We start from the raw sequence: 40,582 nt of genomic DNA, 5'->3' as shown, positions 1-40,582 counted from the left end.
GAGAAAATTATAGAAATACAAGAGAAATTAAACAATAGACCAAGAAAAAGATTTAATTTTGAAACACCTAATTATATGTTTAATCAAAAAGTTGCATTTATAACTTGAATCCTGCTTATTATAGGTTTCAATATTTATATATTCACATTCTAAAGAGAATTCCAACCAGACATTTGTTTCTGAATTTTTAGCATCACTATCGGTTAATTTACTGATGAAATGATTAGTATAGCGTCTTTTTCTGTATCCTTCTGCAATGTTAGCAGAAACACTTCTCGAAGAACGCCTGATTTGGTCTGTGAGAGAATATTTTTCTTCTTTTGGAAATGATTTCGATAACTGAAAGATATCCATTGCCAACTGAAACGACTTCTGAAATGCTCTTAATTCTTTGAAATCCATTATTGATTTTATTTAAGTTTTTAGTTGTCAGTCTTAGTTATTAGAGATTACAAATTTTTATTCAACTCTACGCTGTAAACTGAACACTGCGACTGAAAACTATTCCTCAAGCAAATCAGGTCTTCTATTCTTTGTATGTTCAAACGCCATATCTTCTCGCCATTTGTCGATTTTGGCAAAATTACCGCTGGTTAAGACCTCTGGAACTTTCCAACCGTTATAATCTGCAGGGCGAGTGTAGATAGGACCTGACAATAATCCATCCTGAAAACTATCCGTCAATGCTGAGGTTTCATCACTCAAAACACCGGGAATCAAACGGATTAATGCATCCGATAAAACCAATGCGCCTAATTCTCCACCGGACAAAACATAATCACCAATAGAGATTTCCTTAGTGATAAAATGATCGCGAACGCGTTGATCCACACCTTTGTAATGCCCGCACAAAATGATGATATTCTCATACATCGACATGGTGTTGGCCATTTTTTGGTTCAAAGTTTCTCCGTCAGGGGACATATAAATGATTTCGTCGTAGATTCGTTCACTTTTCAAATGTGTGATACAAGCATCAATGGGTTGCACCGTCATCACCATTCCTGCGCCACCGCCATAAGGGTAATCGTCCACACTTTTTTGTCTGTTGGTGGTGTAATCCCGCAAATTATGAAAGTGAACTTCCACCAATCCTTTGTCTATGGCACGTTTCATAATCGAAGCCTCAAAGGGACTTCGCAATAATTCAGGTAAAACGGTAACAATATCGATGCGCATAATTTTAAATCTTAGTTTGAAAGAGGCAAAGGTACAATGTTTTTTTTCAGTAGCTATTACGGGTTTTTACTCTGTTTTTTTCTAAATTAAAGTAATAAATGAAAGCATGCTGAGAGGATCTGAGTTTGTTTTTGGATTGAGATTTTTTTTAATAGTTACATTTATGTGAAAAAATAATATTTTTTGTTTGATTTTTTAGTGTTGAAAAATGATTTGTGATTTTAAAAAAAACCACTTCAACTAATATGAAGCGGTTTTTTTAAAATTTACTTTTGTCTTTATGAGTATTAAACTTCCTCCCAATTTTTTGCGAGTTTAACGAGATTTGCTTTTTTTAAATCAGTAGGAGTAATTGCTATTCTAAATTCACAACTGGCTTCAAAGTTTAAAAACCAAGGTTCCGAGGTAGATGGAATAAAAGAAACATCAGGAACTTCAACAACCATAATTGCCCCCCGGTTGCCATCTTGTTCGGAAAAATAAATACTTTCTGGTTTGATATCATCAATCACTTGATTACATTCCTGCTGTTCCTTTTCTTGCCATGGAATTAAATGACTCTGTAGGAAGGATTACATTGACTATCATTTTCATAACAATTGTATTTAAAGATTATAATACTAAAGGTATAACATATATCAGCAAAAATAAAATATAAAATATTGATTATAAATATTTTAACGATAATTTATACAGCAGTTATTTGTTGCTAAATTTTATCTGTTTCGTCAGCCGTTATGTGATCATATTGACAGAATTGAAGAGATTTTATTAAAATCTAATTTTTGTTTTAAGTTTTTTTTGAAAACGGGGAATGTAGTTAATGTACCCTCTAAGTAGAAGTTTTTTTATTACATTGCCTTTAAATGATTTTAGATTGTACTAATCAGTTTGTATTAAATTTACATTAGCTTACTAAAGAAAATGGCGTTCCAAAACAATTTTTCAGTCCCTAACCAAAAAGCTCTGAAATTAGTATTATCAGTGAAAATTAATATGTTCCCATCCCCTTTATTTATAGACTGAAATGGAACTGTTTCTTTTAGCAATTCTAAATTCGGTTTCGAAATGTATCCACTTAGCAATGGGTTTTTCGTATATTGAATGGGATTGTTGTAACTGTTTTTATTGGGTTCGATAATAATAGAAGTATTTCTAAAGAGAGGCAACTTAGTTCGCGTCATGCCAAAAGTAATAGGATGTGATAAATCTAATTTTGTTTCAAATATAGCTCCTGAAATCAGTTGGGCTCCTTTGTAATCATCGACCAACTCGAAGCTGATATTTTGTGCCTCTGCTTTTTTTGTTTTGAAATTTAGTTCTATTAATTTCGATTCATTGAGCCATTTTATAGCATCTTGATACCCAATAAGGGTTCCTCCGTTTTGTACCCATTGTTCTATTTTGGCAGTAGTTTTTTGAGATAGACTAGAATAATTACCATTTACTAAAATTAAACTAGTGTACTTATTTAAATTTATACCTCCTAGTTGGTCAATATCAATTTTTGTTAACGGGATAGCTGCTTTTTGGTCAAACATATGCCATATTTCTCCAGCATCTGACGGATCAACACCTTTACCAACAATCATTGCGACTTTTGGTAAGAAAAGTGTCTTGAAGTTGGGGTTGCCTAGATTGATTCCTTCAGTGAATCCTGTTTCAACAGCTGTAATGTTAAAAGCATATTCTTTTATAGTCTCATTTAGATATTTATGAATTTCTTCTGAGTTCATTTCTTGATTTTGGACCGCTAGAAATAAACTCCCATAAGAAAATGTTTTTCCACTATGAACAAAGGGCTTTGTGGTTGTTTTTACTCGTAATCCTTTTGAAAGCAATTGGTATAATAATTTTGGGGATTTGTGATCTGTCCATTCAATTAGGTACCCAATATCACTTTTCTTACTTACTTTACCAACCTCTATATAGGGCTCGTATCTTGTACCTGCTAGAGACAATGAATTGACTGGTTCAAAATTAAGATTGAAAGCCAAATCAAAACTCCAAGCCGATATGTCATAAAACAAGCTGTCTTTGAATTTTGTTTGTTTGTCAAATATAGCATTAATAAGCTTTGTGTTTTGCTGCTCAACAGGAATGATATAGCTTAAGTTTTTATAAAATTTCTTGTCATTTATAATGATGTCTTCTTTTAGTTCTAACATCTCAACTTTATGCTGGCTTAAAATTTTTGCCAATTCATTTACACGAGTAGCATCTTTTTCGTCTCCAATAACATAGGCTTTTATTTTGCTCTTTTTACTTTCGGATCTCGCATTAGTATAAAAATTACGTTGGTATTCAAGAAGCTCTGTTCTCATTTCCGATGTAGCTTGTAAAGTTGACAAACTGGTAGTGAACTGGTTTCTGATAGTAAACGGAAAAGTAATAATCCCATTAGCGCTTTCCTGAGCATGGCCTCTTGAGCTTGCCTGCTCAAATAAGATTCCTACTGATCCATTTATATCAGGATAAGAGGAGCCTTTACCGTAATAAAAGTCGTCATAGTTTTCTTCTATAAAATAGGAACTACCAATTTTGTCTAATGCTTTTGCATGATAAGCTGCCATTTTCATTGTAATTTTTTGGTTTAGTTCGGGTGTTAATGGGTTGGTGCGACTTGGCTCTCCCGGCTGAAAAAAGTAGGTTGCGTTAGTTCCCATTTCGTGAAAATCGCATAGAACATTTGGCATCCATTTTTTAAATGTTTTAATGCGTGCCTGACTCTCAGGAAGTTGAACGGGTAGCCAGTCTCTATTCATATCAAATAAATAATGATTGAATCTTCCTTTTGGCCAAACCTCATTGAATTCACGATCATTGGGATCAGTGACTAAATTAGTGCTTTTATTACTGTTTACCCAAGTGGAAAAACGTTGAATTCCATCCGGATTAAAACAAGGGTCTAATAAAATGACTGTATTTTCTAATATTTTTTCCAGCTCTGGGCTTTGGCTAGCAGCTAGATAATAGGCCAACGCAATAGCGGCACCTGAACCGCTGGATTCATTACCGTGGATGGAATAACCTAAATAAACGACTATTGGTAAGTCGGAAGGGCTTTTTTTTCTATCTGCATTTAGGTTGTCTAAATGTTGCTCGTTAATTTCCTTAATTCGTGCTAAGTTTTTTGGACTTGAAATGGTAAGCAGTTGTAATGGTCTGTTTTCAAATGTATATCCGGTGGTTTCAATTAAAATTCTGTCAGATACTTTTGCAACTTCCATCATATAGTTTGCCAATTGGGTATGATCAGTATGCATTTCACCCAGTTCAAAATTAAAGAAACTTTTAGGAGTAGGGATGTTTTTGTTGTAGGTAACATTTTGAGGCAAATAATAATCTAAAGTAACTTGCTCTTTTTGTTGTTGTGCATGAACTCCAAAAGCAATTAATATTGTAAAATAAAAAAACAATTTCATATTGGTTAGGTTAGTAGGTTATTCTTCAATTAAAGGAGTTAATTCTTAAAAAAACTCAGATTCATCTGTAGTTTTGTCAGAAATAGAATTCATTTCTTTTAATTTTAGATAAAAACAAATATAGATGTTATTTTTGAAAATCAATCAAAAATTACTTTATGGCTAAAAGTAATTTGTTGTCATAAATAGGGAATATTTTAATGTTGCATTAGCTTTTTATTTTTCACTACTTTTATAGCTACAAATAATTAATCTCAAAAGATGATTTCAAAAATAACCAAAGCAAGTATAATGCTTGTATTTATTGCTTCCGTACAAAGTCAAGCACTTCATGCTCAAAACAATTCCATTAAAATGACTAATCCACTTTTGCAAAAAAGCGCTTTGCAGTATCAAGCACCGCCCTTTAATTTAATTAAAGACGAAAATTTTAAGCCTGCTTTCGAATATGCCTTGAAAAATCATGATCAAGAAATAAAAAAAATAGCGAATAATCCTGCCAAACCAACTTTCAAAAATACGGTGTTGGCACTGGAAATTTGCGGAGTGGATTTAGTTAGGGCTACAGGCGTTTTTTATAACCTAACGGGTTCAAATACTAATCCGACTTTGCAAGCAATTGAAGCAGAATATGCACCTATTTTTTCGGCTCACAATGATAAAATATATTTGAACAGCCAATTATACAAACGTTTCAAAGCGTTAAACTTGGATGCTCTTATGGGAGAAGACAAGAGATTGACCGAATATTACTTACAACTGTTTGAGTTGGCGGGTGCAAATTTATCTCCGGCAGATAAAGAAAAGATGAAAAAAATAAACGAAGAGTTGGCCAGTTTGGGAACACTCTTTGGAAACAAATTATTGATTGCCCGTAAAAATGGAGCCGTTTTATTTGACAATGCAAGCGATTTGGCCGGTTTGAGCTCAGACGAGATTGCTGCTGCAAAGGCCAAAGCTACTGAGGCGGGTCAAGAGGGTAAATATTTGATAGGATTATTGAATACCACACAACAACCCTTGTTGGCAAGTCTTAAAAACAGATCCACAAGAGAAAAAATATTCAAGTCGTCTTGGACTCGTGCGGAGAAAAATGACGATGGTGATACTCGAGAAGTATTAGAAAAAATGGCCAAATTACGTTTGAAAAAAGCGAATTTAATGGGTAAGAAAAGTTTTGCTGAATGGAGATTGCAAGACCAAATGGCAAAATTACCAAGCACTGCGATGGACCTTTTAGCGAAAATTGCTACTCCAGCAGTTGCTAAAGCAAAAGTAGAAGCCAAGGAAATTCAAGACCTGATTGATGCTCAAAATGGAGGATTTAAATTGGAGCCTTGGGATTGGAATTTTTATTCGGAACAAGTGCGTAAAGCAAAATATGATTTGGACGAAAGTCAGGTAAAACCTTATTTTGAGTTAACGACTGTTTTAGAAAAAGGGGTGTTTTTTGCTGCAAAACAAATGTATGGCATCACCTTCAAGGAAAGAAAAGATTTGCCAGTTTACAATCCAGATGTTGTGGCTTACGAAGTATTTGACAATGACGGAAAATCAATGGCAATTTATTATTTGGATTTTTACACCAGAGATAACAAAAACGGAGGTGCTTGGATGAACAATTTTGTGACTCAGTCTCATTATTTAAAACAAAAACCAGTTATTGTTAACGTTTATAATTTTTCTAAGCCAGTTAATGGAAACCCATCATTAATCAGTTTTGATGACGTGACAACGCTATTCCATGAGTTCGGACACACCTTACATGGTTTGTTTGCCAATCAAAATTATCCAAGCATTTCAGGAACATCTGTACCGCGTGATTATGTGGAATTTCCATCTCAAATCAACGAGCATGCGGCATTGGATCCTACTGTCTTAAAAAATTATGCGATTCATTACAAAACTAAAGAAGTGATTGCTCAAGCTTTAATTGATAAAATTAAAAAAGCAGAGACATTCAACAAAGGATATGATGTAACAGAATTATTAGCGGCATCAACCCTTGATATGGCTTGGCATAGTGTAGAAAAAGATGCAGATTTCAAACCAACTTTGGTTTTTGAGAAAGAAGCACTTCAAAAATATGGTTTATTGGTTAATGAAGTTCCTACAAGATACCACACGCCTTACTTTGCGCATATTTGGAGTGGCGGTTATTCTGCGGGTTATTACGCTTACACATGGTCAAAAACCCTGGATTATAATGCCTTCGATTGGATGCAGGCCAATGGTGGTATGACTAGAGAGAATTGCGAACGTTTCCGAAAATATATTTTATCAGTAGGAAACAGCGTTGATTTAAACAAAGCTTTCAAGGATTTTATTGGGCACGACATGCAAATAGAACCGTATTTGAAAAACGCGGGACTTTCAGATAAATAATCCTTTTTTTAATTCATTAATCAAAATGGCATTCGTAAAGGATGCCATTTTTTTTGGGGAGCTATTCCAGCTATTCGTTGCAATCTTTCTATTTTTAAAAAAAAATAAAAAGGATTTCCACTTCTATCTGGGCTAGGATTTTGTGGAATTAGAGGTTTTAAAGAACTGAATCGGTAGGAAAAGTATTCAAAATAAAAAGAAGCGTACCTTTATTTGTAATTTTTTTTTTATATTTGAAACATTAATAATCGCTCATTTGTCAGACAAAGCCAGCCGGATTTGGGTGGGTTGGCATGATTTTAACAGGCCTATGTAGTAGTTGGTGGCAATTTTACCTAACCGACCGTAACCACAAGACAGACACAAACATTAAATAATTTTCAGAACATAAATGAAACAAATTTTTAGACTAACATTACTTGCAACAACAATTCTATTTACAAGTTGCAACTTATCAGCACAGCAAAAAGACAACTACTCAACAAAAATTGACAGTTTACTAAAAACCACAAATCCAAGAGATTTTAACGGAGTAGTTTACATTCAACAAAACGAAAAATTGAAATATGCAAAAGCGTACGGATTTGCTGATTTAAACAAAAAAACACTGCTGAAAATCGACGACAAATTCTCTACAATGTCGATAGCAAAACAATTTACGGCTACGCTTATTTTACAGGAAGTGGAAAAAGGAACGATTGATTTGCAAATACCAATTCGCAAATATTTGCCTGATTTTAAATACAAATGGGCAGACACCGTTACGGTTCATCAATTACTTAACAACACTTCGGGATTGTACAGCGAAAATATGGACAAGCCTTTGAAATTTAAACCAGGTACAGCTTTCAGTTATTCAAACGTTGGTTATTATGTTGCTGGATTGGTTTTGGAAAAGCAAAGTGGTAAAAGTTTTGAAACATTGGTAACGTTATTGTTCAAAAAATGCAAAATGAAGAACAGCTATTATCCTAACGAAACCAGTCATCAATTTTTGACGAAGGGACACTTTATAAAAAAAGATGGAACCATAAAGCAATTTGAAAAAATCAGCTTTACACCTGACCAGTATTGGGGAAGTCATTTAATTGTTACCGTATCAGATTTAGCCAAATGGAACGAATGTTTGCATAATGGAAAATTGCTGAAACCAGCTACTTACAAACTGATAACAAATTATTCTATTACCAACAACCATCAACTTTTTGGCGAAAAAGCGATTGGTTATGGCTATGGTTTACGAATTAATGATAAAGCCGATATATACGAAATTGGACATACAGGTTTTCATCCAAGCGAAGGATTTACGGCAGTGAATTTATATTACCCAAAAACCAAAACAAGTTTAATAGTGATGGAAAATCAAGCCAATGAAAACTTTGAAATTGCCTATTATTTCGAGCAGGAAATTAGAAAAATAGTTAAAGAAAGTAAATTTTTAAAATAAATCGCTTCAATGAAAAAAACACTATTGCTGTTTTGCTGTATAATATCATTTATAGTAAATGCAAAAGCAAATCACACTATTTACTCAAAATCTTATGGGAAAAGTGAAAATCCTGCAATCATATTTATTCACGGTGGACCGAGAGGAAATTCGACACTTTTTGAAGGAACAACTGCCCAAAAATTAGCCGAAAAAGGATTTTATGTAATCGTTTATGACAGGCGTGGCGAAGGTCGTTCCATTGATACTACTGCGACATTTACTTATCAAGAAGCGATTAAAGATTTGAATGAACTTTACAAAAACTACAACATCAAAAAAGCAAATATTATTGCTCACAGTTTTGGTGGTTTAGTTGGAACAATTTTTACAGAGCGAAACCCTGAAAAAGTAAATTCGTTGATACTTGCTGGTGCTTTGTTTTCGCAACAAGAAACGTATGACCATATTTTAAAAACCACCAAAGAAAATTATACAGAAAAAAAAGATAGTTTGATGCTTTCTAAAATTTCTGAAATTGAGAATCTTCCAAAAAATTCTGCTGAATACAGAAATCAATGTTACGAAGTTGCAAGCAAGAATAATTATTTCAAAATGCCATTTCCAACAAAAGAAGCAAATGAAATTCGTAAAAATTATGAACTAAGTGAATTTGGCAAAAAAAACATCAGAAATGACAATGCACCTATTTTATTCTATAAAAATGAAAGCAAAAATAATATTGACACAAAACCAATTTTAAAAAATCTAAAAAAACAGATAAAATTATTTGCGATTTACGGACAACAAGACAACGTTTTTTCAGAAAAGCAATTAAGTGATATGAAGAAAATAGTAAAAAAAAAAATTTCAAAATCATTGAAAATTGTTCACATTATTTGTTTGTTGACCAACAACAAATATTTATCAACACGATTGTAAAATGGTTAAAGTAATAATTTCATTATGAAGAAAATAATATTCCTGCTCTGTCTTTCTCTCTTTTCGGTTCAACTATTTGCCCAAAATATGAATGAACTTCGTAAAGAACTTAATCAAATCATCTCAACAAAAAATGCAACCATTGGAGTTTCAATAAAAGGAATTGAAGACAAAGATACATTGAACATCAACGGTAATTTAAACGTTCCATTAATGAGTGTCTTCAAATTTCATATTGCCTTGGCAACCTTAAACTTGGTGGACAAAGGAAAACTTTCTTTAACACAGAAAATTTTTATAAAAAAAGAAGATTTGCACGAAGATACTTGGAGCCCAATAAGAGATGAATATCCAAACGGAAATATGTATTTGACATTAGATCAATTATTGAGATATACAGTTTCACACAGTGATAATAATGGTTGTGATATCCTTCTAAAATTAATTGGTGGTACAGAAACTGTTCAAAATTTCATCAATAAACAAGGAATAAAAGATTTTACAATAAAAGTAAACGAACAAGAAATGCGAACTTGGGAAAACTTATATATCAACACGACAACTCCATTAGCAACCACCGAATTATTGGAGAAATTCTATAAGAGAAAAATCCTCAAAAAGAAATCGACAAACTATTTGTATCAAATTATGGTAGAATGTTCGAGTGGAATTACTTGGATGAAAGCAGGACTTCCGCAAGGAACAGAATTAGCACACCGAACAGGAATATCAGGAACCAATGAAAATAATTTAAGAGCCGCAATGAACGATATTGGAATTGTAAAACTTCCAAATGGGAAACATTTAATTATTTCCATTTACTTAAAAGACATAACGGAAACCAAAGAAAATACTGAAAAAATAATTGCGGACATCACAAAAGCAGCTTGGAATTACTACTCGAAAAAATATACACTGCCACCAACAGGCGTTTTGATATAGTGTGTGATTTAGTGGAATTACTGTTTCGCATCATATTTTCTGCAAACCCGAAAATTGAAAGGTTACGAACCACACACCATCTCAAAGCGGCAAAACGTTTGTACGACATTTACATAACCTCGCATAAAATAAGAACTTAATAATGATGGATATTTTTTGGATAGTAGTGATTTGCATTTTATTATTCATCTCAATAAAAGAGTTGCGGAATTTTAAAAAGCTGGAAAATAATGATGCGTATAATATTCTTCAAAATTCTAGGTATTATCGGTTGTTAGCCTTAGTTATTATTACAGTAATTGGAATAATTTTTTTTATTTTCAGAAAAATATCTTGATTTTCTTGAAAAATTTGAAATCGATTATGACGAAAAATTTGTTTTCAAAAAATTGATTTAAGGTTGTATAGTCCCTAACGGGACAAAAAGAAGAGGTGGAATGTGTTTTTCTACCGATATTTAGTTCCTACGGAACAAAAAGGGCAAATTAAAGAAACAGCCATGAACAAATCTTTGTTTTACTAAAAATCTATTTCTAAATAATCAGCAAAGTTTCAAATTCCCAAATTCTCAACTTTCAATCCTCCAATTCCCTTTTTAAAATTAATTTCGTAAATTTGCCCTTCAATAAAAATTAAACACAATGGAAAACGGAATATACGCTAAATTCAACACCGCAAAAGGTGCTATTTTAGTAAAACTAACAAACGATTTAACACCAGGAACAGTAGGGAACTTTGTAGCTCTTGCTGAAGGAAATATGGAAAACAAAATAAAACCTCAAGGACAAAAATTCTATGATGGTTTAAATTTTCATAGAGTTATTCCTGATTTTATGATTCAAGGGGGATGTCCTCAAGGAACGGGAACTGGAGATCCAGGTTACAAATTTGATGATGAATTCCACAAAGATTTACGTCACGATGCACCTGGAGTTTTGTCTATGGCAAATTCAGGTCCAGGCTCAAATGGGTCACAGTTTTTTATAACACATGTGGCTACACCATGGCTAGATGATAAACACACTATTTTTGGAAATGTTATAGAAGGCCAAGATGTTGTAGACGCTATTGCTCAAGGAGATGCTTTAGAGTCAGTTGAAATCATTAGAGTAGGAGACGAAGCTAAAAAGTGGAATGCAATTGAAGCATTTGTTGGTTTAAAAGGTGCCCGTAACAAACGTGACGCTTCTTTGAAAGCAGATGCAGAAGCCGAAATGGAAAAATTAGCGGCTGGTTTCGAAAAAACAGAAAGCGGTTTGCGTTACCAATTTATCCAAAGAGGTGAAGGTAAAAAAGCAGCAAACGGTAAAATAGTTTCGGTACATTACACAGGACAACTTCCGGATGGAAAAGTTTTTGACAGTTCTTACCCAAGAAAAAAACCAATTGAATTTCCATTAGGAGAAGGTAATGTAATCGAAGGATGGGACGAAGGTATTGCCCTGTTACGCGTAGGTGATAAAGCACGTTTTGTAATTCCATCGCATTTAGGATACGGATCTCGTGGTGCTGGAGGAGCAATTCCACCAAACGCTACTTTGATTTTTGACGTAGAATTAATGGACGTGAAGTAATAGTATTCAGTGTTCAGTCGCAGTTTTAATTATTGAACAATCCAATTCATTTAGAATCCCAAAGCGAGAGTTTTGGGATTTTTTTTATCATTTTATTTTATCATTGCGACCACGGGGAGAAATCTCATAACGAGAGCAACTAATGTAATTTGTTTCACCTGTTCACTTTTTTCGAGTTTCCTTCGTCGAAATGAACTGTATTTATTCCAATAAAAGAAAGGTTAAATGGTATTATTTCCACTTAATATTACAACCCAAACTCGGTTTTTGATCTGGATTTATCATCCGATTGTAAATTACGCCATCAATTGCACCACGCAAATCGTTTCCGCTTAACGGAATTCCATTTCCCGGTCGGCTGTCGTCTAATTGTCCGTGATAGACTAATTTATCTTGATTGTCAAATAAGTAAAAATCGGGGGTACAAGCTGCATTATAATCTCTTGCCACTTCCTGTGTTTCATCATAAAGATAGGGAAACTCGAATTTGTTTTGGAACGCAAACTCGGTCATTAATTCTGGTGCATCTTGTGGAAATTTCACCACATCATTACTGGAAATGGCGATGATACCAATGCCTTGTACACGATAATCATTGGCAATCATAAGAATTTCATCAAGTACATGATGAACAAACGGGCAATGATTGCAAATGAATACGACTAAAGTTCCCTTTTCTCCTTTTAAATCCTGAAAAGAAAACCATTCGTTTGAATTGGTATCTTTTAAATTGAAATTTGGAGCCAAAGTTCCTAGTGCGACTGTATTTGAAGTTGTTCGTGCCATTGAAGTTGATATTACTTTTACCAATTTACAATAAAAAAAAACAATATTAAAAAGGATTCCGTTTTTTACTAAAATATTTTAGAATCAAAATAATAAAAGTACGCTGTAAAGTGCTTTGCCTATTGACAAATAACCCTTCGGAGCGTACTTTTTAAAGGTTTTATTTAATTTTTAAGAGTTTAAAAATTTAATTAAATCCCTATTTAATTTTTCTTTTTCGACATAAAACAATCCGTGTGGTGCCCCATCATAAACAATAAAGATATTATCAGGAATTAATTTAGTGGCAATTTCGGAGGTGATTTCTATAGGAACTGTTTTGTCTTCATCTCCATGTATGATTAAGGTCGGTACATTGACAGAGGCCATTTCGCGACTGAAATCAGTGGTAGAAAAAGACTTTGCGCACTCCAAGGTCGCACGCGGTGAAGCAAAAGAACAAAGCATTCTATAATAATCCAGTAATGGTGTGCTCACAGGCTTGCTGATAAAACTGACTCCGAAAAAAGTTTTCCCGAAGGCATCCAGAAAGCCAATTCGGTCCTCTTTAATTTGTTCCGCCATAGCATCATATTTTTCTTGAGGAACTCCATCAGGATTAGAATCGGTTTTTAATAAATGGGGAGTTACAGAAGAGATTAATACCGCTTTTGCAATGTTTTTTCCGCCATGGCGACTGAAATAGCGCACGACTTCTCCGCCACCCATAGAAAATCCAACAAGAGTAACATCTTCCAGTTCCAATTGATCAATAATTGCTTTTAAATCATCTGCCAAAGTATCATAATCGTATCCGTCCCAAGGTTGTGAAGATTTTCCAAAACCACGGCGGTCATAAGCAATAACTCTAAAATTATTTTCAACCAAAGCATCGATTTGATATTCCCACATTTCATTAGAAAGTGGCCAGCCATGAATAAGAATTACCGGTTTTCCTTCACCGTAATCCTTTAGATACAATTTGACATTTGAATTCGTTTCAATATAGCTGTCCGTTGCCATTTTTGATTTAGAAAAACTACCATTTCTTAATGATTCGCTTCCACTTGTTTGATTTTCTTCCATCTTGTAATAGTATTTATAGTTTTTAAACAATATTCTTGATTTGTAAATTTATGGATATAGGGCAAAAAATGTCTTATGAAATTAGTGTAAATAGTTGTAAAATTGATAGGTTTGTTAGAAATTAACATTTAATTAAAAAACCATTAATACATTAAACCATGCAATTAACTTGGCAAGATTTTGAAAAAGTAGAAATGCGAGTTGGGACTATTTTGGAAGTCAATGATTTTCCAGAAGCAAGAAAACCGGCTTACCAACTTACGATAGATTTTGGTTCCGCAATTGGAATTAGAAAAACATCGGCACAAATTACCAAAAGGTATCTAAAAAAAGATTTGCTAAACAGACAAATCGTAGCTGTAGTTAATTTTCCTAAAAAACAAATTGGTAAATTCATGAGCGAATGTCTGGTGTTGGGAGCAGTTGGTGAGGAAGGCGACGTAATATTGTTAGCACCCGATTTTAATATTGAAAACGGACTGCGAATTGGGTAACTTCAGAAACAGGATTTACTCCTTTAATATAAATTAGGTTATTAAAATGTTAATAATCTGTTTTTCAGTTATTTAAAATAAAAAATATTGTAAATTTACTACTTTCTTAATCGAGATTTTTTTCGCTCACAAAAATGTTATTGAGCAATTAATAAAGATCCTTTAAATAATTTTCAGGATCACAATTAGTATAAAAGTTTCCCCAAAACTTTTTGAAGTAAAATACCTGCATTGCATTTCTTGATTAAGTATCAGTATTGCAACCGCAATTTAGTAAACCAAATGGAAATCAAATGCAGAAAGCATTTCCTTTTGGTATTTTAAAATAGATTTTTAATTTAAACATACCTAAAAAATGGAAAAGCAAAAGATGATTGACGTATTGCATTTTTGTGCTGCACAATGCACACATTGTTATGATGCATGCCATTTAGAAAAAGAAATGGACATGGTCCGTTGTATGATGAACGACCAGGATTGTGCTGATACATGCCGCTTAACAGCACAGTTAATGGAACGGAATTCTGAAAACACAGCTATTTTTTTAAAACTATGTGCTGAAATGTGCGAAATATGTGCCACCGAGTGTGAAAAATTTGCACAAATGGAACATTGCAAAAAATGTGCGCAAGCATGTCGTAAATGTGCAGAAATGTGTCATGAATAACAAATGGCGCATTGATGATGAACCTTTATTATACTATTTATCATGTCAGTAACAGTCAGTGCCACATTAGTTATTAAAAGTTCAGCATTTCAGGACAATGAATTTATTTCTTCGAAATATACTTGTGATGGGGTAAATATAAACCCGGATATTAGCATAGACGAAATTCCTAAAAACACAAAAAGCCTGGCTATCATAGTAGATGATCCTGATGCTCCAAATGGAACTTTTTGCCATTGGGTAATGTGGGACATTGCACCAAAAAGCATTATAAAAGAGGATTCTGCACCAGGAACCCAAGGCAGGAATGGTTTTGGTGAAAATAAATATAATGGACCCTGTCCTCCAATTGGTAAGCATCATTATCATTTTAAAGTATATGCTTTAGATACTGTACTAAGTTCTTTGCCTCCAAGTACTGATAAAATAGAACTTGAAAAGGCTATGAAAGATCACATTATGGCATGGGGGGAATTAATCGGCTTGTATAAAAGGTGAACTGTCTGTTTATAATCATAATAGAGAAACTGCTTTTTTTTAATGAAGCAGTTTTTTTATTTAAACATTTGAAAAAAGAAGAAATATTTGAAAATAGGTTTATTATCAATGGTTTATTTTCAGTTTAACCGATATTGATTTTATTTATTAATTGTTCCAAAATCAGTTGGCCCTCTTCCCAAAATTCAAGATTCGAATCGGAATTGATATGTCCGTTTTGGCCAATATTTATAAAATCGCTGCCCCACATTTCAGCAAAATATTGAGCTCTTTCCGGTGAAATATAAGGATCATTAGCACTGGTAACTACAACAGATGGAAACTCTAATTTTTTGGTTGGTATCGGAGAAAAATTCCAAATTATTTGAGGCGTATGATTTGGAGAATCAACATCGGCAGGAGCGACCAATAATGCCCCAATTATGTTGGGATTAGTATTTGCTGCAGCCCAATGCAAGACCATAGAAACAGCGAGACTGTGTGCTACCAAAATAGTTGGAGAATCTAGTTTGGAAATTGCTTCCGTTAAATTGCCAAGCCAATCCTCAAGTACAGGTTGTTCCCAGTTTCCCTGAACCAGCTTAGAACTGTTTTTAAATTTCTGTAACCAATAGCTTTGCCAGTGTTTTTCTCCGGAATCGCCAAGTCCTGCAAGTATTAATAGTTTCGTTTCCATTAAACAAAAATACTTTTTAGAAATTAATTTCAAATATTTTAAGGAATAAATTATTTATAGAAGATATCAGTGTAGTATTCGAACAGTGTTATAAGAGTAGGAAGAGGACATAATCCTACTTTGTCAGCGATGGGAAGATAGGGTGAAGGATTTTGAAAAACAAAAAAGTCCAAAAATCAATTGACTTTTGGACTTTTTAGTTTTGTAAGTAGGTAACTAAGAATTAAATATCATCAAAATCTATATCGGTAAAACTTGATGTTTTTGGTAGAATATCATCATCTGTTTTATCAGACGTATATTCTTTTTTGAAATCTTTTTGGTGTCTTTCAGAAATTACTTCTTCCCCTTTATGGTTTAAAACATAAGAAGTCATTTCACCTAGAATTTCTGCGAATGCGGCAAAATCTTCTTTGTACAAATAAATTTTGTGTTTCTTGAAATGGAACGAACCATCTTCTTCAGTAAATTTTTTACTTTCGGTAATCGTAATGTAATAATCATCTGCTTTTGTAGCCCTCACATCAAAGAAATAAGTTCTTCTTCCAGCTCGTAGAACTTTTGAAAATATCTCTTCTTTTTCTAACATGTCATTTTCTCTCATAATCCTTTCTATCAATTTATGGTTGTTAAGTAGTACTCAAAAATCTAAAAAATATATGTATTACACAACAATTAAAGCAATTCTTTTTCTGAAAGTTGTTTTAAATATAGGGAAGCATAGTACCCTTCTTGATTTATCAATTGATTATGAGAACCTTGTTGGATTATTTTTCCATCTTCAAGAATGATAATATTATCTGCATTTTTGGCTGATGAAACTCTATGGCTTACTATAATGGTAGTTTTATCCTTGCAAATTTCGGATAAATTATTCAAAATCGCTTCTTCGGTCTCCGTATCAACAGCAGATAAACAATCGTCAAAAAGTAAAATAGGAGGGTTTTTGATAATTGCTCTGGCTATGGAAACACGCTGTTTTTGTCCTCCGGAAAGTGTAATTCCTCTTTCGCCTAATATCGTGTCATATTGTTTATTAAAACCAATGATATTATCATGCACCACAGCATTTTTTGCCGCTAGTATTACTTCTTCGTCAGTTGCGTTTTCTTTGCCAAACTTAATGTTGTTTTTGATACTGTCCGAAAACAAAAAGGCATCTTGCGGTACAATTGCAATGCTGTTTCGCAAATCATAAAGGTTTACGGTGCTTATTTCGTTTCCGTCAATGTTTATTTTTCCTGCTGTTACTTCATATAATCGAGAGATTAGTGAGGAGATGGTTGATTTTCCGGATCCTGTTTTTCCAAGAATCGCTACTGTTTCTCCTTTTTTGACTGTAAAAGTTACATTTTTTAAGGCTTCTATATTAGTGTCTTCGTAAGTGTAACTTACATTTTCGAAAGAAATAGTACCCCCAATAATAGATTTATTAGGATTGTTATTTTTTATTTCAGGTTCGATTTTCAGGAATTCGTTAAGACGTTTTTGAGAGGCTTCGGCTTCTTGAACCATAGAGGAAACCCATCCTAAAGAAGCCACTGGCCAAGTAAGCATATTGACATACAAAATAAATTCTGCTATAGTTCCAATGCTTTTTATGGTCCCATCGATGTACATTAATCCACCAAAATAAATCACAACCAAGTTACTTATTCCTATCAACGCCAGCATCAATGGTCCAAATAAAGATTGCACTTTGGCTAAGTTCAAACTTTTACTTTTACTTTCATTCGCTAAATCCACCATGTTATTTTGATGTTGGTTTTCTAATGAATAGGCTTTTATCACACGGATTCCAGAAAATATTTCTTGTGAGAAACTGGAAACTTTTGATAAATATTGTTGAAAAATGGTGCTTCGCTTATTGATTTCGGAACTTAATCTGAAAATACAATACGATAATATCGGTAAAGGAAGAATGGTATATAAAGTCAATCGAGGCGAAACATTATACATATATACGATTACAATTGTAAAACGAATAAAGGTATTTATAGTGTACATAACCGCAGGACCCACATACATTCTTACTTTTGAAACATCCTCACTAATACGGTTCATTAAATCACCGGTTCGGTTTTGTTTGTAAAAGTTCTGCGATAAGTTTTCATATTGTCTGAATACTTCATTTTTCAAATCGAATTCAATGTGTCGCGACATAACAATAAGGGTTTGTCGCATCAAAAAAGTAAGAAAACCAGCTATCATGGTAGTAGCGATAATCAATAAAATATTCGAAATTAATTCTTCGCGAATTACCGAAATTGCTACGTTTTTATCTTTAGAAAAGGATTCAATTACCTTGAATGATTTGCTAATTAATTTTGGTGTAAACAATGAAAATATTTGGGCAATAATGGTAAATATAATCCCGAGAGAAAAGCTGTATTTATATTTGACAAAGTATTTATTTAAATAACGTAATTCTTTCATTTTTTTAAGATATTCTTTATTGAAATAGTTTTATTTTTTGATTTTTAATCAATTTTTGGTAAAATTAAAAATTACTTTTTGTTGGGATGATTGTCATATTGATAAATTTAAGCTAATAAATTAGTGTTTATATATTTTTTATGTAAATTTGATTTGTCTTTTTGACAAATTCATAATTTTATCACTATAAAAATCAATACTATGAATGCAGCTTTCACAACTGGAAAGGAACTTCAAAAAATGGATCCCGTTTTTGGTCAATTATCATTTAACGATCACGAACAAATTGTATTTTGCAACGACAAAGATACAGGTTTAAAAGCAATTATTGGTATTCATAATTCGGTTATGGGTCCAGCTTTAGGAGGTACTCGTATGTTTAATTATGCTAATGAATGGGAAGCGTTAAATGACGTATTGCGACTTTCTCGTGGTATGACTTATAAAGCAGCCATTACAGGATTGAATATCGGTGGAGGTAAAGCGGTTATTATTGGCGATGCCAAAACCCAAAAAACACCAGAACTGATGCGTAAATTTGGTGAATTTGTACACTCTTTAAGCGGAAGATACATTACTGCTGAAGACGTAGGAATGGAGACTGCAGATATGGATATCGTAAGAGACGTGACACCTTATGTGACAGGAATTTCCGAATCAAGAGGAGGTTCTGGAAATCCATCGCCAGTTACAGCTTACGGGGTGTATCTTGGAATGAAAGCAGCTGCGAAACAGCAGTTTGGTTCAGATGTACTTAATGGAAAAAAAGTGTTGGTTCAGGGAATTGGCCATGTTGGAGAAACTTTGGTTGATTATTTGACAAAAGAAGGCGCGATAGTTACTATAGCAGATATTAATGAAGAAAAATTGTACGAAGTTGGATCTAAGTACGGTGCTACAATATTCACCGGTGATGATTTATATTCTGCTGATGTTGATATTTATGCACCTTGTGCCATGGGTGCTACTTTAAATGATGTTACTGTTCATAAAATTAAAGCTAAAGTAATTGCAGGAGCTGCGAATAACCAACTAGCAAACGAAAATATTCATGGTGCTATTTTGCAAGAAAGAGGTATTCTTTATGCTCCGGATTTTTTGATTAATGCTGGTGGTATTATCAATGTTTATGCGGAATTAGCGCATTATGACAAAGCGGAGATCATGCGAAAAACAGAGAATATTTACAATACAACTCTAGAGATTTTTGCATTTGCTATCGCTAATGGAATTACAACGCATCATGCGGCTTTGACTATTGCTCAAAATCGTATTGATCAAAGAAAGATAGAGAATAGTAAAAAGTAGTTTTCAGTGTTCAGTTATCAGTATTCAGTGTGAAATAATTGCCGTTCACTGAATACTGATCACTGAATACTTTTAAAATAAGCGATTATATATTTTATTTTCAAGGATGAAATTCTTATTTTTGCACTCTAATTAATAAAAGTTCTTACAAGGTGGTAAATAGAAGACACATACGCGTTAAAGTTATGCAATCCATTTATGCGATGCATCAAAACGGTTCTGATAATCTGGAAAAAGAGGAAAAATTTCTTTTCTATAGTATCGACAATATTCAAGATTTATACCTGATAATGCTTTCTTCCCTGATTGAAATTTGTAAAAAAGAAACCATCTTTTTGCATAAATCATCTCTGAAACATCTTGCTACTGCTGAGGAGCGTAAGCCAAATGAAAAATTCATTAAAAATAGTATTTTTCAAATTCTTTCAGAAAACAATTCACTTAGTATTGCTCTTGAAAATCGTAAAATTGACAATTGGACATTAAACGATGACTATATCTTATTGCTTCTTAATGATATAAAGGCGAGCAAATTGTATGAAAAATACATGAGTAATTCTATCAACACATTCGAAGAGGATAAACAATTTATCGTTGATTTATTTATGGATGTAATTGTTCCTAATGAAAAACTATATGAATATTTAGAAGATGATAAATTAACTTGGGTAGATGATATTCCATTGGTTAATACTCAGATCATCAAGCAATTAAAAGCAATTAAATCGGGTGAAGATGACAATTTCAGAGTGCCTAAGTTGTATAAAGACAACGAGGACAAGGATTTTGTTAGAGATTTGTTTAGAAAAACTGTCTTAAACGAAAGGGAATTTGCTAAAGAATATGTTGATAAAACGCCCAATTGGGACAGCGACAGAATTGCAGAAATTGACACCATTATTCTTAAAATGGCGATTTGTGAATTTCTAAAATTCCCATTGATTCCCGTAAAAGTTACCCTTAACGAATATTTAGAAGTTGCCAAAGAGTATTCTACGCCAAAAAGTAGTATTTTTATCAACGGAATTTTAGATAATTTAGTAAAAGAGCTACAGGCTAGCAAAAAGATGATTAAAGCCGGTCGTGGTTTAATGTAATATTAATAAACAAAAAAGAGATTTTAAAATTATGGGACAATTAACTCAATTTGCGCCGTTTCTATTAATGTTTGTGGTAATCTATTTCTTTATGATTAGACCACAACAAAAGAAAGCTAAAAGCGAAAAAGAATTTGAAAGCAGCTTGAAAGTTGGCGACAAAATTATTACAAAAAGTGGAATTCACGGAAAAGTTTCTGAGCTTGCTGATACGACAGTTATCGTTGAAACCATGTCAGGAAAACTAAAAATGGAGCGCTCCGCTATTTCTATGGAAATGAGCGCAGCATTAAATACTCCAGCTGTAAAAAAATAGTAAAGTCTTCAAACTAATAAAAAATGCCCTGAATTTCAGGGCATTTTTTTATATAGCAATTTGGTTATTTTTTATTCTTCTTATTTTTTTTATTCTTTTTTGCTTTTTTAGATTTCGCTTTGGCCTTTTTTTCTTTGGCTTTGGCTTTTACTTTGGCTTTTTTTGCTTTCTCTTTTTTCGTTTTTTTTGCCTTTTTGGCTTTTGCTTTCGCTTTTTGTTTTGCTTTCTCTTTTGCGTCAGCCTTTTTTGCTTTTTTCTTGTCTTTGTCTTTCATTTTTACTTTGTTTTTAGCCTTGTCCTTACCACTTTTCTTATTTGAAGTTTTGCTATCTTCATCTGGATTAACCGCCGAGATTTCTGTGTTTTTCGTAATAATATCTTCGATTATCGGTTCTTCAATTTCAACGGTTTCTTTTACCGGTTCAACAATTTTTGTTCCCCGAGCTCGAATTGGCTTGTCGATTTCAGGTTTTGCAGGAGATACTGAATCAGTGTTCGGTTCTTTCTTTTGTATCATAATTTATATTGTTAGCATTAGTTTTTATGAAATTTAAACAATAGTTAGTTCTGGTATTAATAAATCGTTAAGTAATTGTAAGTAAATATAGTGATTTAATAAACTAGTTAATGTTAAGGTTTTCAGAAGGATTCCAATAATTTTTTATGATTTGCAACAAATAGTGTCCAAGAAGGGAAGTTGAAAATTGGTATGTTCTTTTTAAAAAATTTCCAGGGGATGTGTTGAAATGAATTTTAATGCAGTTAGCACGAAATTATTGTGAAAATACAGTAATTTAATCTATGTAATTTTAAAAAAAAAGTCCCAACTCTGATGCTAGAATTGGGATTTAATTTTATCTGTATTTGTCATTCAAACCAATGCTTTCAAGTATCATTGGTTTTATTTTTTCTATTCGGGAACGTTTTGTTTCTTCTCGTTTTGTTTCGACTATATATTCTAAAAACTCCTTTTGTTTGTATGTCGAGAATTTTAGAAAAGCTTCTGCTAAATTCGGATCCACATCTAATTCTTTTTGAAAAATTTCCGGCATTTCAATTGTAACTTCAACTTTTGGGGTTTTAATTATTTTTCCCTGCTTTTCATTTTCAATTGCTTCCTGAATATAATCCAAAACTAAAGCTTCATCAACGTTGTCTTTTGATGTAAATCGCCATTGTCGTAATAATTTAGTAACGCCTTCTTGTGCGTTGACTAAAACTTTTTTTTCATCTTTGAGAAATACGCCATTAAAAAACCAAATCGTAAAATAATTTTTAAATCCACCAATTCCGACCACATTTCTATGATCTAAGACATAAACGCAACCTCCCCACTTGGTAGTTTCGATGAGTTCAGTCTTGGCAATAATTGATTTGAGATATTCTAATTCTTCTGTCCAACTATTGATTTTATCCCAAGTAGGCGTATCGGTTTTTGATGATGCCAATTATTTTTTATTTTTAGCTGTTTCTTCGGTTTTAACATAATCGCCTATTGCAGTTAATTCAGCAATTTTGACAATAACTTCTACTGCTTTTTGCATGCTTTCGACAGGAACATATTCGTATTTTCCGTGGAAATTATGTCCGCCAGCAAAAATATTTGGACACGGTAATCCTTTGTATGACAATTGAGAACCGTCCGTTCCGCCACGAATAGGTTTAATTAGTGGTTTGATGCCTATTTCTCTCATGGCTTTTTCAGCAATATCCACAATATGTTTTACAGGTGTTACCTTTTCTTTCATATTGTAATATTGATCTTTTATTTCGGCTGTTACAATATCAGCACCAAATTGTTTTGCAAATTTCTTGTTTATTTTTCGAGTGATTTTCTCGATTAATTCTTTGCGTTTTTCGAATTTTTTCTTGTTGTGATCTCTTATAATCAGTTCCAAAACGGTTTCTTCAATACTTCCCGTAAGGTGATGTACATGAAAAAAGCCTTCGTATCCTTTTGTAGTTTCCGGTGTTTCATCTGAAGGTAATTCACTGATGAAATCATTAGCAATAAGCATAGAATTGATCATTTTACCTTTGGCGTAACCGGGATGAACGCTTTTCCCTTTGAAAATAATTTTGGCACCAGCGGCATTAAAATTCTCATATTCCAGTTCACCTATTTGACTGCCGTCCATAGTATACGCCCATTCCGCTCCAAATTTTTCTACATCAAAATGATGTGCTCCACGACCAATTTCTTCATCTGGTGTAAAACCAACTCTGATTTTTCCGTGTTTGATTTCTGGATTTTTGATAAGGAATTCCATTGCGGTAATAATCTCCGTAATTCCAGCTTTATCATCTGCTCCTAATAATGTAGTTCCGTCTGTTGTAATCAAGGTTTGCCCCTTGTACAATAACAAATCTTTAAAATAGTTAGGTGATAATATGATATTTTGTTCCGCATTTAAGACAATGTCTTTACCATCATAATTAGGAACAATTTGAGGTTTTACATTGAAGCCGGTAAAATCTGGTGTAGTGTCAAAGTGTGAAATAAATCCAATAGTTGGTACTTCATGAAGAACATTACTTGGCAGTGTAGCCATGATGTATGCTTTTTTATCTATTGTTACGTCTTGCATCCCAATAGCTTTTAACTCCTCAACTAGTTTATTGGCTAGGTCCCATTGTTTAGCTGTACTTGGCGTGGTTTCCGAGCTCGCGTCAGATTCTGTATCAATAGTTACGTAACTGATGAATCGATCTATAATATGTTGCATTTTTTATTTGTTTTATGCAAATATAATCATTTTTTCAGAACCCATTTTCGGTATCCTTTAAGAGCTGCTGTAGCCATTGATCTTGCATTTAATCTCTTTTTGTACTACAATTGATTGGAAAGAATAGAATTATAATTAGAATTTTTGTGAACGTTTTTTTTTTCAATTCTAGACAGTATTTTTTTGTTATAACTTTGTTATTCAGTATTTTGAAATGTAAATTTTAAAAAATTCTTAATTCATATGTTATTTTTTTTTGTTAAATTTAGTTATAGTTTCTCCCAGATCTTTTTGCAATTTTTAGATTATGAAAAAACTAGTACTAATTGCTTTATGTTTTTCTTTTCTTGTAGGTTGCAAGAAAGATAAAACGATGGAAGAAACTCCCACAGTAACTTCACTTGATGCAAAAGTTCAACCTGTTGAATTTGCAGTTGCTAAATATACCGAAATGGGTAAAAAAATCACTGGAGTATTTATCCAAAGGGGATATGGATGCATGGATGTTAAATTATGCCGATAATGCCAAATATTATTGGAACAGTGGAGATAGCTTGGTCGGTTAACCGGCCATAAATAAATATTGGAGAAATAGGAGAACTGATGTTATTGAATCGATCACTTTTGAAAATGAAATTTGGCTGCCAGTAAAAGTAAATGATCTGGAAAATGTTAAAAGAAAGGGAAATTGGTTATTGGGATGGTATAAAACTACGGCAAAATACAAAGGAGGGAAATCGATGACGCAATGGATTCACACCGATTTTCATTTTGATGAAAATGATATAATTGATGAGGTAAACCAATATCTGGATAAAGCGGCTATTAATGAAGCCATGAAAAAATAAAATTAGTCTTGAATATCTTTTGAGTTTGAATTTCATTTAAAAGTATTCTGTTTTAATTCACAGAAAATAAGAAACCGAAACCATATATTCTATAGTTTCGGTTTTTTTTGTTTCTAAAACAGAAAAACAAATTGATTTTACTTAGGCAGTGGCATATCAGAATTATAGCAATCACGGAACATTTTCCATTTTCCGTCTTCCATTTTCCAAACGACTAATGATTTTCCACGGTCTACTTCTTTGCCATCTTTATCGGTAAATGTCCATTCGTCTTCTGAAACCAACAGATCATTATTTCCCCAAACTTCTATAGTATTCAAACTAAATTTTGGCATCCCTGATTTCATAAAAGCCGACATAACATGAAGTATGTTATTTCTGCCAGTGGTAGCTTTCGCATTGGGTTGCATAAATTTTGCATCAGTTGTATAACAATTGGCTGCTGAGACGGAGTCACTTTTGTTCATTGCCTCGGTGAAAATACAGTTTTGTTCTTCAATGACTTTTTTGGCAGCAGCCATATCAAAGGTTTCTTTATTCTCTTTTTTGGGAAAATTACAACTTGCTACAATAAATAGACATCCTACAACAGTCATACAAACAGACAATAATCTACGACAATTTAAATTTCTTTTCATTGCCTTTTTTTTAAGTTAAATAGTAAAACTCGAAATAGTAATTTGTTTTTAATAACGCATGGTACTTAAAATTAGTCATTTATAATTAATTATTCAGATTGTTTCTATAAAAAATGGAAAAAGCCCATAAATAAATTACAGATTGAAGTTGAATATTTAAAGTTTGTTTTCAAAAACAAAAATGATTTGCTAAAATTATTTTACAAATATTTATTTATCGAACAGATAGTTCTATTTTTGCAACACCAACACAACAAACATGTATAAATTAATAATTCGTCCTATACTTTTTTGGTTTGATCCGGAAAAAGTTCATTATTTTACTTTTTCATTGATTCGATTTTTATCTAAAATTCCCGGATTTTCATTGCTTTTTAAATCACTTTATGATATCAATGATCCAAGACTAGAAACAGAAGTCTTTGGATTGAAATTCAAAAATCCGGTTGGATTGGCAGCAGGTTTTGATAAAGATGCCAAGTTGTATAAAGAATTATCCAACTTTGGTTTTGGTTTTATAGAAATAGGAACGCTTACGCCAATAGGTCAAGAAGGAAATCCTAAAAAAAGATTGTTCCGTCTGAAGGAAGATAGCGCCATCATTAACCGAATGGGGTTCAATAACGGTGGAGTTCAAGAAGCGGTAGAGCGATTGAAAAAAAACACAGGTGTTTTAATTGGGGGAAATATTGGTAAAAACAAACTGACTCCTAACGAAGAAGCAACTTCAGATTACGAAATTTGTTTTGATGCATTATATGAGTATGTCGATTATTTTGTAGTCAATGTGAGTTCGCCAAACACACCAAATCTTCGTGCCCTACAAGATAAAGAGCCATTGACTCAATTGTTGCAAACACTGCAAAATAAGAATTTGGCTAAGCCAAAACAAAAACCAATTCTGCTGAAAATCGCTCCTGACTTGACGGATGAGCAATTGCTGGATATTATAGATATTATTAAAGAAACTAAGATTGCCGGAGTTATTGCAACGAATACAACTATATCTCGCGAAGGATTGCAATCCGAAAATAAATCAGAAATGGGTGGTTTGTCGGGAAAACCATTAGCAAAACGTTCCACTGAAGTTATCCGTTTTTTATCTAAAAATAGTAAGAAAGCCTTTCCTATCATTGGAGTGGGGGGAATCCATTCGGCGGAGGATGCCATTGAAAAACTGGAAGCCGGAGCGTGTTTAGTGCAATTGTATACTGGTTTTATTTACGAAGGTCCAGCTTTGGTCACAGCCATAAACAAAGAGATTTTAAAACGATTACAACCCCCACGTTACTAAAAGGGCTGTTAGCACTCAACTATTATATTACCAAATAATGTAATATTTTATTTTATTACCAAAATAAGTAATAAAACCAATTTTTAGAAATTTAGAAATTCAAGATTTAAAATTCATAATTGTTTTTCTATCTTTGGGCTTCTATGGAGCCAATAAAAATTATAGAATGTCCACGCGATGCCATGCAAGGCATAAAGCCATTTATACCTACTGAGAGAAAAGTGACCTACATCCAATCTTTATTGCGTGTGGGATTTGATTCTATAGATTTTGGTAGTTTTGTGTCACCAAAAGCGATTCCGCAAATGCGGGATACCGCCGAAGTTCTGGCACAACTTGATTTATCTCAAACCCGAAGTAAATTATTGGCAATTATTGCGAATACTCAAGGCGCAACATTAGCTGCTGTTCATCCTGAAATACAATATTTAGGTTTTCCTTTTTCGATTTCAGAGAATTTCCAAATGCGGAATACCCATAAAACTATAGCCGAATCATTAATCACTTTGCAGGAGATTCTGGAAATAGCCTATAAAAGCAATAAAGAAGTTGTGGCCTATCTTTCTATGGGATTCGGGAATCCATACGGTGATCCATGGAACACGGAAATTGTAGGGGAGTGGACGCAAAAATTATCTGATATGGGTGTTAAAATTTTATCGCTTTCGGATACGGTGGGAAGTTCAACGCCGGATGTAATTGGGTATTTATTTTCGAATTTAATTCCAAAATATCCTGAAATAGAGTTTGGAGCCCATCTTCATACCACAGCTGATAAATGGTTTGAGAAAATTGATGCTGCTTACAAAGCGGGTTGTCGTCGTTATGACGGTGCCATTCAAGGTTTTGGCGGATGCCCAATGGCGACCGATGATTTGACAGGTAATATGCCAACGGAGAAATTATTGTCCTATTTCACTTCAAAAAAAGAAAATACTAATTTAAGTCCAATGAGTTTCGAAAGTGCTTATAATGAAGCTTCTAAGTTATTTAGGGAATTTCATTAGTGAGTAAGCTTAATTACGTTAAATATTAACATTTGGTTAGTAAAATAATAAGTTATCAATTGATACGTTCGTATTATTATATTTGAAGATTGATTTTAATAAATTTAAATAATGAAACGAGTGTCGTTCAATAGAATTTTATTGCTACTTATTATATCCTTGTTTTCTTTTTCCTGTTCAAGCGACTTAGATTTTAATCAGGCTAATGATTTGAAAATAGAACCTGTTTTCATTTCAAATTTGGCCTATTTTGATATTCCTGCACATGAATTTGTAACCAATGGCGTGGAGCGGAGTATAATAGTCGATTCCCCTACAGTTGATGTCTTTAATGACGCTTTTTTAAAAAATCATTTAACAAGAGCTGATTTGTCTTTTGAAATAGACAACACAATTAATAGAGCGTATACTTTAGATATTATATTGCGAGACAAGAACAATCAGCCACTTTACACTATAAACTTTAATGTTCCTGCATATACTGGCGCTGCGAATCTTGTAACAAAAAAGGAAATATTTGAAAATGCTAATCTTGATCTATTGAAGAGTACCACTAAAATGACTTTTTTTATCAAAATGCTTTCTGGTTCGTTATTAAACGAAAATAGTGTAGGAAGTATTAAATTACGTTCAGGTGTCACCGCTTATTTAATAGTGCAATGAGAAAATTAATATTGCTTTTTGTTCTATTTCTATCGGTTAAAAGTATTTCCCAAAACAAACAACTTTTATATAATTTCACTTCAGTGCCGCAGTCTTTGATGACTAATCCAGGTGCTGATGTTACCTATAAATTCTATTTTGGGATTCCATTATTATCAGGTGTTTCGGCTAATGTGGGTTCTAGCGGTTTCTCGGCGTATGATTTATTTGCAGACAATGGAGTAGATTTTAATGTAAAATTGCGTGATGTAGTGTTTTCTACCACAAGAAAAGATAAAGCAGCAATAAACGAACAAATAGAGTTATTCAGCGGAGGTTTCAGAATTAAAGGAGCACAGGATCAATACAATTCCTATATTTCTTTTGGAATGTATCAGGAATTTGATTTCCTAAGCTATATGCCTAAAGATTTACTTATCCTGGCTTTGGACGGAAATAATGGATATCTGGGAAAAGTATTTGACTTGGGTGATTTGAATTTAAAAGCCGAAATGCTGACGGTGCTGCATATTGGTTATCACAAAAATATAAATGACAGACTTTCATTAGGATTTAGAGGGAAAATTTATTCGAGTATTTTTAATGCCTCTTCAACAAAAAACTCGGGGTTTATTTATACAATACCTTCGAATGTCAATATGTATGAGCAGGTTATTTACTCTAATTTGCAACTTAATACGTCTGGTATTGCTAAGTATGATGATGAGGATTACAATGGAGATGTGGCAAAAGATATTAAAAGTAAAGCTCTTTTTGGAGGTAATTTGGGCTTAGGTTTTGACGCCGGGCTTACGTATTATCCTGAAAAAAATATTCAATTTACGGCAAGTATTATTGATGTTGGTTTCATTAAACACACTAAAGAGGTGGAGAATCTGACGTATAAAGGATATTATAAGTACGATGGAATAAATCCTAAATTTACTGGAACTAATTCGGCAGGAAATGTATATCAGGAATTTAAGAATGCTGTTCCGTTGGACACTTTACATAATAAATATACAACATGGCGACCTGCAAAGTTCAACTCCTCTATTCAATATTCCTTTGAAGAAGAACGCACTACGGATTGTGATTGTGCCAACTATAATCAGGAAACTATCTATAAAAGTGCCGTTGGTGCGCAGTTGTTTGTCATGACAACACCGAGGACTCCTTTGATCGCTTTCACAACGTATTACAAAAGAAAAATTTTCAATGCATTACAAATGAAGGCCACGTATACAATAGATTCTTATTCCTATAAAAACATAGGATTGGGATTGTCAAGTAATTTTGGACCCGTAAATTTTTATGTTCTTGCAGATAATCTTTTAGAATATAGGGACATTTCAAAAGCCAACAGTTTATCTTTTCAATTGGGTCTAAATATTATTTTTAAGGATAAATAAGAATCAAATTAGCTTGATTTATTAGTGTTTTCTGCGTTTGAACCATTTGTATATTTCTATCCAAAGTACCGAAACTAATCCAACTAAAATACTCAAACCTATTTGGCTTCCTGAAACCGTTTCAAATTGGAAGAAATGTGAAAATGCAGGTACAAATAATAGTAAAGTGGTGATTATAATTGTTAAGGAAATAATCATCAATACTAAATTATTTTTATAGCGTAAAGTGGTAAATATGGAATAATAAAAAGAACGGTTAGCAAGCGTGAGAAAGATGTTAGACGATATCAATGTTAGAAAAACAGTTGTTCTTGTTACACTTTCGATACAATTAGTAGCCACACAATATTGATAAACAAATAAGAGTCCAATAGTAATCATGAGTCCCTGAATGATGCTAATGGTAATCTCTTTCAGATTAAAAAAAGTGTTCGTAAAAGGCCTTGGTTTTAGCAGCATCAGATTTCGTTCCATAGGTTCATTTTCATAAATAATGGAACAGGTAGGGCCCATTATTATCTCCAAAAAAATAACGTGAACCGGCGATAAAATATTTGGATAAACCCAGCCCAAGGCCAAAGGAATAAAGACAATTAGGATAATGGGAATATGTATGGAAATGATATATTGAATGGCTTTTTTTAGATTGATATAGATTTTTCTGCCCATAGCGATCGAATCCGTCATTTTAGAAAAATCATCATCAATTAGGATTAAATTTGCGGCTTCTTTGGCAATTTCCGTTCCTTTTTTACCCATAGCAATTCCGATATGCGCTGATTTTAGTGCTGGGCCATCGTTTACGCCATCGCCAGTCATGGCCACAATTTGATTATTATCTTTTAATGCTTTTATGATTTTAAGTTTGGCCTCAGGAAACATTCTTGTAAAGATGGTTGTTTCCATTACTTTTTCTTTCAAAGTTGCATCATCCATTGCCATTAATTCATCTCCGTTTAAGGTTTTTTCGGGGTTTCTGAAGCCAACTTGCTTTGCTATGGTAGATGTTGTGACAGCATTATCTCCGGTTACTATTTTTACTAGAATTCCTGCGTTATAAAACGTTTCGAAAACCGCTTTAATATTCTCTTTTGGTGGATCGTAAAAAGCAACTAATCCCTTAAAATGAAAGGCAAAGTCCTGCTGTTTTTTTGGAAAATTATTCCCCGAAAATTCCGTTACGCCAACTCCTAAAACACGAAAGCTCTTATTTGCCATGGATTCCACAGCTGCCAAAATTTGGTCTGCTTCCTTCTCTGATAAATTAGAACTCGCAATCAAAGCTTCCGGAGCACCTTTGGCAGCAATGATTCTTGTTCCTTCTTGGTTTTCAAAAACATGGGTCATCATTGGAGGTTTTCCGTCCAAAGGATATTCGTGTATTAATTGGAAATTAGTTCTTTCATCAGTGATTTCTAATTTTGAATAGGCTTCATGTAGTGCAATTTCCATTCCGTCAAACGGGATAGGTTCACTGGCCCACATTGAAATGCTCAGTAATTCTTGTTCTTCTTTATTTAAATTAGGACTTTCATTCTCGTTTTTAATGTCTTTTATTTCATTTGATGAAAAAATATACCATTGCGCCAGACTCATTTTATTTTGAGTAATAGTTCCTGTTTTATCCGTACAGATTACGGTTGCACTCCCTAGAGTTTCTACCGTTTTAGTTTGTTTTACAATAATTCCCATTTTCATTAAACGCCAGGCGCCTAATGCCATGAAAGTGGTAAAAGCAACCGGAATTTCCTCTGGAATAATGCTCATTGCCAGTGTTAATGCTTTTAGAAGACTGTCTAAAATATTTTTCGAATTGTAATAATTAATACCCCAAACAATTCCAAAAATCACTAGTCCTACAAGAGACATTTTCTTTACAAAATTGCCAATTTGTAATTGTAAAGGTGTTTTTTCTTCAATGATTGTTTCAATGCTTTTACCAATTTTGCCAATTTTTGTTTCGCCACCAATAGCATTAACTTCACAAATGGCCAATCCGCTGGCTACAATGGTTCCGCGAAATACCTGATTGTTTTCCGATTGTTCATTTTTAAAAACAGCAAGCGATTCGCCTGTAAGTATCGATTCATTGGCCGAAAAATCATTGGATTGAATAATTGTGGCATCAGCAGGTATGAATGTACCTTCTTCTATTTGAATGAAATCACCCAACACAATTTCTTCACTGAGGATTTCTACAATCTCATCATTTCGAATGACTTTACTTTTTGGTTGGGATAGTTTTTTTAGTGATTCAATGGCATTTCTGCTTTTTGATTCCTGATAAAGTGAAATCGCAGAAACCAATAGTATTGCTACTGCCATAAAAATTCCATTTCCATAATCCCCAGTAATGAAATAAATTGCTGTTGCGGTCATCAGTAATAAAAACATTGGTTCCTTAACCATTTCTATTAAGGAAGTCAGAAAGTTGTTTTTATCTTGATGATCTAAAGAATTCGAGCCATTTTTAGCCCTTGATTCCTTTACTTGATCGTCTGAAAGCCCTTTGAGATGTTGTTTAGATTCTGTCATTGAAAAGGAATTAATCAAATTTTATAGATTACAAACAATGAAAGTTAATAGTAGCCTACAATACCCTACATAATGCAATTTAATCAATTATTATAAAAAGTAGTCGTTTTTTTGCTTAAGATTGTCTATATTTGCACGCAATTTAACTACAACTACAATTGCAATGATCGCACACAATTCTAAGATTATCGGTGAAGGATTAACTTACGATGATGTACTATTAGTTCCTAATTACTCAGAGGTTCTTCCTCGCGAAGTGAGTATCAAATCAAAATTTTCAAGAAACATAACACTTAATGTTCCAATAGTGTCCGCAGCTATGGATACTGTTACCGAAAGCGCTATGGCAATTGCTATGGCTCAAGAAGGAGGTATTGGTGTCTTGCACAAAAATATGACTATCGAGCAACAAGCCGCTAAGGTGAGAAAAGTAAAACGAGCCGAATCGGGTATGATTATCGATCCGGTGACCTTGCCGCTGACTTCTACTGTTGCCGATGCTAAAAACGTAATGAAAGAATATGGTATTGGCGGAATCCCCATTGTGGATGAAAACAAAATACTTAAAGGAATTGTTACTAATCGTGATTTACGTTTTGAAAAAAATAATGCAAGACCTATTGTTGAGGTAATGACAAGTGAAAACTTGGTAACGGTTGCCGAAGGAACTTCACTTGAACAAGCGGAAGTTGTTTTGCAAGGATATAAAATCGAAAAACTTCCGGTAGTAGATGCCTCTTATAAACTAGTGGGTTTAATTACGTTTAGAGATATTACTAAATTGACCCAAAAACCAAATGCAAATAAAGATAAATACGGTCGTTTGCGTGTAGCGGCTGCATTAGGAGTTACTGCAGATGCGGTAGAAAGAGCTACTGCTTTGGTTAATGCTGGAGTAGATGCGGTTATAATCGATACCGCACACGGACATACAAAAGGTGTTGTAGATGTGCTAAAATTAGTGAAAGCTAAATTCCCAGAATTAGACGTTATTGTTGGGAATATTGCTACTGCTGAAGCAGCGAAATACCTTGTAGAAAATGGCGCTGATGGTGTGAAAGTAGGAATTGGACCAGGTTCTATTTGTACAACTCGTATCGTTGCAGGTGTTGGTTTTCCTCAGTTTTCAGCCGTTCTTGAAGTTGCTGCTGCTATAAAAGGTTCAGGAGTTCCTGTAATTGCTGATGGAGGAATTCGTTATACAGGTGATATCCCTAAGGCTATTGCTGCTGGTGCTGACTGTGTGATGTTAGGTTCGTTACTAGCGGGAACTATGGAATCTCCGGGAGAAACTATTATTTTTGAAGGAAGAAAATTCAAATCATACCGCGGTATGGGTTCTGTTGAAGCGATGCAGGAAGGATCAAAAGATCGTTATTTCCAAGATGTGGAAGATGACGTTAAAAAATTGGTTCCGGAAGGAATTGTAGGTCGTGTACCATACAAAGGAGAATTGAATGAAAGCATGCAACAATTCATTGGCGGTCTTCGTGCCGGAATGGGATATTGTGGTTCAAAAGATATTCCAACTTTACAGGAAACAGGCCGTTTTGTTCGTATCACAGCAAGTGGTATCAACGAAAGCCATCCTCATAATGTAACGATTACCAAAGAAGCTCCGAATTACTCTAGATAAAATAGTCTGAAAAAGACGAAAATATAAAAGTAAAAAAGTGCAAGAAATGAATCTTGCACTTTTTTTATGTCTAATTATGAACGAAGTTAGTTGGTGATTTTGTCTCCTCCTTTGGAGAGTCCCAAAGCTTCGGGAGGGGAGAGGATTTCTAATTATGAACCAAATCAGCTAATAATTTTTTATTTCCAACAATCCAAAGAATATCATCCTTCTCTAACAAAACATCTGATTCGGGATTTAAGATTCTTTTTCCCTTTTTTTCAATACCTACAACCAAACCACTAGTTTTCTCCCGCAATCTGGAATCCCGAATACTTTTTCCGATGTAGGATTCGTTTTTCAATTCTATTTGTTGCAATACAATTTCGGCTTCGGTAAGGGTATCAGGAACATCAATTTCATGTTGGTCTAAATACGATTTGAATTCTTTTACTTGTGCATCGGTACCGATCACACAAATTTCATCACCTGGAAATAATCGTTCATTTTTATTGGGAATATTGATCATAATATCGCCTCGCTTGATAAACGCAATATTTATTCCTATTTGTTCCCTAATTTTTAATTCTTCCAATGTTTTCCCTGCAATATTGGACTCAGTGGCAATATCGAAAAAAGTCATGTGTCCATCCCAAGGAGATAAATCGCTTCGGCTTCTTTTGGCTTTTGTGATTTCTCTGGCATTTAGGTTTTTTAAGAAATGATTTTCGATGCGATGGTACTGTGCATTTAATCTTTTTTGGAAAACAAAATAAACGACCAAAGCTACAATCAGTGCAATAAAAGCAACAATTGGAGAGAAGAAAATATTTAATAAAAATCCAATAAAAAATGTGGTGAGAATTACTCTCAAGAGAAGCATCATCAGAATTGGCCCTCGGTATTTTCTTTCTTCCAGCAAAATAGCGACTTCATTTACTGCAACACGGCGTAATGAAAGCGCCCATAAAAAAGGGGAAAGTACCACCAAAGTAATTAAGGCACCTATAGCATTACCAAATTGAAAATCAGTAACCAAAGGCAAAAGATATTTAGAGGAGAGTAAAATGGCCGCAAATATGATTACCGAGTGAACAATGACTTGAACTAGATAGGCATTAATTACAATCTGCCAATTGCTAACAGATTTAATGGATTGGGTATTTGCACTGTAACGTTCAATTCGTTTAGTCCATTTTCTAGGTAATTTTTTGGATAAATATTCTGAAAAAGGCGTGGACAATTTTATCATAAACGGCGTCGTGAATGTCGTCACCGCCGAAACCGCTACGACTATCGGATACAAAAAAGAACTGGTCACATTAAGTGTCATTCCCAATGTTGCAATAATGAAGGAAAATTCCCCAATTTGTGACAAACTCATTCCCGTTTGCACGGATTGTTTTAAGGGTTGTCCCGAAAGTAATGCACCAACAGTCGAGCTTATCGATTGTCCAAAAATGGTTATTAAGGACAGAATCAGGACAGGAATCGCATGTTCATATAAGGTTTGAGGATTGATTAACATTCCGACAGATACAAAGAAAACGGCTCCAAATAAATCTTTAACCGGTTTTACTAAATGCTCGATGTGTTCTGCCTGCGTAGTCTCGGCAATGATAGAACCCATAATAAAAGCACCAAGGGCAGGTGAAAAACCAACATCGGCAGCCAGAATAACCATCATCAAACATAAGGCAAGCGAAATAATAAGCAACATTTCATCGGATAATAAATGCTTCGCTCTTTTGAGTAAGGTTGGAATAAAAAAGATACCTCCAACAAACCAAATCGTTAAGAAAAATACCAGCTTTAAGACGGATTGTAATAATTCTCCACCCGAAAATTGATTGCTAACGGCAATAGTCGATAATAATACCATCATTAATATGGCAACAATATCCTGAACAATAAGGGAACCAATAACAATACCGGCAAAATTTTGAGTCTTAACGCCTAATTCCTCAAACGTTTTGAGAATAATAGTAGTCGATGAAATCGAAAGGATTACCCCTAAAAAAATGCTGTCCATTTTGGACCAATCCATCCACTGGCCAACAAAATATCCAACTACAACCATCGTCACAATTTGTGTAATCGCCGTGATTGAAGCTGTGCCGCCCACTTTCATCAATTTCTTAAAACTGAATTCAAGACCAAGACTAAACAATAAAAAGATTACGCCAATCTCTCCCCAAACCTCCACACTTTTAATATCAGTCACCGATGGGAAAAAATCAAAATGATTTCCTGCCAAAAATCCTGCTATCAAATAACCCAAAACCAGCGGTTGCTTCAATTTTTTAAATAATAAAACGGCAATCCCAGCGGTCATAAGTATTAGTCCCAAATCGCTTATCAGTGGTTGTAAGTGATGTGTCGTTTCCGTTACTATTGCTGCAGTATCCATAGTTTTTATTTTTATTTGGGAGCTATTCCAGCCATCCGTTTCAAGCTTTTAGTCATAAATCGTTTTTTCTATTCCACTTGCAGGAGCTTCCTTTGGTCGCTCTGCCAGTGCAAGAAAAAATAATTTTTTCCATCAAGGCTTTTCACTTTTGTCTGGGCTATACTGCCAGAAACATTTGTGTTTTATAAAATTAACACTTTTCATTGTTGTAATGAAAAGTATTTTATTTTTAATTGTTCAATTCAGATAAAGTGTAAAAGTTCATGTTATGTTGTTTACATAATTACAAATCAGTTTTAAGGTTTCTATTTTAGTTTAATAATTGGCTGTTACTTTCAGAACGGGTTTATGACAAAACAATACCAGGATTTTATGCCTTCGTTTGGCATAATCCAATAATTGTATAAGATAGGGAATGCTGAAATTGGGATGATCCGTATCAATGCCTGTTGCAAGAACTAATTTAGAGTTATTGAAATAGCAATTTTGGAAAAATGGATCTTCCGAGCCATAGGTTGTTCCTCTGATAATTTTAAACTTTTTTAAAGGTGCTTTGTCAATGTTGGCATTTCTAAAACCAAAAGGATAGGCAAATGACGTTATTTTAAAATTATAAAAATGCATTAAAGCAAGCATCGGATTTATTTCCTGTTTGATATAGGCGTCAACTCCATTTTTGGAAACAAATTTAGGAGCGTTAAAATGATGGAAACCATGGTCCGCAATTTCATGCCCCTTCTTCTGTAATTGCAACAGTTCCTTTATTTCAGAACGATTTAAAGTATTAATTTTAGAAACACAAAAAGTAGCTTTCCAGGAGTATTTACGCAATATTTTATCCGCGTTGAACCATTCATTAATACTTGTATCATCAAATGAGATTACAACGCCAGCAGTAGGCTCTTTAAGATTGGTTTTTTGAGAAGTGTTTTTATTCTCACAGGAAAATAAACAAAAAGTACAAAGGAATATGAATTTTAAAATGGTTTTGTTCATATTGCTTTGTACTTTGTATGTGTTTTGGTTTTAAATCCCTAAGAAATTGCTTGGAGTGATTTGCATTAATTCTGCTTTAATTGCATCCGAAACGTCTAAGGTAGCGATAAAACCATGAATTGCTTTTTTATCAATCGCTTCATTGGTTCTAGTCAATCCTTTTAGAGCTTCGTAAGGATTAGGATATCCTTCACGACGCAAAATAGTTTGAATCGCTTCGGCAACAACAGCCCAGTTTTTTTCTAAGTCTTCGTGGAATTTAGGTTCGTTCAATAATAACTTGTTCAATCCTTTCAAAGTTGCTTCAAAAGCGATTAAAGTATGTCCAATTGGTACACCAATATTTCTTAAAACCGTACTGTCTGTCAAATCACGTTGCAATCTTGACAAGGGTAATTTAGCGGATAAATGTTCGAAAATCGCATTGGCAATTCCTAAATTCCCTTCTGAATTTTCAAAATCAATTGGGTTTACTTTATGGGGCATCGCCGATGAACCTATTTCTCCCGCTTTGATTTTTTGTTTAAAATATTCCATTGAAACGTACGTCCAAATGTCTCGGTCTAAATCAATTATGATCGTATTTATTCTTTTCAACGCATCAAAAAATGCGGCGAAATGATCGTAATGTTCAATTTGTGTAGTAGGGAAGGAGTGGTGTAAACCTAAGTTTTCCTCTACGAATTTTCCTCCAAATTTTCTCCAGTCAATTTGAGGATATGCCACGTGATGTGCATTGTAATTTCCGGTTGCTCCGCCAAATTTGGCTGCGAAAGGAATATTAAACAACAAACGCATTTGCTCTTCTAAACGCTCTACAAAAACCCCAATTTCTTTACCCAAACGAGTTGGTGAAGCCGGTTGTCCGTGTGTACGGGCAAGCATGGGAATATCCTTCCATTCAATACTTAAATCTTTCAATTTTGAAGTCAAAGTAATCAATGAAGGCATATACACTTTCTCGAAAGCTTCTTTTGTAGAAAGCGGAATCGCCGTGTTATTAATGTCCTGAGAAGTCAATCCAAAGTGGATAAACTCTTTATATTCGGATAATCCTAATTTTTCAAAAGCATCTTTGATAAAGTATTCCACCGCTTTTACATCGTGGTTGGTTACTTTCTCTGTTTCTTTAATCCAAAGTGCATCTTCAGTAGAGAAGTTTTTATATATGTTGCGTAAGCTTTCGAATAAATCTGGTTTTACGGTTGCAAGTTGTGGCAAAGGAACTTCGCACAAAGCAATGAAATATTCAATTTCAACCAATACGCGGTATTTGATTAAAGCTTCTTCCGAGAAGAAAGGAGCCAGTGAAATAGTCTTGTTTCTATATCTTCCGTCGATTGGAGATATAGCATTCAATTCGTTTAAAGTAGTCATTGTTTTGTTGTTTGTTCGAAAAGCACAAATATAAACCTTTAGAAACAAAATAGAAAAGGATTACTTTTTAAATAAATGCGATAAGCTTCTTTTTTAATATTTTCATTCCTTCAGAAGCGACTTCCGGAATCACCTCCAATCGATTTCTAAGATTTGGTATTTGTATGGGTTTTGGATCGATATAAAAAATAGGCGTTTCTCTGGGTGTGAAATCGATTAGTCCAGCCGCAGGGTATACTTGCAATGAAGTCCCAATGACAGCAAAATAATCTGCGCTTTGAGTAATTTTTAGTGCTTGGTCAAGTGCAGGGACTTCCTCACCAAACCAAACGATATGAGGACGCAATTGGTTTTTGTTATTGTCTAAATCGCCAAAATTTAAATCCTCCCGCCAATCCAGAATATAATTAGGGTTTTTGGAACTTCTTACTTTTAATAATTCGCCATGCAAATGCAATACATTCGAACTTCCTGCGCGTTCGTGTAAATCATCTACATTTTGAGTAATGATATACACATCAAATTCATTCTCTAATTCAGCCAGAATCTGATGTCCCAAATTAGGTTGTACTTCTTTGAGTTGCTGTCTTCTCTTGTTATAAAAATCTAGAACCAAAGCGGGATTTTTATGCCAGCCTTCCGGAGTTGCGACATCATTGACATTATGTCCTTCCCAGAGTCCGTCACTGTCGCGAAAAGTTTTGATACCGCTTTCGGCACTGATTCCTGCTCCGGTCAAAACCACTAATTTCTTTTTCATTTTATATCAATTTGGGCGTGACCACAAGGGTCGGGCTTTCGGCTTTATCTTTTTGGCTAAAAAGCCAAAAAGGATACCGCCTATATCCCTCACGCGAATTCCGTGAACATTCATAATTTGGTTTCAATTGAACAACCCTTAAAGCTGTCATCACAATCCACTTTTAAAGGTATAAAGCTAGTCTTTTTTACTATTTTTGCAAAAAAAATAACCCACAATGATTGACATTGATTACCTTAATTTTCTTGAAAATATCCTTACTGATAACCGAAAAGAGAAATTCCTCAAAGTTCTGGAAAACAGAACCAACCATTTTACCATTGCTGTTGAAGACATTTTCCAGATGCACAATACGAGTGCGGTTATGCGAAGTTGCGAGGTTTTTGGAATTCAGGAATTAAATGTGATTGAACAGCGTTACGGAAAAAGTATCGACAAGGAAATTGCCATGGGCGCCCAAAAATGGGTCGACATCAATACATTTGACAGTATTACGAATTGTGTTGATACGTTAAAAAGTAAAGGCTACCAAATCATAGCTACTACGCCACATGAGAATGATTGTTTGATGGAAGATTTTGACATTACAAAACCCAGCGCTTTATTTTTTGGAACAGAAAGAGACGGATTGTCAGAAGAAATTTTACAACGCGCCAATGGTTTTTTAAAAATCCCGATGGTAGGTTTTACTGAAAGTTTGAATATTTCGGTTTCGGCATCCATTATCATTCAAAACTTGACGAACCGTTTAAGAAACTCAAAAATTGACTGGCATTTATCCGAAGAAGAGATTTTAGTAAAAAGATTGGCTTGGGCCAAAAATTCTATAAAAGATATTAAAAGAATTGAAGAACGGTATTTTTCTGAGAATGTTAAATAGTTCTTTAATATTGCTATAGTTGTTTCTTTATTTAAAAAATAGCATGTAACTTGTACTGTTTTCGCAAAACAAGATACTTTGTCAAATACTGTATTTAACGCATGATTTAAAAAGCAGGATTCAAGTTATAAATGCAACTTTTTGATTAAACATATAATTAGGTGTTTCAAAATTAAATCTTTTTCTTGGTCTATTGTTTAATTTCTCTTGTATTTCTATAATTTTC

General features: G+C 33.7%; 36 protein-coding genes and 3 pseudogenes. 20 read left to right on the top strand and 19 right to left on the bottom strand.

The window, feature by feature from the left end; genetic code table 11:
* Positions 1-108: pseudogene (locus ACFX5E_RS16285) on the top strand (IS30 family transposase); the annotation flags it as partial.
* Positions 109-114: 6 nt separating this feature from the next.
* Here the strand turns inward: ACFX5E_RS16285 and ACFX5E_RS15260 are convergent.
* From ACFX5E_RS15260 to ACFX5E_RS15245, 4 genes and pseudogenes are all read right to left on the bottom strand, one after another.
* Positions 115-402 (bottom strand): annotated as a pseudogene (locus ACFX5E_RS15260) (four helix bundle protein); the annotation flags it as partial.
* A gap of 99 nt (positions 403-501) precedes the next feature.
* The gene (trmD, locus tag ACFX5E_RS15255; RefSeq protein ID WP_379856026.1) at positions 502-1,179 is read right to left on the bottom strand and encodes a tRNA (guanosine(37)-N1)-methyltransferase TrmD; all 678 of its coding nucleotides are present in this window, start codon (positions 1,177-1,179) and stop codon (positions 502-504) included.
* Between the two features lie 287 nt (positions 1,180-1,466).
* A complete protein-coding gene (locus ACFX5E_RS15250; protein ID WP_379856025.1) occupies positions 1,467-1,691 on the bottom strand; it encodes a panthothenate synthetase in 225 nt (74 codons plus the stop codon).
* A gap of 390 nt (positions 1,692-2,081) precedes the next feature.
* Positions 2,082-4,604, bottom strand: a complete 2,523-nt coding sequence (locus ACFX5E_RS15245) for a M14 family zinc carboxypeptidase (RefSeq protein WP_379856024.1) — start codon at positions 4,602-4,604, stop codon at positions 2,082-2,084.
* 261 nt (positions 4,605-4,865) lie between these two features.
* On the opposite strand from ACFX5E_RS15245, the gene ACFX5E_RS15240 reads away from it, so the two are divergent.
* The 5 genes from ACFX5E_RS15240 to ACFX5E_RS15220 all read left to right on the top strand — a co-directional run bounded on the left by ACFX5E_RS15240 (position 4,866) and on the right by ACFX5E_RS15220 (position 11,873).
* On the top strand, positions 4,866-6,989 hold the full coding sequence (locus ACFX5E_RS15240; protein WP_379856023.1) for a M3 family metallopeptidase: 2,124 nt from the start codon (positions 4,866-4,868) through the stop codon (positions 6,987-6,989).
* Positions 6,990-7,380: 391 nt separating this feature from the next.
* Positions 7,381-8,436: a serine hydrolase domain-containing protein gene (locus ACFX5E_RS15235; protein ID WP_379856022.1), complete on the top strand. Its 1,056-nt coding sequence runs from the start codon at positions 7,381-7,383 to the stop codon at positions 8,434-8,436.
* Positions 8,437-8,445: 9 nt separating this feature from the next.
* Positions 8,446-9,357: an alpha/beta fold hydrolase gene (locus ACFX5E_RS15230; RefSeq protein ID WP_379856021.1), complete on the top strand. Its 912-nt coding sequence runs from the start codon at positions 8,446-8,448 to the stop codon at positions 9,355-9,357.
* Between the two features lie 24 nt (positions 9,358-9,381).
* Positions 9,382-10,299 (top strand): class A beta-lactamase, subclass A2, encoded by a 918-nt coding sequence (gene bla, locus ACFX5E_RS15225; RefSeq protein ID WP_379856020.1) that lies wholly within the window; start codon positions 9,382-9,384, stop codon positions 10,297-10,299.
* A gap of 641 nt (positions 10,300-10,940) precedes the next feature.
* The gene (locus tag ACFX5E_RS15220; RefSeq protein ID WP_379856019.1) at positions 10,941-11,873 is read left to right on the top strand and encodes a peptidylprolyl isomerase; all 933 of its coding nucleotides are present in this window, start codon (positions 10,941-10,943) and stop codon (positions 11,871-11,873) included.
* Between the two features lie 231 nt (positions 11,874-12,104).
* Here ACFX5E_RS15220 and ACFX5E_RS15215 read toward each other — a convergent pair whose 3' ends face one another.
* On the bottom strand, positions 12,105-12,659 hold the full coding sequence (locus ACFX5E_RS15215) for a thioredoxin family protein (RefSeq protein ID WP_379856018.1): 555 nt from the start codon (positions 12,657-12,659) through the stop codon (positions 12,105-12,107).
* 171 nt (positions 12,660-12,830) lie between these two features.
* Complete coding sequence (locus ACFX5E_RS15210) at positions 12,831-13,724, bottom strand: alpha/beta fold hydrolase (protein WP_379856017.1); 894 nt, start codon at positions 13,722-13,724, stop codon at positions 12,831-12,833.
* 158 nt (positions 13,725-13,882) lie between these two features.
* On the opposite strand from ACFX5E_RS15210, the gene ACFX5E_RS15205 reads away from it, so the two are divergent.
* The 3 genes from ACFX5E_RS15205 to ACFX5E_RS15195 all read left to right on the top strand — a co-directional run bounded on the left by ACFX5E_RS15205 (position 13,883) and on the right by ACFX5E_RS15195 (position 15,383).
* Positions 13,883-14,218 carry a tRNA-binding protein gene (locus tag ACFX5E_RS15205; protein WP_379856016.1) on the top strand — a complete coding sequence of 112 codons (336 nt, stop codon included), beginning with the start codon at positions 13,883-13,885 and terminating at the stop codon, positions 14,216-14,218.
* A 370-nt stretch (positions 14,219-14,588) separates the two neighbouring features.
* The gene (locus ACFX5E_RS15200) at positions 14,589-14,885 is read left to right on the top strand and encodes a four-helix bundle copper-binding protein (protein WP_379856015.1); all 297 of its coding nucleotides are present in this window, start codon (positions 14,589-14,591) and stop codon (positions 14,883-14,885) included.
* Between the two features lie 42 nt (positions 14,886-14,927).
* Positions 14,928-15,383, top strand: coding sequence for a YbhB/YbcL family Raf kinase inhibitor-like protein (locus ACFX5E_RS15195; RefSeq protein ID WP_379856014.1), 456 nt, complete (start codon positions 14,928-14,930; stop codon positions 15,381-15,383).
* Positions 15,384-15,507: 124 nt separating this feature from the next.
* Here ACFX5E_RS15195 and ACFX5E_RS15190 read toward each other — a convergent pair whose 3' ends face one another.
* From ACFX5E_RS15190 to ACFX5E_RS15180, 3 genes are all read right to left on the bottom strand, one after another.
* Positions 15,508-16,059: an RBBP9/YdeN family alpha/beta hydrolase gene (locus ACFX5E_RS15190; protein ID WP_379856013.1), complete on the bottom strand. Its 552-nt coding sequence runs from the start codon at positions 16,057-16,059 to the stop codon at positions 15,508-15,510.
* Positions 16,060-16,282: 223 nt separating this feature from the next.
* Positions 16,283-16,663, bottom strand: coding sequence for a PUR family DNA/RNA-binding protein (locus ACFX5E_RS15185; protein WP_379856028.1), 381 nt, complete (start codon positions 16,661-16,663; stop codon positions 16,283-16,285).
* A 71-nt stretch (positions 16,664-16,734) separates the two neighbouring features.
* The gene (locus tag ACFX5E_RS15180; protein WP_379856012.1) at positions 16,735-18,495 is read right to left on the bottom strand and encodes an ABC transporter ATP-binding protein; all 1,761 of its coding nucleotides are present in this window, start codon (positions 18,493-18,495) and stop codon (positions 16,735-16,737) included.
* Between the two features lie 201 nt (positions 18,496-18,696).
* Here ACFX5E_RS15180 and ACFX5E_RS15175 point away from each other — a divergent pair, with 201 nt between their 5' ends.
* The 3 genes from ACFX5E_RS15175 (at position 18,697) to yajC (ending at position 21,216) form a co-directional block, all read left to right on the top strand.
* Entirely contained in the window at positions 18,697-19,803 is a 1,107-nt protein-coding gene (locus ACFX5E_RS15175) for a Glu/Leu/Phe/Val family dehydrogenase (RefSeq protein WP_379856011.1), read from the top strand.
* Positions 19,804-19,988: 185 nt separating this feature from the next.
* Positions 19,989-20,900, top strand: coding sequence for a transcription antitermination factor NusB (gene nusB, locus ACFX5E_RS15170; RefSeq protein ID WP_379856010.1), 912 nt, complete (start codon positions 19,989-19,991; stop codon positions 20,898-20,900).
* A gap of 31 nt (positions 20,901-20,931) precedes the next feature.
* The gene (gene yajC, locus ACFX5E_RS15165; protein ID WP_379856009.1) at positions 20,932-21,216 is read left to right on the top strand and encodes a preprotein translocase subunit YajC; all 285 of its coding nucleotides are present in this window, start codon (positions 20,932-20,934) and stop codon (positions 21,214-21,216) included.
* A 64-nt stretch (positions 21,217-21,280) separates the two neighbouring features.
* Here the strand turns inward: yajC and ACFX5E_RS15160 are convergent, their stop codons facing one another.
* The 3 genes from ACFX5E_RS15160 to pepT form a co-directional block, all read right to left on the bottom strand.
* On the bottom strand, positions 21,281-21,733 hold the full coding sequence (locus tag ACFX5E_RS15160) for a hypothetical protein (RefSeq protein ID WP_379856008.1): 453 nt from the start codon (positions 21,731-21,733) through the stop codon (positions 21,281-21,283).
* Between the two features lie 337 nt (positions 21,734-22,070).
* On the bottom strand, positions 22,071-22,664 hold the full coding sequence (locus ACFX5E_RS15155; protein WP_379856007.1) for a YdeI/OmpD-associated family protein: 594 nt from the start codon (positions 22,662-22,664) through the stop codon (positions 22,071-22,073).
* Positions 22,665-23,942 carry a peptidase T gene (gene pepT, locus ACFX5E_RS15150; RefSeq protein WP_379856006.1) on the bottom strand — a complete coding sequence of 426 codons (1,278 nt, stop codon included), beginning with the start codon at positions 23,940-23,942 and terminating at the stop codon, positions 22,665-22,667.
* A gap of 307 nt (positions 23,943-24,249) precedes the next feature.
* Here pepT and ACFX5E_RS15145 point away from each other — a divergent pair, with 307 nt between their 5' ends.
* Together ACFX5E_RS15145 and ACFX5E_RS15140 are read left to right on the top strand one after the other, a co-directional pair.
* Positions 24,250-24,465 carry a hypothetical protein gene (locus tag ACFX5E_RS15145; RefSeq protein WP_379856005.1) on the top strand — a complete coding sequence of 72 codons (216 nt, stop codon included), beginning with the start codon at positions 24,250-24,252 and terminating at the stop codon, positions 24,463-24,465.
* Positions 24,466-24,637: 172 nt separating this feature from the next.
* Positions 24,638-24,790, top strand: a complete 153-nt coding sequence (locus ACFX5E_RS15140; RefSeq protein ID WP_379856004.1) for a hypothetical protein — start codon at positions 24,638-24,640, stop codon at positions 24,788-24,790.
* 137 nt (positions 24,791-24,927) lie between these two features.
* Here ACFX5E_RS15140 and ACFX5E_RS15135 read toward each other — a convergent pair whose 3' ends face one another.
* Positions 24,928-25,428, bottom strand: coding sequence for a YybH family protein (locus tag ACFX5E_RS15135; protein ID WP_379856003.1), 501 nt, complete (start codon positions 25,426-25,428; stop codon positions 24,928-24,930).
* Between the two features lie 259 nt (positions 25,429-25,687).
* Here ACFX5E_RS15135 and ACFX5E_RS15130 point away from each other — a divergent pair, with 259 nt between their 5' ends.
* The 4 genes from ACFX5E_RS15130 to ACFX5E_RS15115 all read left to right on the top strand — a co-directional run bounded on the left by ACFX5E_RS15130 (position 25,688) and on the right by ACFX5E_RS15115 (position 29,783).
* Complete coding sequence (locus ACFX5E_RS15130; RefSeq protein ID WP_379856001.1) at positions 25,688-26,722, top strand: quinone-dependent dihydroorotate dehydrogenase; 1,035 nt, start codon at positions 25,688-25,690, stop codon at positions 26,720-26,722.
* 143 nt (positions 26,723-26,865) lie between these two features.
* On the top strand, positions 26,866-27,729 hold the full coding sequence (locus tag ACFX5E_RS15125; protein ID WP_379856000.1) for a hydroxymethylglutaryl-CoA lyase: 864 nt from the start codon (positions 26,866-26,868) through the stop codon (positions 27,727-27,729).
* 111 nt (positions 27,730-27,840) lie between these two features.
* The gene (locus tag ACFX5E_RS15120) at positions 27,841-28,392 is read left to right on the top strand and encodes a hypothetical protein (protein ID WP_379855999.1); all 552 of its coding nucleotides are present in this window, start codon (positions 27,841-27,843) and stop codon (positions 28,390-28,392) included.
* Positions 28,389-29,783, top strand: coding sequence for a DUF5723 family protein (locus ACFX5E_RS15115; RefSeq protein WP_379855998.1), 1,395 nt, complete (start codon positions 28,389-28,391; stop codon positions 29,781-29,783). The genes ACFX5E_RS15120 and ACFX5E_RS15115 overlap by 4 nt, the downstream gene beginning before the upstream one ends.
* Positions 29,784-29,804: 21 nt before the next feature.
* Here ACFX5E_RS15115 and ACFX5E_RS15110 read toward each other — a convergent pair whose 3' ends face one another.
* A complete protein-coding gene (locus tag ACFX5E_RS15110; RefSeq protein ID WP_379855997.1) occupies positions 29,805-32,318 on the bottom strand; it encodes a cation-translocating P-type ATPase in 2,514 nt (837 codons plus the stop codon).
* A 163-nt stretch (positions 32,319-32,481) separates the two neighbouring features.
* On the opposite strand from ACFX5E_RS15110, the gene guaB reads away from it, so the two are divergent.
* Complete coding sequence (gene guaB / locus ACFX5E_RS15105; RefSeq protein WP_379855996.1) at positions 32,482-33,954, top strand: IMP dehydrogenase; 1,473 nt, start codon at positions 32,482-32,484, stop codon at positions 33,952-33,954.
* A gap of 148 nt (positions 33,955-34,102) precedes the next feature.
* Here guaB and ACFX5E_RS15100 read toward each other — a convergent pair whose 3' ends face one another.
* The 4 genes from ACFX5E_RS15100 to ACFX5E_RS15085 form a co-directional block, all read right to left on the bottom strand.
* The gene (locus ACFX5E_RS15100) at positions 34,103-36,343 is read right to left on the bottom strand and encodes a cation:proton antiporter domain-containing protein (RefSeq protein ID WP_379855995.1); all 2,241 of its coding nucleotides are present in this window, start codon (positions 36,341-36,343) and stop codon (positions 34,103-34,105) included.
* Between the two features lie 315 nt (positions 36,344-36,658).
* Positions 36,659-37,339, bottom strand: coding sequence for a polysaccharide deacetylase family protein (locus tag ACFX5E_RS15095; protein ID WP_379855994.1), 681 nt, complete (start codon positions 37,337-37,339; stop codon positions 36,659-36,661).
* 30 nt (positions 37,340-37,369) lie between these two features.
* Complete coding sequence (purB, locus tag ACFX5E_RS15090) at positions 37,370-38,716, bottom strand: adenylosuccinate lyase (RefSeq protein ID WP_379855993.1); 1,347 nt, start codon at positions 38,714-38,716, stop codon at positions 37,370-37,372.
* 67 nt (positions 38,717-38,783) lie between these two features.
* Complete coding sequence (locus tag ACFX5E_RS15085) at positions 38,784-39,476, bottom strand: SIR2 family NAD-dependent protein deacylase (protein WP_379855992.1); 693 nt, start codon at positions 39,474-39,476, stop codon at positions 38,784-38,786.
* Positions 39,477-39,693: 217 nt separating this feature from the next.
* Between ACFX5E_RS15085 and ACFX5E_RS15080 the strand changes: the two genes are divergently transcribed.
* Positions 39,694-40,356 carry a TrmH family RNA methyltransferase gene (locus tag ACFX5E_RS15080; protein ID WP_379855991.1) on the top strand — a complete coding sequence of 221 codons (663 nt, stop codon included), beginning with the start codon at positions 39,694-39,696 and terminating at the stop codon, positions 40,354-40,356.
* 120 nt (positions 40,357-40,476) lie between these two features.
* On the opposite strand, the pseudogene ACFX5E_RS16280 reads toward ACFX5E_RS15080, so the two are convergent.
* Positions 40,477-40,582, bottom strand: a pseudogene (locus ACFX5E_RS16280) (IS30 family transposase); the annotation flags it as partial.

It is taken from the genome of Flavobacterium xylosi, assembly GCF_042787345.1.
Classification (GTDB): Bacteria; Bacteroidota; Bacteroidia; order Flavobacteriales; family Flavobacteriaceae; genus Flavobacterium; species Flavobacterium xylosi.
This window is presented reverse-complemented; position numbering and strand designations above follow the sequence as displayed.

Excerpts from the sequence above, each read along its gene's own strand:
- trmD (WP_379856026.1), bottom strand. The coding sequence starts at position 1,179 with ATGCGCATCGATATTGTTACCGTTTTACCTGAATTATTGCGAAGTCCC.
- ACFX5E_RS15245 (WP_379856024.1), bottom strand. The coding sequence starts at position 4,604 with ATGAAATTGTTTTTTTATTTTACAATATTAATTGCTTTTGGAGTTCAT.
- ACFX5E_RS15240 (WP_379856023.1), top strand. The coding sequence starts at position 4,866 with ATGATTTCAAAAATAACCAAAGCAAGTATAATGCTTGTATTTATTGCT.
- ACFX5E_RS15235 (WP_379856022.1), top strand. The coding sequence starts at position 7,381 with ATGAAACAAATTTTTAGACTAACATTACTTGCAACAACAATTCTATTT.
- ACFX5E_RS15230 (WP_379856021.1), top strand. The coding sequence starts at position 8,446 with ATGAAAAAAACACTATTGCTGTTTTGCTGTATAATATCATTTATAGTA.
- bla (WP_379856020.1), top strand. The coding sequence starts at position 9,382 with ATGAAGAAAATAATATTCCTGCTCTGTCTTTCTCTCTTTTCGGTTCAA.
- ACFX5E_RS15220 (WP_379856019.1), top strand. The coding sequence starts at position 10,941 with ATGGAAAACGGAATATACGCTAAATTCAACACCGCAAAAGGTGCTATT.
- ACFX5E_RS15215 (WP_379856018.1), bottom strand. The coding sequence starts at position 12,659 with ATGGCACGAACAACTTCAAATACAGTCGCACTAGGAACTTTGGCTCCA.
- ACFX5E_RS15210 (WP_379856017.1), bottom strand. The coding sequence starts at position 13,724 with ATGGAAGAAAATCAAACAAGTGGAAGCGAATCATTAAGAAATGGTAGT.
- ACFX5E_RS15205 (WP_379856016.1), top strand. The coding sequence starts at position 13,883 with ATGCAATTAACTTGGCAAGATTTTGAAAAAGTAGAAATGCGAGTTGGG.
- ACFX5E_RS15200 (WP_379856015.1), top strand. The coding sequence starts at position 14,589 with ATGATTGACGTATTGCATTTTTGTGCTGCACAATGCACACATTGTTAT.
- ACFX5E_RS15195 (WP_379856014.1), top strand. The coding sequence starts at position 14,928 with ATGTCAGTAACAGTCAGTGCCACATTAGTTATTAAAAGTTCAGCATTT.
- ACFX5E_RS15190 (WP_379856013.1), bottom strand. The coding sequence starts at position 16,059 with ATGGAAACGAAACTATTAATACTTGCAGGACTTGGCGATTCCGGAGAA.
- ACFX5E_RS15185 (WP_379856028.1), bottom strand. The coding sequence starts at position 16,663 with ATGAGAGAAAATGACATGTTAGAAAAAGAAGAGATATTTTCAAAAGTT.
- ACFX5E_RS15180 (WP_379856012.1), bottom strand. The coding sequence starts at position 18,495 with ATGAAAGAATTACGTTATTTAAATAAATACTTTGTCAAATATAAATAC.
- ACFX5E_RS15175 (WP_379856011.1), top strand. The coding sequence starts at position 18,697 with ATGAATGCAGCTTTCACAACTGGAAAGGAACTTCAAAAAATGGATCCC.
- nusB (WP_379856010.1), top strand. The coding sequence starts at position 19,989 with ATGCAATCCATTTATGCGATGCATCAAAACGGTTCTGATAATCTGGAA.
- yajC (WP_379856009.1), top strand. The coding sequence starts at position 20,932 with ATGGGACAATTAACTCAATTTGCGCCGTTTCTATTAATGTTTGTGGTA.
- ACFX5E_RS15160 (WP_379856008.1), bottom strand. The coding sequence starts at position 21,733 with ATGATACAAAAGAAAGAACCGAACACTGATTCAGTATCTCCTGCAAAA.
- pepT (WP_379856006.1), bottom strand. The coding sequence starts at position 23,942 with ATGCAACATATTATAGATCGATTCATCAGTTACGTAACTATTGATACA.
- ACFX5E_RS15145 (WP_379856005.1), top strand. The coding sequence starts at position 24,250 with ATGAAAAAACTAGTACTAATTGCTTTATGTTTTTCTTTTCTTGTAGGT.
- ACFX5E_RS15135 (WP_379856003.1), bottom strand. The coding sequence starts at position 25,428 with ATGAAAAGAAATTTAAATTGTCGTAGATTATTGTCTGTTTGTATGACT.
- ACFX5E_RS15130 (WP_379856001.1), top strand. The coding sequence starts at position 25,688 with ATGTATAAATTAATAATTCGTCCTATACTTTTTTGGTTTGATCCGGAA.
- ACFX5E_RS15125 (WP_379856000.1), top strand. The coding sequence starts at position 26,866 with ATGGAGCCAATAAAAATTATAGAATGTCCACGCGATGCCATGCAAGGC.
- ACFX5E_RS15120 (WP_379855999.1), top strand. The coding sequence starts at position 27,841 with ATGAAACGAGTGTCGTTCAATAGAATTTTATTGCTACTTATTATATCC.
- ACFX5E_RS15115 (WP_379855998.1), top strand. The coding sequence starts at position 28,389 with ATGAGAAAATTAATATTGCTTTTTGTTCTATTTCTATCGGTTAAAAGT.
- ACFX5E_RS15110 (WP_379855997.1), bottom strand. The coding sequence starts at position 32,318 with ATGACAGAATCTAAACAACATCTCAAAGGGCTTTCAGACGATCAAGTA.
- guaB (WP_379855996.1), top strand. The coding sequence starts at position 32,482 with ATGATCGCACACAATTCTAAGATTATCGGTGAAGGATTAACTTACGAT.
- ACFX5E_RS15100 (WP_379855995.1), bottom strand. The coding sequence starts at position 36,343 with ATGGATACTGCAGCAATAGTAACGGAAACGACACATCACTTACAACCA.
- ACFX5E_RS15095 (WP_379855994.1), bottom strand. The coding sequence starts at position 37,339 with ATGAACAAAACCATTTTAAAATTCATATTCCTTTGTACTTTTTGTTTA.
- purB (WP_379855993.1), bottom strand. The coding sequence starts at position 38,716 with ATGACTACTTTAAACGAATTGAATGCTATATCTCCAATCGACGGAAGA.
- ACFX5E_RS15085 (WP_379855992.1), bottom strand. The coding sequence starts at position 39,476 with ATGAAAAAGAAATTAGTGGTTTTGACCGGAGCAGGAATCAGTGCCGAA.
- ACFX5E_RS15080 (WP_379855991.1), top strand. The coding sequence starts at position 39,694 with ATGATTGACATTGATTACCTTAATTTTCTTGAAAATATCCTTACTGAT.